Here is a 57,671-nt window from a genome sequence, read left to right as displayed (position 1 = left end):
GTCCGTGCGCATTTCCGCGCATGACTGGACCGGCGCGGCAGGCGTCACGCCCGACGAGGCAGTGCGGATCGCACGAGCCTTTGCCGATGCGGGGGCCGACCTGATCGACGTCTCGGCGGGTCAGACCTCGATCGAGGCGCGTCCGGTTTATGGACGGATGTTTCAAACGCCCTTTTCGGACCAGATCCGCAACGAGGCGCGTCTGGCGACGATGGCGGTGGGCAACATATTCGAGCCCGATCACGTCAATTCGATCCTGGCGGCAGGGCGCGCCGATCTGGTCGCGCTTGCGCGACCGCATCTGATCGATCCGATGTGGACGCTGCGCGCCGCGGCGATGCAAGGCTATGGCGCGGTGGCGGTGCCGCCGCCTTATCAGGCGGGGATGGACCAGCTGCGGCGCAATCTGCAACGTGCGGCCGAGCAACAAGCGGTGTTGAAGGCATGAGGCCGCTCGAGGGGCATCATGCAATCGTGACCGGTGGCGGCAGCGGGATCGGCGCCGCGATCGCTCGCACGCTCGCGGCGCAGGGGGCACGGCTGACACTGGTCGGGCGCCGTGCCGCGCCGATCGAGGCGCTGGCGCACGCGTTGCACGGGACCGCCGTGACTGCCGATGTCACCGATCGCGCGCAGGTCGATGCCGCGCTGGCGCACGCCCGCGCGGCGAATGGGCCAGTGACGATCCTGATCAACAATGCCGGCGCCGCCGAATCCACGCCTTTTGCCCGGATCGATGCGGCCGGTTGGCGGCGGATGATGGCGATCAATCTGGACGCGGTGTTCCATTGCACCCAAGCCGCGCTGCCCGACCTTCGCGCCGCCAGCGCCGGGCGCATCGTAACCGTGGCAAGCACCGCCGCGCTCAAGGGCTATGCCTATACCGCCGCCTATGCCGCGGCGAAGCATGGCGTGCTGGGGCTCACGCGCTCGCTCGCGCTCGAGCTCGCCGGAACGTCGGTGACCGTGAATGCGGTCTGCCCCGGCTTTACCGATACGGCGATTGTCGCCGAAGCCGCGGCCAATATCGCGCGCATCTCGGGCCGGACGCCCGACGCGGCGCGCGCCGAACTTGCGCGCTTCAATCCGCAGGGGCGGTTGATCACGCCCGAGGAAGTGGCGGCAAGCGTCTTGTGGCTTTGCCTGCCCGACAGCGGATCGATCACCGGACAGGCGATTGCGATCGCCGGGGGAGAAGTGATGTGAAGGCAACGGCATTTCGCGAAAAACATGATGGCGCGCTGGCCGGGCCGCTCGATGTGCGGCTGTGGCTGCGGCTGCTGTCCTGTACGATGGTGATCGAAAAGCGGCTGAAGCGACGGTTGACCGATCGTTACGATACCACCTTGCCGCGGTTCGATGTGCTGGCGGCGCTGGCGCGGCATCCGGACGGTATGACGATGGGCGCGCTGTCGCGCTCGCTGCTGGTTTCCAACGGCAATGTCACCGGCCTCATCAAGACGCTTCAGAAAGATGGGCATGCCGCACTGGCGCCCGGCGCGGTCGATCGGCGCGCATCGATCGTCCGCCTGACGCCCGAAGGGCGGGACTATTTCGACGCATTGGCCAAGGTCCATCGCGGCTGGATTTCAGGCATGCTCGGCGGGCTCGACACCGCGCAGCGCGAAGCGCTGTTCGAGTTGCTGGGTGCGCTCAAACTATCAATCGCTGCGGACAGCGAGGATGAGGCAAAGACATGACACCAGAAACATTCGCTCCCGGGCATTTCGGCTGGGCATTCGACGCGGGCGTCGCCACGGTTACGCTTGATCGTGCCGCGCTCAAGAACCCGCTGACATTCGAATCCTATGCCGAATTGCGCGACCTGTTTCGCGCGCTGGTCTATGCCGATTCCGTCAAGGCGGTGGTAATCCGCGGCGCGGGCGGCAATTTCTGCTCGGGTGGCGACGTGCATGAAATCATCGGGCCGTTGACCGGGATGGCCATGCCCGAATTGCTCGCCTTCACGCGAATGACGGGCGATCTGGTCAAGGCGATCCGTGCGTGCCCGCAGCCAGTGATTGCCGCAATCGACGGCGTGTGCGTGGGCGCGGGCGCGATCATCGCGATGGCGTCCGACCTGCGCATCGCAACGCCGCGCGCCAAGACCGCCTTCCTGTTCACGCGTGTCGGGCTCGCCGGGTGCGACATGGGCGCCTGTGCGATTCTGCCGCGGCTGATCGGACAAGGGCGTGCGTCGGAGTTGCTGTTCACCGGGCGCGTGATGACCGCCGAGGAGGGCGAGCGCTGGGGATTCCACAACCGGCTGGTCGCGCCCGAAGCACTGGATGAGGAGGCATTGGCCACCGCGCGGGCGCTGGCGGCAGGCCCGACCTTTGCCCATGGCATGACCAAGACTCAGCTCAACATCGAATGGGCGGTCAGCATCGAAACCGCGATCGAAATGGAAGCACAGGCGCAGGCGATCTGCATGCAGACTCAGGATTTCCGCCGTGCGTTCGACGCCTTCGCCGCCAAACGCACGCCGATATTCGAGGGAAACTAAATGCCCGACCACAGCTTTCTCGACTGGCCGTTCCTGGATGATTCGCATCGTCGCCTTGCCGCCGATCTTGATGCGTGGTGCGTGGCCGAAGGGCTGGCGGAGGCGCATGACGAGCAGGACGTCGACGCCGCCTGCCGCGCGCTGCTGGCGCGACTGGGCGCGGGCGGTTGGCTCCGCTATGCCGTACCGCGCGCGTTCGGCGGTGTGCATGACCGGATCGATGTGCGCTCGCTCTGCATCATCCGCGAAACGCTCGCGCGTCACTCGGGCCTCGCCGATTTCGTGTTTGCGATGCAGGGACTCGGATCGGGAACGATCTCGCTGTTCGGCACCCCCGCGCAGCAAGCGGCCTATCTCCCCGCCGTGGCATCGGGCGCCAAGATGGCGGCATTCGCGCTGACCGAGCTCGATTCAGGTTCGGATGTCGCGGCGATGGCGACCTCGGCACGCGCCGATGGCGATTTCTATCTGGTCGAGGGCGCCAAGACCTATATCTCGAACGGCGGGATCGCCGATTACTATGTGTTGTTCGCCCGCACCGGCGAGGCTCCCGGCGCAAAGGGTATCTCGGCGTTCATCGTCGATGCCGACACATCCGGCCTCACCATCGCCGAACGCATTCGCGTCATCGCACCGCACCCGTTGGCGACATTGCGCTTCGACGCCATGCGATTGCCGGGCGATGCGATGATCGGGCGTGCGGGCGCGGGATTTGGCGCGGCGATGGCGACGCTCGACATCTTCCGCCCGACGGTGGGCGCAGCCGCGCTCGGCTTCGCGCGCCGCGCACTCGACGAAGCGACCATGCGCGCCGAAGGGCGTCGCCTGTTCGGTGCGGCGCTTTCGGGCAATGCCGTCGTTCAGGCGCAACTTGCCGATATGGCACTGGACATCGATGCGTCGGCGCTGCTCGTCTATCGCGCCGCCTGGGCGGCTGATGTGCAGGGTGTGCGGAACACGCGCGAGGCGGCGATGGCCAAGCTCCACGCGACCGAGGCGGCGCAGCGCGTGATCGATCGCGCGGTGCAGATCTTCGGCGGGCTGGGTGTCGTTCATGGTGTGGCGGTCGAGGGGCTGTACCGCGAAATCCGCGCGCTCAGAATTTACGAGGGTGCATCCGAGGTTCAGCGAGTCATCATCGCACGTCAGCACCTTGCCACCGCACGGGCGGCACAAAACAGGGAAAATTCATGAGCAATATGATTCTGCTGCCCGACGGGTGGCAGCGGCCGCGTGGTTTTTCGCACGGGATAAAGGCACGCGGTGAAACGATCTTCACTGGCGGCATAGTCGGGTGGGACGCGCAGGAGCGCTTTGTCGGCCCGGACATGGTGAGCCAGTTCGAGCAGATCCTGCGGAACACCGTCGCGGTCCTGGCGGCCGGCGGCGCACGGCCCGAACATATCGTGCGCATGACCTGGTACGTGACCGATCGCGACGAATATTCGGCCAACCTCGCTGCGATCGGTGCCGCATACCGCACGCATATCGGACTGCATTTCCCGGCGATGGCGGTGGTGCAGGTGGCGGGGCTGATCGAGCCCGCGGCGCGGATCGAAATTGAAACGACGGCGGTCATTCCAGATTTGGACGCCGGCGCATGAACGCGCGGGTCAGCTTCGATTGGGCCGATCCGCTCATGATCGACGCACAATTGAACGATGAGGAGCGCCTGATCCGGGACGCCGCGCGCGGCTTTGCGCAAACCGAGTTGATGCCGATGGTGCGCGATGCGTTTCGCGACGAGCGCATCGATACGGCGCTGATGCGTAAATTGGGCGCCGCCGGTCTGCTTGGCCCGACCATTCAAGGCTATGGCTGCGCAGGCGCGAACCATGTCGCCTATGGGTTGATCGCGCGCGAAATCGAACGCGTGGATTCGGCATATCGTTCGGCACTTTCGGTGCAGTCCAGCCTGGTCATGCATCCGATCCATGCTTTTGGCACCGATGCGCAGCGCGACGCGTGGCTGCCGCTGCTCGCCAGCGGCGAATGGGTCGGGGCATTCGGACTCACCGAGCCCGGTGCTGGATCGGATCCCGGCGCACTTCGCACGCGCGCACGCGCAACCGCCGACGGCTATGTGTTGAGCGGCACGAAGATGTGGATCACCAATGCGCCGCTCGCCGACCTGTTCATCGTCTGGGCGAAATGCGATGACGACATCATTCGCGGTTTTGTCCTGCTGCGCGGCGACGCGGGCCTCTCGACGCCGAAGATCGAGGGAAAATTCTCGCTTCGTGTAGGGGCGACGGGTGAGATTGTGATGGATGAGGTCGCCATCCCGGCCGATCGCCTCCTGCCCGGGGTCGAGGGGCTGAAAGGCCCGTTTTCGTGCCTGAACAAGGCGCGTTTCGGAATCGCCTGGGGCGCGCTGGGCGCGGCCGAATGGTGCTGGCACGCAGCGCGACGCTATGGGCTCGACCGGGTCCAATTCGACCGCCCGCTCGCCGCCACGCAATTGTTCCAGATGAAGCTCGCCGACATGCAAACCGAGATAACGCTCGGGCTCTCGGCGGCGCTTGCGGCGGGGCGGCTGATGGACGAGGGCCTGTTGGCTCCCGAGGCGATCAGCCTCCTCAAGCGCAACAATTGCGGCAAGGCGCTGGCGATCGCGCGGGTCGCGCGCGATATGCATGGCGGCAACGGGATCGCCGATGAATTCGGCGTGATCCGCCACATGCTCAATCTCGAGGCGGTCAATACCTATGAAGGGACGCACGACGTCCACGGACTGATCCTGGGACGTGCCCAGACGGGATTCGCCGCCTTCTAACGACGACGCCTCTCGTACGACATGGCCGACCCGGCCCGCTGCATTGCATGTGGGCCGGAGGATCCTGCATGCACGTATCGTCACGCGATCAGAATCGCTGCCTTCCCGTCAGGCGCCAAATCGTGCAATTATATTCATCTTCATATTCATTTTTGTGCTTTCGTTTTAAGTCTAAAGCGTTTATCACTCCTTTCAGGGCACCGCGAAGCGTGATCCGCAATAATAATGATGAGGAGGGGACGGGAGATGATGACAAACCTGAAGTCAGGGCTCGGAAAGAGCCTCGCCACGGGCTCCAGCTGGGCGGCGATCGTTGCGGGGCTGACGTTGATCGCTATCCCGGCGCAGGCACAAACTGCGCCATCCGTACAACCCGAGCAGCCGCAAGATACCGAAAGTGAAGGCGTCGAGGACATCGTCGTCACCGCGCAGCGGCGTTCGGAAAGCATCCAGCAAGTGCCTGTCGCCGTTACGGCATTCAGTGCCGAGGATATGCAACGCGCCAATATCAGGGATGTCGGCAGCTATTTCGCCAGCACGCCCAACGTGTTCATCACTGACAGTCCGATTCGCAGTGGCAACAATGTGTCGGACAGCGCGCTCGGCCTCGCCATTCGCGGAATCTCGAATGTCGGCGGCAACGGATCGTCCTTCGGCATCTATCTCGACGATTTCAACATTTCGCACATTGCGCTCAATCCGCATCTGCTCGACATGGAACGGATCGAGGTGCTGCGCGGGCCACAGGGCACCTATTTCGGGCGCAACGCGTCGGCCGGCGTGATGAGCCTCAGCACCGCCAGGCCATCGACATCGGGTGTCTCGGGTCAAATCGACGCGATGTTCGGCAGCTTCAACACCGCCGAAGTAAGCGGCGCGATCAACGTGCCGCTCAGTTCGACCGTGGCCATACGGGCGGCGGCGAAATGGGAGGGCTCGGACGGAGAATTCCGCAACAAGCATCCGATCGGCGGCGGCAATGGCCGGGACTACAAGGCGGCGCGCCTGTCGCTGCGCGCGACGCCGACCGACCAGCTGACGATCGACCTGTCGTATAACTACACCAGAGAGCATGACGACGATTTCGGGCTGATCAATACCGGTGTTCTGGGCAGCTTCATCAAATCGATCTGCCCTGGCGTGACCTTCACATGTCCGGTCGACAAGAATCTGGGTTTTTATCCCGACAACCGCCGCAACTATGCGCATGATGCGCCGCTGAAGGTGGATAACGAATATCATATTGCCGTCGGCCGCATCCAGTGGGAGGGCGAGACGGTCGGCGTCACCAGCATCACCGGGTTCGGATCGGCGAAATTCCACCGCGCGGGCGAACTCGACTTTTCCAGCAAGGATTTCCTGCGTGAGGGCTTCAACGACAATACCCGCCAGAGCCTGTCGGAAGAACTCCGTGTCCAGTCGGTCGGGAGCGGTCCGTTCAAATGGACGATCGGCGGCGTCATTGCCCGCGACAAGATCCGCAACGGAGAGCTGATCTCCGCGGGCAAGGAAAACGATATCGGCTTGCCCGAAGGCTTTGTGATCGAATTGTCGCATTTCAGCCAGGCGATCTCCTCCAAGGCGGTGTTCGCGGAGGCCTCATATGATTTCACCGACGCACTGAGCCTGACGCTTGGCGGGCGCTATTCGCACGACACGATCGAGCGGTTCGAGGATCAGATCGAATTTGGCGGGCCGCTCGACAAGGTGGCCGGCAAGAAGTCGTTCGAGGATTTTTCGCCGCGCGCGGTGCTGAAATACAAGGTGAGCCAGGACGTCAACCTGTATGCCAGTGCCTCGAAGGGCTGGAAATCGGGCGGGTTCCAGCTCGATCCGCAGCGGGCGCGGAGCGACTTTGGCGCCGAGACGCTGTGGAATTATGAGATCGGCATGAAATCGACCTGGTTCGATCGCAAGCTGCGCGCCAATCTTGCCCTGTTCTATATCGATTGGAAGGATGTCCAGGTGAGTTCGGGCGTAGTCGGTGTCGATTCGAGCGGCGCGATCATCAATTTTGCCGGCATTTCGAACGCCGCGAGCGCAAGCAGCAAGGGTGTCGAACTCGAACTCGTCGCCGCGCCGATTCGTGGACTCGAGCTTGGCTTCAACCTTGGTTACATGGATGCCAAGTTCGGCAAGTTCGTCGATGCGCGCACCAATTTCGGCAAAATCGACTTGTCAGGCAAGCCGCTACCAAAGGCACCCGATTGGACGATATCGGGCTTCGCGCAATATAGCGTTCCCGTTTCCGGTACGATGAGTGCGTTCCTGCGCGGCGAATATTTCTACACCAGCGATGCCTATACCAACGTCAACAATATCGCGGCGGTGGCGACCGGGCAGCCGGTCTTTCCCTTCCGGATAAATGCCTATGACAAGGTCAACCTGCGTCTCGGCATCGAAACCGATACCTATCGCATTTCGGCCTATGTCGAGAATCTGTTCGACGCCAAATATTATACCTCGTCGTTCGATTTCGGGTTCGCAAATGGCGCCGCCGTGATCCCCAGTCTCCGCCGCTGGGGGCTTCGCGGCAGCTATAAATTCTGATGAACGGCAGGGCGCGCCGTTCGCGACGTCCCCTCTCCCGTATGAAGATCGCGCCGCCCCTTCACAGGGGTGGCGCTTGTTTACGCGGGAGCGTTCGCATCGCCATCGGTGGTATCGCGCGGGATGCCGTCGAGATTGGCATCGAGCCTCGTGAGCAATACGATCAGACGGCCGAAATCGCGCGCCGAAAAACCGGCGATCAGCTTGGCATAAATGGGCGCGGTCAGGCGGCGCGCTTTGTCCAGTATGTCTTCGCCCATCGGGGTAAGCCGAACATCGGTGACGCGCGCGTCAGCGGCATTGGGGGCGTTCGACACCAGCCCCGCATTGGTCATGCGCTGCACGATACGCATCATCGTCGAAAGATTGATGACCGCCGCCTCGGCGATTTGGCCGATGCTGCGGGGCGATCGTTCGCCCAGCACCATGAGGACACGCCAGGTGGGAATGTCGATCCCGATCGAGCGGAGCCGCGCGTCGATGATGATATTGTACCGGCTGACCGCTCGGTTGAGCAGATAGAAGGGATATTGATCGAGCCGGAAAGCTGGCGTGCCGGGGTCGCCGAGAAGCCTGTTGTCGATTGCCAAATCATTGTCTCCCTTCTCGCCAGATAAGCGCGTCCATTCTCCTTCGGCAAACGAATAAAACTTGCAAATGCAAGTTTCTCTGCCATCCTGCTTTGAGCGAAAAAGAACCGGAGAGAATGGGAAAATGATCAATCCGACAAACATGATCCTTGCCGGCATGGCGGAGGCGCTGGCAAACGGCGCGGTGCGTACGGTGGACCTTTCCCAGTCATTGTCGCCGGACACGCCGATCCTGTCGCTGCCACCCGAATTTGGCCAGTGCGCGCCCTTTTCGATCGAAGAGATCAGCCGCTACGACGAACGCGGCGTTGCCTGGTACTGGAATAATTTCACGATGAGCGAGCACACCGGCACGCATTTCGATGCGCCGGTGCACTGGATCACGGGCAAGGACCTGCCGGCAAACACGGTTGATGCCATTCCACCAGCCGATTTCATCGCCCCCGCCGTGGTCATTAATGTATCGCGCGAGGCGGCGGAAGACCCTGACTTTCTGCTCACCGTGGCGCATATCGAGCAATGGGAGGCCGAACATGGCCGCATCCCGCCGCGCCATTGGGTGTTGATGAGGACCGACTGGTCGAAACGGTCGGTGGAGGAGTATGTCAATCGCCGCGAGGATGGCGCGCATACCCCCGGCCCGTCGGTGGAAGCGGTGCGCTTCCTGGTCGATGCGCGCGACGCGCACGGTTTTGGCGTCGAGACGATCGGCACCGATGCCGGGCAGGCACATTTGCTCGATCCCGCTTATCCCGCGCATACATTGTTCCACGGCGCGGGGCGTTATGGGTTGCAATGCCTGGAGAATCTCGATCAGCTTCCCCCGTGGGCGCGCTGATCCTTGCAGCGCCGCTGAAGATCAAGGGCGGATCGGGTAGCCCCTTGCGCGTACTCGCGCTCGTCGCGGATTGAGCGATGGCAGAGCGTTCGTTCAAGGCCGAGGTGGAGCTGCTCCGCCTGGGTGAGGGGGAAATGTTCCACGGCGAAGGCATATTGGCCGTCACCAAGGCATTGCTTCAGGCCGGCGTGGCGTATGTCGGCGGTTATCAGGGATCGCCTATCAGCCATCTGATGGATGTGTTCGCCGACGCCAACGATCTGCTGCTCGAACTGGGCGTGAATTTCGAAGCGAGCGCATCGGAGGCGAGCGCCGCGGCGATGCTCGCGGCGTCGGTCAATTATCCATTGCGGGGCGCGGTCGCCTGGAAATCGGTGGTCGGCACCAATGTGGCGTCCGACGCGCTGTCCAACGTTGCGTCGGGCGGCGTGACCGGCGGCGCGCTGATCATCATCGGCGAGGATTATGGCGAAGGCTCGTCGATCATGCAGGAGCGCACGCATGCCTTTGCGATGAAATCGCAGATATGGTTGCTCGATCCCCGGCCGAATCTGACCAGCATCGTCGATATGGTCGAAAAGGGATTCGCCCTTTCCGAAGCTTCCCACACGCCGGTGATGTTCGAATTGCGCGTGCGCGCATGTCATATGACCGGACGGTTTGCGGCAAGGGACAATGTACGCCCGGCGATGACCGTTGCGGACGCCGCGCGCCATCCGGTGCGCGATACGCAGCGGATCGTGCTGCCACCCGCCAATTTCCTGCACGAAGTCGAGAAGATCGAACAGCGTTGGCCCGCCGCGCTGGCCTTTATCCGTGAGCATGGATTGAACGAGCGGTTCGGGCCCGACACCGGCGAGATCGGCATCATCGTCCAGGGCGGATTGTTCAATACGCTCAACCGCGCACTTGAGTTGATCGGTCTGTCGGACGCGCAGGGTCGCGCGCTGCTGCCGGTCTATTGCCTTAACGTTGCCTATCCGCTGGTGCCCGATGAAATCGCCGATTTCTGCCGCCACAAGCGCGCAGTGCTGGTCGTCGAGGAAGGGCAGCCGGAATTCATCGAACACGAACTCAATACCCTGATCCGCCGTGCCGATCTGCCAACCCGGATCGTTGGCAAGGACGTGTTGCCGCGTGCGGGGGAATATTCGGGACAGGTGTTGAGGGAAGGACTGGCGACCTTCCTGGCCGAATGGGCACCGGCGCTTGCACCCGAACCGGCAGCGCCCGTGCCCAGCGTTCCCGCACTCGTACCCGGCGACGTGCCGCAACGGCCCGCCGGTTTCTGCACCGGATGCCCTGAGCGTCCCATCTTCACGGCGATGAAGCTGGTCGAGCGAGAACTCGGCCCGGCGCATGTCTCGGCCGATATTGGCTGTCATCTGTTTTCGATCCTGCCGCCGTTCCACATCGGCAACACGACGATGGGCTATGGCCTCGGCACCGCAGGCGCTTCGGCCTTTCGTCCTGACGGCAAGCGCGCAATCGCCGTGATGGGCGATGGCGGCTTCTGGCACAACGGACTGACGTCCGGCATCGGCAATGCGGTCTTCAACAAGGATGACACCGTCACCTTGATCGTCGACAATGGCTATTCCGCCGCGACCGGCGGACAGGACATTCCGTCATCGCGTGCCGAAAACCGGTTCCGCACCACCAACAGCCCGATCGAAAAGGCTGTACGCGGGGTGGGAGCGGAGTGGGTTCGTTCGGTCACCCGAACCTATGATCTGAAACGGATGCGTGACACGTTGCGCGAGGCCATGACCACGACCGAGACCGGCCCCAAGGTGATCATCGCGCAGTCCGAATGCATGCTGAACAAGCAGCGCCGCGAAAAGCCGCTGATCGCCCGGGCCGCGCGCGAAGGGCGGCGCGTGGTGCGCGATCGCTTCGGCATCGACCCCGATACGTGCACCGGCGACCATAGCTGCATCCGCCTGTCGGGCTGTCCCTCGCTGACGATCAAACCCAACCCCGATCCGTTGCGCCGCGATCCGATCGCGCATGTCGACAACAGTTGTGTCGGATGCGGCCTATGCGGCGAAGTCAGCCATGCCGCGGTGCTATGCCCGAGCTTCTATCGTGCAAGTATCGTTACCAATCCGACGCGGTGGGATCGGCTGCGCAATCGGATCCGCGCATCGGTGATCGGGTTGCTCCAACGACACGGCGACCGCGCGCGTGCCGGGCGCGCCTTTTGATGGCGCGGGACCGGATCACCATCGCGATCCTGGCGCTGGGCGGGCAAGGCGGCGGCGTGCTTGCCGACTGGATCCTGACGCTTGCCGAAGCGAATGGCTGGCGGGCGCAAGGCACCTCCGTTCCCGGTGTCGCACAGCGTACCGGTTCAACGGTCTATTATATCGAAATGGTGCCCGAAAACGGCAGCGATCCGGTGCTCGCATTGATGCCGGTACCAGGTGATGTCGACATCGTTCTCGCATCCGAACTGATGGAGGGCGGACGGGCGATCCTGCGAGGCTTTGTAAGTGATGATCGTACGACGCTGATCAGCTCGACCCACCGCATCTACGCCATTTCGGAAAAAACCGCGATGGGCGACGGCACGGCGGCAAGCGATCGCATCGTCGCAGCAGCGGGCAAGCGCGCGCAGAAGTTCATCGGGTTCGATATGGATGCGGCCGCCGATAGCGCCGGCAGCGTGATCAGTTCGATTCTGTTCGGTGCGCTGGGCGGCAGTGACGCTTTGCCGTTCCCTCGCGCCGCGTTCGAAGCGGCGATCGAACAGGCCGGTATCGCGGTGCCCGCCAATCTACGTGGGTTCGCCGCAGGATTCGCCCCCGCATCAGGCGGTATGGCTACGAAATCATCGACCAGTGCGGTGCGGCTTCCGTCCGTCGTTACCGAGGCCCCGCCACAGCCTACGACATTCGCAGGGCAAGCCCTGGCGGCGCGTATTTGCGGACGATTACCGGCCAACGCACAGGTGCTGGCGCTTCATGGCGCTGCACGATTGGCCGACTATCAGGACCTGGCCTATGCCGCGCGCTATCTTGATCGGCTCGAAGCGCTGGCAGCACTTGATGACGGACAGCAGGACCATGCGCTGACGGCCGAAGGCGCGCGCCACCTTGCATTATGGATGAGTTATGAAGACACGATCCGCGTCGCCGACCTGAAAACGCGCGCCGATCGTTTTGCACGCGTGCGCGGCGAAGTCCGCGCGGCGCCGGATCAGTTGCTCGGCGTGACGGAATTCATGCATCCGCGACTGCGCGAAATCTGCGAGGTGCTGCCCGCGCCGATCGGCCGCCGCATATTGGCCAGCAGAGCGGCCAATCATCTGCTTGCGCCGTTCTTCACGTCAGGTCGTCATGTCGAGACCACCAGCCTGCGCTGGTTCATCCTGTTGCGCACCATGGCATGGCTGCGGCGGTGGCGCCCGATCAGTCTACGCTTCGTCGAGGAACAAGAGCGGATCGACGCCTGGCTGGCACTGGCGGGCAAGGTGGCGCACCGGGACACAGCATTGGCGATCGAGGTCATACGGTGCCAGTCGCTTATCAAGGGCTATGGTGATACGTTTGATCGCGGACTGCGCAATTTTTCGACGCTCATGGGGCTGGTGCCCGCATTGATGCAGCGCCGGGATGCTGCGGCATGCCTGGGCGCGTTGCGCAACGCTGCGCTGGCTGACGATGCGGGAACGGCGCTCGACACGGCAGTCGAGGCGGTGTCCATACCCCGCCGGCAAACAACGGGCTGACACCGGCAATGGCCTTCATCCGTCAGACTCAGGTTCGCTTTGCGCATGTCGATGCGGCGGGCATCGTCTTTTATCCGCGCTATTTCGAGATGGTGAACGCGATCGTCGAGGATCTGTTTGCCGCCTGTGGCGAGGATTTCGCTGAACTCCATCTTCGGCAGGGCAAGGGCGTTCCCACCGTCAATGTCGCGATCGATTTCACTGCGCCGTCGCGGCTGGGCGAACTGCTGGATTTCGACCTCTGTCTCATGCGGCTGGGGCGCAGCGCGCTGACGCTCGGCGTCGAGGCCCGCTGCGCGGGTGCGCAGCGGTTGATGGGATCAGTCACACTCGTTCGGATCGACCTGGCGAGCGGTGCCAGCGAAGCCTGGCCAAGCGATCTCGCCACACGGTTGCGCAACACGCTCATGGACCCCGCTATTTGAGCGGTGCCAGGATCGCGTCCAGTCGCGCGGGGACCGCCGGATCGCGTTCAAGGCGCGGATAGCGTAGCCCCATTGCACATGTGACGGTCGCATCGCGCACCATCGGCCCGCGTCGAACCGTCAGCGTCACTGGCCGGGGACTGCCCTTGCACGCACCGATTGCCTGCCGAAGCTTGGCCGCCTCGAATGCCTGACCATTGACGGCCAGAATGTGAGTGCCGATCGTCAATTCGGCGGCAAATGCGGGGCTATCCCACAGCACGTCCCCGATTGCGCCATCGGCATCGACGACCAATCCGATCGAATAGCTCAAGTCCATCACGCCACGCTGCTTTTCGAGTGCGCGGAAAAAGTCGGTCGGCGCATCGGTATAAACGAGCCGATAACCGCCGCGCGCCAGCCCATCGAGGGGCGCGCGGGGTGCCACCTTCTCGACATGCTCGTGAAGTAAGCTGCCCCAGTCATAGGGCACCTGGGCATTGAGCCCGGCGATGACGTCTTCGAAGACATACGGGACTGGGCGGTGCGATCCGTCGTCGACGCCGAAGAACGGACGCGCAAAATCGTCGAGTGATTTTCTGCCGCCCGACAGTTCGCGCATCCGCGTATCGACATCGAGCCAGAGCAGCTGACCCTCCAGATAATAATCCGATCCGCGCTGCCAGTTGGGCCAGGGCTGAGCGCCTTCGGCATAAATCGAATGGTTGGTGGTATCGAGCAATGGTCGCCATTGGCGCCCGGCGCGATTCTCCATCAGCGCAGCCGATACGGCGAAATTGCTGCGCGCCTCTTCCGGCGTGTTTAACTCGGCGCGCGCTGTGAGGACCGCACCATAATAGCGCGTCATCCCTTCATAGACCCAAAGCAGGCTGTTGCGCATCGGAGCGTCGAGTGTTGGCGTCAGTAAATCGGCGCCGCGACGAAACTTGCCGTTCCAGCTATGGACGAATTCGTGCGGCAGCAACTCGCGCGCCGGTGCATTGGCGGCCCAGTCAGTGAAATAGCCGGCAGCGGTGAAATTCTCGCTCGACTGGTGATGCTCGGCACCCAGGCCGCCGATCTGCGTCGTCAGTCCGGTGAGGAATGTGTAGCGGTCGAAATGACGTGAGCGGAACAGCTTATAGGCCTGTTCGACCAGCCGGCGATGCGCCGCGATCTGTTCAGGCTGCGCGGCAAGCGATTCGGGGGAATCGGCGAACAGATCGAGCGTCACCGGCGCCGTCGCCGCTGCGTCGAGAATCTCCCGGCGGTGATAGCGGCCTGCGACGATCGGCGAATCGACGAGCGTTTCATAATCGACCGGCTTGAACACCACCATGCCGTCGCGCGTCGAGGCGACGTCAAGCGCGGTCGCATATCCCCATCCCGCGGGCAGTCTAACGGTCGCCTCGACGGTCATGTCGCGCGACGCATAACCTTGTGGATAGGGAGCCAGTGACGTCCATTGCAGATCGATCATGTCGGGCGTCACTTCGACACGACCCATCTTCGGATCGGTCGGCGAGAGATATTGGAAATCGACCTCGATCGAGGTTGCGCCCTCGGGCACCGTCAGGTGCAGGACATGCATCTGCACCGGATCGCGCGTCCAGGCGATGTCACGACCACCCGAACTGACATGAATCCCCGCGATCCGCGATATCGGGCCTGATGGCGCATGATGTCCCGGCACCCAGCGCGGAAACAGCAGCAGCATCGGCCCGGCCTGCGCCACCGGCAGGATCAGCCTGCCGGTGAAAATCGCGCGATTGACGTCGGTTGCGTCGATCGACAAGCGCATCACGCCCTGCAGCGCCACGCGCGCGCGGGAAGAAGAGGAAGAAACGGCGGGCGTGACCTGCGCCACGGCGGGCAGCGCCATACTCGCTGCCAGAACCGCAATCAGTTGGTATCGAAATCGCATGGTCGTTCCCCTCGCTTCATGGGAACAATCAATGCAAAAATATATGCAAATGCAAGTTAATTCGCATCGCGCTCTTGCGGGACACATTGGTGGCCGATTCGAACAATCCGATTGATGCAGATATCGACGGTAGGGCTGCAGAATTTAGGCCACGGCATTGCCGCAAACGACGTCAGCCGCTCAGGGCCGGTCCAGCCAGTGAAAGAATTCCACCATATAGCCGCCGGGGTCGCGCACGCGGAATTCCAGCGTTCGCCCTCTGCATCCCGATATGAGCGACGTATCCGGCGGACAGTGTCCCGCGACCTTGAATCGCTCCAACCACGCCTCGATCTGATTGGTTTCGATCGACAGCATCGCGCCCTGGTTACCGCCACGCGGGGGCAGATGATTGCCTTCGATCGCATCGACAAGCCCCACGGTACAGCCCGGGCGCAGCTGCAGCAGCACGAGCCACTCCTCGCGCATCAGAATATCGAGACCGAGTAGCTCGTGATACCAATACGCCGCGGCATCGAGATCGTCATAGTAGAAGAACAGGATCGCCCCGTCGATCGCCTGCGGCGCGGCAGGGATCGGCGGTCGCGCGAAGTCGGTCACTGGTTGAAGTCGATATTCTGCTCGATCCTAGCGACGATGGCACGGAATTGCGCGATTTCGTCACTGGACAATTCGGATAGTGCTTCTTCCTGATGGCGGTGCGCGATGGCGACGATCGTATCGATTTTCTCGACGCCCTCGGGCGTGAGCGTGACGAGTGTGATCCGCGAATCTTCGGCCGATATCTCGCGCTCGATCAGTCCATCTGCTTCCAGCTGCACGATGACGCGGCTAACCGTCGGCTGTTCCATCAGCGAATGTTCGGCGATGCCACCAATTGCCAGGGTGCCGTGCGAGCGCAGGACGGTCATGACGCGCCATGGCGACGGCTTGATGCCCAATTTGCGCAACCGGGTCTGCAGCCGGCGATCGAGCCGGTTGGTCAGGCGATAAAGCTGATACGGGACATAGCCCTCAAGCCAATTATTGCCGAGACGGGGGTCGCAATCCTTTGATTGCGGCATCGCTTCATTTTTCTTTGGCTGGCTCACCGGCACAACTTATCCGCTACGCGGCGCTGGTCAATCGCCGACCTTCCGATTACATCAATAATCATATAGCAATGGATACACATTGGAGGGATGATGCAACAAGGTGAGGTTCAGGGGGAGCAATGGTCGTCGCGGTTGGCGTTCCTCTATTCGATCGGCGCGGCAGCGATCGGGCTCGGCACGCTATGGCGCTTCCCTTACGTCGCCGGCGCCAACGGGGGGGGCGCATTTGTCATTTTGTACATTCTCTTCGTGATGGCGATCTGCGTGCCGTTGATGATCGCCGAAATGGCGATCGGCAAGCGCGGGCATGGCAGCGCGATGACGAGCGTGGACAGCGCCATTATCGCTGCGGGTGCGTGGCGTGGTTGGCGTACGATCGGAACCTTGAGTCTACTGATCCCCTTTTTCGGATTGAGTTATTACAGCATCGTCGCGGGCTGGGCGATCGACTACAGCATCGCGTCGATCGCGCGTGGGTTTGCCGGGTTCGATGCCGAGCAATCGCGCGCAATGTTCGGGGCGCTCGCCGCTTCACCCGTCCGCGGCGGGCTGTTACAACTGACATTCATCATGGCGACGGCGATCGTGGTCGGGCTGGGCGTGCGGCGCGGGATCGAAACAGTGTCGCGGATCAAGATGATCGCGCTGTTCGTGATCCTGATCGGGCTGGTGATCTACAACGCGCTGACGGTCGGCCTGGGACCAAGTACCCAATTTCTGCTCCAGCCCGATTTCGCCGCATTGGGGGCGGAGGGCGTGCTGACCGCTCTGGGCCAAGCGCTGTTCTCGACTGCGGTCGGCGTCGGCGTGCTGATTACCTATAGCGCCTATCTTCCCGCTGAATCGTCGTTGCCACGATCGTCGATGGCGCTGGCGGGCGGTGTGATCATCGTCGCGCTGCTGACGGGCTTTGCGATCTTTCCCGCCGTTCTCGCATATGGCCTCAAGCCCGCAGAGGGTCCCAATCTGATCTTCGTCACCCTGCCGATCGTGTTTGGCAAGATGGCGGGTGGGCGGATCATCGCGATCTTGTTCTTCGGGTTGATCGCGCTCGGCGCGTTCACGACCGCAGTCGGGATGCTCGAACCCGTTGTCGCATGGTTGCGCGAAAAGACCGGCATGGGCCGGGCGCCGCTGGCGGCGATGGCCGGCTTCGCGATCTGGCTCGTCGGACTGCCATCGCTGCTGTCGTTCAGCACCCTGTCTGATTTCCACCCGCTCGCGTTCGCCGGCATGACCGGCAAGACGGCGTTCGACCTGCTCGACTTCACCATCGCCAACTTGCTGCTTCCCGCCAACGCACTGCTCCTAGCGGTCTTTGTAGGATGGAGCTGTCGCGGCTTGATCGGTGCGCGCGAGACCGGGTTGGCCCCGAGGATGCTCGGCGCGTGGCGTTTCGTCATCCGCTTTGTCGCGCCGATCGCGATCCTGGGACTGGGTGTGCATTTGCTTCTGTAGAATTTGCTGGATTGATGATGCATTATTTTACATATAAAAAAGAATATAAATTATGGAGAATCCGCCATGGCCGCCTTTGCCGATTTCCGCGCGCAATTTCCGACGGTTGAGACAAAGCTTTATCTGAACAGCGGCTCTTACGGATTGCTGGCGAATAGCGTTCGTGCAGGGATGACCCATTATCTCGACAATCGCACCGAACATGGGGCCGATTGGGGCGGATGGGTCGGCCTGGAAGGTGAGGTGCGCGATCGCGTGGCCCGGCTGCTTGGCGCGTCCCCGCGCGACGTGGCCGTCACGGCATCGGCATCGGCGGGGATCAACGCCGTGGCAAGCTGCATCGATTTTGGCGCCCGGCGAAAGGCGGTGGTGAGCAATTACGAATTCCCGACCAGCGCGCAGATCTGGCATGCGCAGGAAAAGCGCGGTGCGCAGGTGGTCCATGTCGCAGAGGCGGTCGACCGCACCATCCCCGTCGCGCATTTCGATGCGGCGATCGACGAGCACACTGCGATCGTCACGCTGTCGCACGTCTGTTACCGGCATGGCGCAAAGCTACCCGCCGAGACGATCCGCGAGATCGCACGGATCGCGCATGAGCGTGGCGCGCTGGTGATTCTCGATTGCTATCAGTCGATCGGCACCGAGCGGATCGACGTCCAGTCGCTGGGGGTCGATTTCTGCGTCGGCGGCATGCTCAAATATCTGCTGGGTTCGGCGGGTAGCGGTTTCCTCTGGGCGCGCGCGGCGCTAACCACCACCCTCCTGCCGGGAACTTCGGGCTGGTTTGCCCAGGCCGATATCAATGCGATGGATATCTTCGCCAACGATCCCAGCCCCGATGCGCGGCGCTTTCAGGCCGGGACGCCGCCCGTTCCCAGCCTGTACAGCGCCCGGGCAGGGCTCGATCTGATCCTGGCGACCGGCGTCGATGCGATCGAAGCACGGGTCCGCGGCCTCACACGCTATGCGCTCGATCGGCTGCGCGAGGCGGACATTGCGGTGGTCACGCCCGACCAGGACGCGCTGCGCGGGCCGATGATCGCCATCCCCGCACGCGATGAGATGGCGCTGGTAGCCTATCTGGCCGAACGCGACATGGTGGTGTCGTGCCGCGACGGCAACATCCGCGCCGGCTTCCATGCCTATAACATCGAAGCCGAAGTCGACCGCTTCGTTGTGGCACTGGTCGCGAGCGGGCTGTGCCGCGACATCGCGACGCTTGCCGCCGCATGAGCAAAAAGGAGGAGGCGACCGCCCGGTCGCCTCCTCCTTTCCATCCGTTCGCCGTTCGGTGACCGGATTCAATAATTGATGCCGGGATTGTCGCCCGGGTGAATAAGTCCGACCACATTCATGCCATCGGTCGCGGTGCATTGCAGCGAATGACGGTGCTTGCGCGGGAAGAAGATCACGTCCCCCGCCGCCACGCGCGCTCGCGCGCCATCATTCCAGATAACGCCATCGCCCGACAGGATGACGAGTGCCTCCTCATACAGATGCCGGTGCATTTCCGCGCGTGATTGCGGGATATGGCCAATGAATTGAGTCGCGGTGGTCGATCCCACCCGTTTGTCGACCAGAAGCTGGAAATAGCGCGGCCCCATGGCGTGCCGCTGGCTTTCATCGACGCTGGCAAGCCGGTCGGGCCAGGCGGTGTCGAAATTACCCGGCATCGTATCGAGCGTATCGAGCATCTGAGTCGCGGGGCAGGCATGGATGTGCACGGCCAGCGTCGCGGTGCCCGATTGCGTGAAGCGGAACGCTTCGCCCGCGCGAACATAGACGCCGGTATCGCAGGCGATGGCAAAGCCCCGACCCGAAATCTCCACTTCACCCGCGCCGCCAACCACCCAGAGCACCACGTCACCGGCGGCGGAGGCCAGGACGGGCGAGCGGCCGCTGGTCAGCTCAGCATAGAATTGCGCCTGATGCTGCGCGCCCATGTCGGTCGAGACGATCGTGCGGCACCACCAATCGGGCGCATCGGCCGGGCGCGTCGCATCGGCACGGATGACATAGCAATGTCCGTCAAGCACGCGGACACCTGCCGCGTCGCTCTCCGCCCAGGGCAGGTCTTCGACGATTTCGGCTTCATCGGCATAGCCACCGGGAAGATTGCTGTGCGCGCCGTCGCAAAAGGGCGGCGTCGCGGTCTGTTTGCAGCCGCAGAACAACACTTCCTCGCGGTCGACGGCGGCGGTGTATTTGACCGGATCGATCCCGGTCCCCTCATGCGAACGCCCGTCGCAAAAGGGTTGCCGCTTCGATCGGCCGCAGGCGCACCAGAGATAGCTGCGCCCAGCTTGCAGTTCCTTGTAGAAGGGCTTGCGGCTTGCCACCACGGCGTCAGCCATTCGTCATCTCCCTATGTCGCGATGTGGCCGCCCGCCGCATCCGTGCGGCGGGCGATAATGTCGGTTGAGTCGGATCAGGTCAGCCAAAGCGCGCGATGATCCTCGTACCAGATTTCGAGTTCCATATTGCGATGGTCCATCACCCCCAGATGATAGGGGTCGTGGAGCTTATATTCGGCAAAGGGGCCGGGATAATCGCGGCGGCGTTTCTTGTACGCCTCGAAACTCGCCAGATCGTCATATTCCCAGACGATGAAATGCCGGCCGCTGCTGGAGCCGGCGATCTCGCGGATGAAATAGCGCAGGCTCTTCCATTCCTTGAAGAGGCTGCGATGCGCATTTACCCATTGCAGGAAATCCTTCATCGCCGCGTCATGCTCGGCTTCCTTGCCTTGGAGCGGGAACCAGCTTTCGACTTCAAAGATCGCCATGTCAGCGCGCTCCCCCGTTGCCGCCGCCGAACTCGCCGCCATAGAGCCGCTTGGCGCGCTCCAGTTCTTCCGCCGTGGGGCGGGCAGAACGCGCCGCCGCGCCGCCCGAGGCCGCCGCCACGGGTGTACCGATCGTCATTGCCGCCACCGCGAATGACGCAAATCCCAGCGCCTCGCGCCGGCTCGTAGTCATTTTCTCATCCATGGCCAGGCCTCTCCCCATCGCATTCTCAGTGGCCGAAGCTTAGATTGCGCTGGATAAGTGTCAAATGATTTCATATGAAAAAGCATATTAATTGTGGAGAGCGGGATGCGAAAACTGAGTTGGGCAATGGCGCTGGCGGCGCTTTGCTGCACATCGCCGGTGGTAGCGCGCGGACGCGAGCCGGCGCCCGCGCTTCGGGGGCAGATCACCTTTCTCTACTATAAGGACCTGCCCGCCGCGGCACGGTTTTATGAGCGGCTGCTCGGCCGCGCGCCCGACTCGACTCCCGACTGGGTGCGGCTGTTTCCGCTGACCTCCACCGCGACGATCGGGCTGGTCAATGCGACAGGCGGCGCGCTGCGCCCGTCCGGGGAAAAGCCGGTGATGGTGACGATGGTGGTTGATGGCACGGGGGCGATCGACCGTTGGTATGACCGTGTTCGCGCGCAGGGAATTCGCATCGTCGAGGAACGCAAGACCACTCGGATCGATGCGCGGCGATCGATCCACGCCTTCATGTTCAATGATCCGGAAGGCTATAGGATCGAGATATTGAGCTGGGTGCGCACGCCGCGAGGCTGAGAGTGACGCGCCTGGACACTAAGTGAGCGCCGCGGCGGCAAACTCCCGCAGTTGTGCGAGGTTTGATGGATCCACACGGGAGTTTCGCGGGGCGCTTGCGGGACAATCGGGAAATGCGGGCGGTCATCATGCGCTGTTCGATTCAAATGGCAGGCCGGATGGACCTTTATCAGTGGCGCGATGCGCCCTGCCCACGCTGGAGAGCCGATATGACCGCGCCAGACAGCGATGCGAATCGAGCGGGGGCAGCCGAGCGGACCTTGGCGGCGTGGGCGGGAAGCGCGGCGGGCCCTGAAAATTCAGGACACGAACCCAGGTGTCCAGCCGATGACAGTGGCCTTCCGATTCCGCGCGCTTCTGGGAGGATGCGGTGAACGGTGAATAGGCCGGCCTGCCCCCCCGCCTTTCTGCGGGCCGGTTCGCTTAAACTAAGCTCTTCTACCTTCTCTATGGTGATATAGCCCCCAGAGATCCGAACCATGGCGAGCGCAATACTCGGCCAATGCGAGGCGGATTTCAACGATGATCGCGGTCTGCTCGATCCCCGACAGCCCAGGCGCGTTGAATTCATGCAATCGGGAGGCGTGCAAGTCTCGCTAGGTGTGTTCATGACGGAATTTCCACGCCGGTAAGACGGTGCGCATAATTTATGATGGAATTCCAGTCCTCAGCCACAACGAGGCCACAAGAGCATGGACAACTGAAGGTAATCTGGCAGGATATAATAAATAGGGAGGGGGCCTTTTCTGCATGCACGACACGATAAAGGAGTCTCTTGGCGATTGGGTTTATGCTGAGGATTTGCTGACTCAGTCGCTCGATTCAGACCTGACCGAACAGCACGGAATCGCGCAGATCGCGCGTGGGCTGAATTCGAACCGCCTGATTGCAGTAATTGGATCCGGAATGTCCAAGGCTTATGGGCAGCCATCCTGGACCGACCTGCTGATCGACACGGCGGATTATGTCAGGAGTAGGTTGCCAGAAGCGGTTACCAATGATTGTCCATGGGATCATCCACTCGACCGATACTGGAAGACCTTCAATCGTTTCGGTCTTTGTGAGCGGCCGCTTCAGATCTCGACCGCGCAATATCCGACGGCGTTTGAAATCTGCGAGAATCTGTTGGGCGCTTGGCTGGTTTTCGAACGCCAGAAGATGGGCGAGGTCTTCAGCGTTCGTGAGGAGCTAATAAAGGCCTCGCAGCTGCTCCGAAGCCGCCTCAAATGGCAATTGCGCGACAATCGGGGCCGCGTGGTGCTGGCATTGCGGCGGCTGGAGGTCCGGCAGCCTTCTAATGCTGCAGAACTCAAGGAGCTCAAGGCGTTTCGCGCTATGTTGGAGTTTTCAGAGGACCCGCGTTCGGAAGACGAAGAGACTATCATCAAGCTCGTGAGCCGAAGCTTTTACGCGCGCAACGACGACCTTTCGCTTCAGAACAACCTGCCTCCGCCCACCGGGAGTCCGGCCCTTGAGCAAGCTTTGTCGTTGTTCCTCGGCGTGCCTGCGGGCGAGAGCAATGGTCGAAAGCGGACGGATGACGACGACCCGAATGTCTATGATATCATCGAAGCCTGGATCGAAATGCTCCCGGCAAGCTCAGCAGTCACAAGCATCGTAGCTTGGAGCAGCAAGATCGTATCGACGGTGCGTGGCGCCGAAAAAGAGACGAAGAATGCCACGAAAACAGCGCTTGAAGAGCAAATTCGGGCTGACCGCGCCGCGATGTCGGTCAAACAGGATCCCTATGCGATCCTGACCGAAGAACTGGAAATCAAGCGCTTCCTTACCACCAATTATGACGACGAGCTTGACCGTTTGCTCGAAGCGCGCGGGTTCAAGGAGACCTATCAGGAGGATATTGCGCCGGTGCCAGCCGACGCCGGGCGGCCGGCGCGTCCTCCGGCCACCCGCACCACCTATATCGATGCGGTGGCGCGTCGCGCCGACGTCATAGCATGCGAGCCCGGCGCTTCAGCCTATATGTTCGAATATGGCGCGGACCGGAAGGATTCGCGTATCCAGTCGCTGCACATCCATGGTCGCGCGCGCAAACAGGAATCGCTGCTAGTGCTCAGCCAGCGCGACTATCGCGAACGATATGCACGCGACGACGAGCCCCAGGCGCAGACTGACGATGCGATGCGCCAGATCTTCAACGGAAATCCCTTGCTTTTCCTCGGCCTCGGCATGACCGAACCCGACATCCTGCGACCCCTGCGCGCCTATTCGGACGAAGTCTCGCGCATCATCGAGCGGCCCGCGGTCGCCCTTCTGCCCCACAAGGAGGGCGACAAGGACATCCGGCAGCGTATGGTCGCGTTGTCCGAGTACGGCATCTACACGCTACTCTACGGCACGGCGCAGCAGCCATTTCACAACGCCGCGGGCAAGAAGGAAATCAGGGACCTGCCGTTGCTGCGGGCGCTCTCCGTCATCCAGGATTTCGCCTATGAATATTTCAAGTTCGAAGGCGCCGGTGACGACGCCAACGACAAATCCACCATCAGGAAGCTGACCGCCGATCCTGAGGGCAATGTCGCGGACTTGGACAGGGCTTTGGCGATCGTGTTCGGCAAGCGGCCAGGATCTAGGCTCAAATTGCGTGAAATATTCAAGCGCCGTTGGATCTCACCGAGCATCGGCGATGATACGGCGTGGCCGATCACGGCGATAGAGGGGCGCCCCGAATTCACGAGCGTTATCTCGAAGATCGCCAGGTTGGCCCGGTGCATCCTGTGCGAAATACACGAGCTTGGGACAGGCGATATAACGTCCGAAGATCGAGACCGACGCCGCGCCGCGGGACGTATCCTGACCTCGGCCTTGCTCAATATGGCGCTCTCGAATTTTCTCAACGCCCGGCTTCGCCGCCTGGTCGATGAGCGCAAGGCATGGAAGGACCGCTGGAGTTGCGCGCCCCGCACGCGCGAGCCGGAAGGGGTTGGCGCGCTGGACGTGCTGGTCAGGTGGGACAATAGTAAACCTCTGGAAAACGAGCAGGCCTCGCATCTCCGGGCCTCCCGGCACCGGACATTGCTGAAGGTCTATCCCGATCCGAACGCAGCGTTTCAGGAATATGGCGGGTTCCGGCACCCTGACGGCAAGATCAAATGGGAGAAGTTCGCACGGGACATGGGGGCACCTGTGACCGACCGATATTTCTCGGGTTCGCCATCGCATATCTTCCCTTCGCTGCGCGCTTCGCTTGAACAAATGCCTAAGCATTCAGTGCGATCGGGGCGGCGCATGATCTTCATGCTCGGCGGTCGCGGCGTTGGACGAGGCCAGGTGTTCAACGCGATGCGTAACGAGGAGCGCTTCAGAAAGCTCTGCCTTTGGCTCGGTCATCTCAAACCCGACGATCTGGGCGAGATCGACGAGGAGGAGGTTTCGGGAATCAACTCTGCCTTTTTCAATATCGGCATGTCGCACGAAGTGATCTCGGTGTTCGATCGGCTCGCTTATCTGCTTGAACAGATCGTGTTGCGGTTTGCTGGCGATCGGGATCCCCGGATTGGGCAGCACATCAAATCGCTGGCGGGAAATCGGATTGAGCGACTGAAATTTGCGCTGTCGATGATGGTTGAGCATGCGGATGCGTTAAAGCCGACCATCGTCGTGTTCGATCATTTCAGCGCCTTGTTCAACCGGGATGGGCGCCCGAAAAATGCCCAGGCCCAGGAACTCTACAAGCTGCTCACCGACGAGGAATATGCCGCGGCGCCAATCGATTTCATCATGATGATGAACGAGCGTTTCGCGCCGATCAACTTGCGCCGCAAGTCCAAGAAACGCGTTCCCGGAACCTTGCCTGACGCGCGAATCAAGTGCCAGTGGCTCGTTCCCGACAATCTTTCCAAAGCGCGTATGCTTGAGTTGGAGGGGCGGCTGGAAGCGGCCGGGATCAGGGCCAGCGAGAAGCCGACCGCCAGCGGCTATTTCATCTACCTGCTCGATCCGATCAGTCCGGTCGCGATCGCCGCGCGCTTCTTTACACGCGCAGCCGTCGCACTCTGCCTGTTGGGCGAGCAGCAAGGGACGCGCGAACGGTTCGAGGACACACAGGTCGCGTTCCTGACAGAGCAATGCCGCAGCGGTGATCTGGCGCGATACAAAGACCGGAAACATATTCCCATTCCGCGCGAAGACGGTGCGGCGCCCGGTGCAGATGAGATTTCGAAAATACAACTGGCGATCAATTCGGTTTTCAAGGACCAGAACCAGATCAGGCCGAGGATCGCCGATGCGACGGACTTGTCTTTTCGCCAAGTCGTCCAGCATTACGAGGATGGATCAGTTGATCGCTCGCTGCTGTACTTTCTCCATTCCTATATCCAGGATGACGCAAGGGAAGGCGAAGCGCCGAGCGATGTCCGCAGCGTCGGGAGAATCGCGGACCCGGAGCAGAAACTCACCGATGCCTGGAATATTGCAATCCAGCCGGGCCGTCATGAGAAGATCAGGCCGGCTGCAGATATGTTCGACACGATTGGCACGATCACCGGGCATAACCGCTATGCTATGACCGCGTTGTTCGCGGCAATCGACGACATGATCGCCCGGCGCTGGCCGGATTTTCCCGAGGGCGTGGTCAATCTCGCGCCCGTTGTCGATCTGCTCACGCGGCTCAAACTGACCACCTCGGGAATCGAGCCTGACAAGAGGTCGGACATCGTCATCGAGCACATCCTCGGCGTCTACCAGACCGACATGCTGAGCAGCATGGGCAAGCGGCTTACTGCGTGGCCGTACAGACCCGCTGTTCCGACCAGGGGAGAGGACAGCGACTGGAAGAACGAGGCGGACTGGATCGTCGGAGCCTCGGGATTAAGCGACGCGCTCCTGGCGGATTTTGTCGACGAGCTGATTAAGATCGATCACAAGCTTCTCTACGTCGCTCAGGAGGAAATGCTGGTCGCGATGTCGCTGATCGGTCAGCCTGTCGACGTAACCGTTCTGCTGGGCATCGGCACAGTCCACGGCTCGATCGAACGCATCGCCAAGCAATTGTTGAGCGGACTTCTGGAGAAATACCCGGGCGAAAATCTCGACCTTTATCTTCAGGCCTTCCACCGGTTGTTGGTGCTCAACGTGATGGATCTGCTGGTCCACCGCTGCCTAGTATTTCGGATCGTCCCCAAGGGCGACGAGGTCAAGATGAAGGGCCGGCAGTTCCACCGCTTCGCCGCGCATAAGACGGTTCGCCGCCACGTCTACCTTCGGTTCAATTCGCCGGCGATCGATTTCGCGGATGTCGATCAGTTGACCGTCTCGCTTTATGCTACGCAGCCGAACGAACTGCCGAAGCCTAGCGCCGATGGTCATCGCCGCGTTCGCGCGATGGTCGAGCAATTGGCGGGGTACGAGCGTCCGTTTTCAGCGTCTCCGTTTCCGGACAAGCTCGACTCCGCATATTCCGGAACGGCGCATCATCCGTCGAATTTGAAAATCAGGCGCAGCCGGCTCCGCGCTGCTTATGGCGCGTTGCGCTCGATCTATTCGGTCGGCGTCGTATCCCGCTTCGATACCTATGAGGAACAGGGCATGGCCGCCCCGGAAATGGGGTATTTCGAGGCGCATCGTCTCCGCGTCCGGTGGCTCCTTCGCAAAGCCGCCACGCTGGATACGGACGACAAGGAATCGAACAAGGAACTCAACACCTTCCACGCTGAGGAGATTGTCTGGTTGTTCAACGAGTGCGGCGTTCTCAGCTTGGCGTCGGGAAGGATCGATGACGCCCTGCAATTGCTGATCCGCGCAAACCTTGCCGCCACGCAATTGGTCGAGGCCGGGAAATGGGGTGCGCTACACGCGCGGATTGGATTGAATCTGGCGCTGGCCTGGATCGAGGCGGGCGATGTCGCCGCAGCGGACAAACTTCTGCGAAAGATCGAGCTCGATCGCGTGGAGACCGACCCGATCCATCTGATAGCGCATGGGTACCGCGGTTACGTGAAGGCTTTCCGCGGAAACTTGGTTGATGCCGAGAAGCAGTTCGAGCACGCCTTTAACTGGCTGAACGGGATTGGCCGTTCGCGAGCAGCCGCGATCTTCCAGATCCATCACGCAGACCTCGTAAGGCGTAAGAGCAGCGATCATATCGACACGGCGATCGCGATGCTCGTGGGCGCGCGCGAGTTGGCAGCGAACGGCGGACACGAAGATATTCGCGCGCTGGCCAGGTTGGGCATCGCTGTCGCGCGGATCGACCGATTGGGTGGCAAGGGCGACGTTGCTGAGAAACTGCAGATATTGCGCGCTCTCTCTGAACTTGAAGACTATGCCCGCAAGATGGGCATGCCGCGGCTGTCCGGCCGGATCCAGCTGGCGCGCGCACAGTTGCTCATCCAAGGTGGTGAACATCGGCTAGCGGCTGAAGCGGCACAACGCGCGTTGCAGATAGCTACTCGCTACGGTGCGGAAATCTTAAAAGTCCCGGCCATGGCTCGATTGGGACAATCGATGTTGATGATGGGGCGACCGGGAGCGCAGCGACTTATCGTGCGAGCACGAGATATGGCGACGAATGCCGGATATTTTTCCGAAGTAGGCACAATTGAAGCCCTTTTGTCAGAAGACCGTTGGGTGTCTGAGCCTATATAACGCAAGCGCTTCTTCGGTGCTAGGCTAGTTGGCGGTGCGTAAATTGCGATTGCGATCCGCCCTAACTCGGAAAGCCGCGCGGCAATCATCGCTGGATTACTTGGGCGATCGGTTGGTGTTGAGGCTTCTCGGTCCAAAGCGGCCTGAGGGCTAACGTTGGATGTTGGCGTCAGTAGTCTACATAATAATCCTTCGGAAAATCCTGCCCGGCAAACGCTTTCCTGCTGGTCCAGCTGGCAGCGGGGCTGCTCCAATAGCTGTCGTCAGCCGGCAGGCCGAGCGGGATCAGGCTTTCCGATGCGATATACATGCTGCCGGCGTTCGAATACCAGTCGCCCAGCTTCGGCTGGTGTCCGGTGAAGCCGATCGTCAGATAGCCCTTGTCATCGAAGTTGGAGTCGAACCCGAATACCGCCCGCTGCGCCGCCAGGGTCGCTGCGCGCACCTGGCCCTCGGGTAGCGAAGGCGGGAGCTGTTTGCGCCAGCTGAGCAGGCCAAGCGGCTGGAACACCGCGGTGCGATAGGTCAGCGACCGGCCGATCGGTGCGTAGCTGCCATCGGGTGCGATGAGCCGTTCCAGATGTTCGCCATAACGCCGCATGCGCTTATAGGCCTGATCAAGCAGCGCCTTGGCGTCGAGACTGTTGAACTTGGCGCCGGTCGCGACGAGCACTTCCAGTATCTCGACCAGCATCGGATGGATCACATAGGATCCGTAATGGTCGAAATGGAAGCGCGGGCCATCCGCATACCAGCCATCGCCGACATACCATTCATTGACCTTGCGTACCGCCAGATCGATGCGGACCGGATCCCAATCCTCGCCGATCGAGAGCAGAAACGCTTCGTTCATCGCCGCGAAGAGCAGCCAGTTGGTGTAAGGCGGGGAGAAGTGGCGGGCGCCCTTGATCTCGTCGATCACGCGTTTCTTGGTGGTCGCGTCGAGCGCCTTCCAAAGCTGCGGCGCGCGCATGAAGGCATTGGTGTAATAAGCTGAATCGACCAGCGCCTGCGCCGACTCGCGCCACAGCAGATAGTCCGGGCTCGCGGGATCGACCGAATGGGCGTAGCTCGCCACGGCCTGGTCGCGTAGCGTTGCGCGCAGCTTACCCTCGGGCGACGCGTCATCAGGCAGCGCGAGCCATGGTGCGATGCCGGCGATCAGGCGGCCGAAACATTCGAGATAGGCGACCTTCGGATTGCGGCCATCCCAGGTGGGGCTGAGTTCGGGTTTGAACACCGTCTGCAGCCTGCCCTGCGACATCGGCGCCAGCACGGGGCTGGCCATTTTCGCCAAAAGATCAACCATGTAGGCGCGATCGGCGACGCCGCTCCCCGACACCGCGGACGACCGGCTCTTCGCCTGTGCGGATGCTGTCGATATGGTGGCAAGCGTGCCGGCGCCGAGCGCCGAGGCGAGGAAGTTGCGTCGTTCCATGATCTGCGGTTCCGTGTGTTGGGATTGGCTCAGCGCGTTTTCGGCACGGCGAAGTCGACCGGCTCGGCGGCGACCGCGCGGTCCCATTCGGCACGGGTCCGGAACCCGTCCTGGCCCAGGCTCCAGGCCGAACCGGAATAATAGACGAACGGCTTGCCGGGCATTTCCTTCAGCAGGACGAGGTAATTATCGGCGTCGTTCCTGATCTCGACGATGGTCGCCGGATCGACCCGCAGCGCGATCATCATCCGGCCGTGATGGGGATCGTCCGGCCCCCACCAGGAAAGCAGGCCCTTGGCGCGATCGACGGTGAGGTCACCGCCATCGCCGGTGGTGCGCTTGCCGATGCCGATGCCGACAACGAGCGCGCCCGGCTTGTCCGAACGAAGCGTCGAGACCATGCGCGTGAAGTGCGTGCCGAGCGGCAGCGTGAAGCGCCGTGTCTCCCGGACCGTCCGGGTCACGTCGATCGGCCACGGCGCATAGTCGACTTCGAAATCGGCGACATCGGGACCGTTGCGGAGGATCCGGTAGTTGCGATAATTGCGCGACGTCCACAGCTTGTTATCGTGCCAGATGCCCAGCCCGCCAGCGCCGCGGCCAGTGCCGACATTGTAGAAATCCAGGCCCTCGCCGTGGAACTGATGCTGGTCGCCCGAGCGGAGCTGGCGATCGGCGAAGGGCCAGGCAACATTCTTGCCCCAGCTGTCGATGCCCGACCCCGAGGGCGGCTCGGCCGCTTCGAGCGCGTGGCCGTAAATGCGGTGCGCGGTCTTGTCGTTTTCCCACAGCAGATCGTCATAGCGATAGTCGGCGAGCAACACCGCCGCGCGCGGCGTCTTGTCCGGCGTCGGCGGCAACGGTTTCTCGACCGGCGGCAGTTGCGCGGTGCCCGGCACATCCTGTGCCAGCGCGGTGCCGGCAAACAGGGTCGCGGCCGCGACCAAAGCGAAGTGACGATTCATTGCAGGGCTCCGGCATTGACTGGCGTGGCACGCGCGGCGTTGGTGCCGTTTCCGGCAAAGGGAGTCAGCCGAAACCGATAGGTCAGCGGCTTCAGCGCGACGCGGTATTTGGGCAACGGCCGGCCGCCCGCATCCCAGCTATTGTCGCCGCCCACACCGGACTGGACGGCATCGACCATCAACGACACCGCGTCATGCGGCACGATATCGGTGCTGCGGCGCGTGCCCGGCGGACGGCGAGAAAGATCGTCATAGGGAAAGGCGAGCGCATTCATCGAAAGCGGCGCATCGCCCGTAACGCGCAGGCCGCCCGTCCCGGGCCGCAGCAGTTCCATCCAGCGGACATCCACTTTGTTGCCGCTTTCCTGCGGCCGCATATAGTCATGATATTGGTCGGCGATCAGCCCGCGCCACAGGCCAAGCGGTGCGCCGGTCTTGCGGTCCTGATAGGTTTCGTGCGGACCGCGGCCATACCATTCGAGCGTGTCGATGACGGCGGGCATGGTGAAGGCCATGCCCACACGCAACGGATCGGGCAGGCCGGCTTTGAGCGGCGTGAACGCACCTTCGACCCACACCGAGCCATCGCCCGCCATCCGGTAGCGCGAGACGAATGTCGCCGCGCCATCGCCCATAGCAAAACGCACCGTGACTTCGGCGCCGTCCGTGCCGAGCTTGCGAGCTTCGATGCCCTGCACGACGCGCGCTGCGGATGCCTGTTTCCAGACGCCATGGGTCTGCTCAATGCCAGTGCCGATGTCATTGTCGATCAGCGCGCGGTAGAAATTCGGTGCGCCGCCCTGAAGCAGCAGGGCACCATTTGCGGTATAGCGATCGACCAGGCCGGTCTTGCGATCGACCACCAATTCGGTGCCGCCGGCGGAAAGGCTTAGCTTGCCGCCACGATCGGTCAGCGCGACCGCGCCTGAAGCGGGCGGAGTCTCCACCGGCTCGCGGCCCAGCTCGAACTGCTCCCAGCCGATCACCGCCCCGGTATCGACCGCGGGGATCGTTCCCGCCCTGGCGCGGGCGGTGACGGTCAGCACATAGTCGGCGCCCGGTTTGCGCGCGAAAGGCGGCAAGGACAGTTTTGCGATTGCGTGGCCATGCGCGGGCACCAACGGCGCACTGAAGTCGCCCCTGGCGACGGAAACGCCGTCCTCCAGCACGTCGTAGCCGAAATCATAACCCGACAGATCGGCGAAGTCGTAGCGATTGACGATCTTCACTGCGCCGCTCGCGATATCGAAGCCGGCGAACTGGATCGGCGAATAGACCTTGCGCAGCTCGAACAGCTGCGGGTTGGGCGTACGGTCGGATTGGTACAGCCCGTCGCCGAATTCGATGTCGCCGCCCGGGTTCGGGCCATATTCGCCGCCAGTGCCCCAATAGCGTTTTCCCTCGGCGGTATAACGGTACATCGACTGATCGACCCAATCCCAGATGAAGCCGCCCTGCAGCTTGTCCGGATGCGCGTAGATCGCGTCCCAATATTCCTTCAGATTGCCGCCCGAATTGCCCTGCATATGGGCATATTCGCATTGGATCAGCGGCTGGCGGAACGACCAGTTCTCGGCATAATCGACCATCCGTTCGACGCTGTCGTACATTGGCGCATAAATGTCCGCATAGTCGTTCGGCCGATGGTCGGGGAGCCCGGGCCAGGTGCCCCAGCCAAGATAGCTGAGCAGCCGGTCCGGATCGCGCGCCTTCACGGCCGCGGCCGCTTTGTTGAAGGTCGGGCCGATCCCCGCCTCGTTGCCCAGTGACCAGAAAATGATCGAGGGATGATTCTTGTCGCGCTCGACCATGTTGGTGACGCGAGTGACATGCGCCGCTTCCCAGGCGGGATCGAAACCGATCTGATATTTGCCGCGAAGCTCGGGATGCTTGTTGGCCCAGTCCATATAGCCGTGGCTCTCGATATTGGCCTCGTCCATCACATACAGGCCGTATTTGTCGGCAAGATCGTAGAGCCGTGGATCATTGGGGTAATGCGACGTGCGGATCGCGTTGATGTTCGCGCGTTTCATCAACTGCACGTCATGCTCCATCGTCTCGAGCGAGACGGTGTGGAACGTCTCGGGATCATGCTCGTGGCGATTGACGCCGCGGATCGTGATCGGCTTGCCGTTGACGGTAACCAGCCCGTCCCGGATCGCGACGCTGCGGAACCCGATCCGGCTATAGGTCGACTGGATGATCCGCCCGTTGGCGTCGTAGAGTTCGACCAGCAGCATGTAGAGATTGGGCGTCTCGGCGGTCCAGGCGCGGACGTTCGGCAGCGTGCCGTTGAGCGTGATGCTGCGCTCGGCGGTGCCGGGTGCGACCTTGTGCGAGACGTCGAGCACCTGGCGATCGCCATCGAGCAACACCGCGCGGGCGGTGGTCGCGGCGCCGGCGGTGACCGCCAGATCGACCGTGAGCCTGCCTTGCCGGTAGCTCTTGTCGAGCCCGGCATGGACGAAGAAGTCGCGTATCCGCGTTTTCGGCGCAGCCATCAGAAAGACTTCGCGCTCGATCCCCGACACGCGCCAGAAATCCTGATCCTCCAGATAGGAGCCGTCGGACCAGCGAAAGACCTGGATCGCGACGACGTTCCGGCCGGGATGAAAGAAGCGGCTGACGTTGAACTCGGAAGGGAGTTTCGAATCCTCGGAATAGCCGACCTTCTCGCCATTGACCCACACATAATAGGCCGATCCCGCAGCGCCGATATGAAGGATGATATCCTCGCCCGACCAGTGGGCGGGCACCTCCACGTCGCGGCGATAGGAACCGACCGGATTGGTCGCGTGCGGGATCAGCGGGCGATTGGCGGGGAAGGGATAGGTGATGTTGTTGTAGCGCGGCTGGTCATAACCCTCGGCCTGCCAGTCGGCCGGGACCTTGATCTCCTTCCAGCCGGAGACGTCGTAACCTGGCTTCTCGAAGCCAGCCGGCAATTTGTCGGCATTGGGCGAGAAAGCGAATTTCCACGGCCCGCTGAGCAGAAGGAAGCGATCGGATTTGGTGCGATGCCCCGCAATCGCCTTGGCGCGGCTCTCGAACGGAAAGCTGGTGGCGCGGGCCGGTTCCTTGCCGCGCGCGAAGACCGCTGGATTCTCCCAGTCCGGACGCTCGGTAGAAATCTGAGGCTGAATTGGCAGCACGGGAGCATTTTGCGCCGCCAGCCCGACAGGCGTAACGGTGAGCAGGGAGGCGGTGAACAGCCAAACCGAGCGCATTGTTCTTTTCCTCCCCCGGTTCGTTTCGCCGGATCGACTGGCTTGGCCATTGATGATAGAGCCAGCTTACAATTTGGAGATTCGTATGACAAGTCGAGTCATCGGAGCCCGGTCAGTGGAGGGGGACATCATCGGCGAAGATATGGCACGAACTTCGTCGCTCACCGACGATGTGTTCGCGAAACTCGAAGCGCAGATTCGCTCGGGCGGGCTCGCGCCGGGCTCGCGCCTGCCAACCCAGAAGGAAATCGCCCTTACCGAGAATGTGAGCCGGACCGTGGTGCGCGAGGCGGTGGCCCGGCTCAGCGCGCAGGGCCTGACGGTTTCGCGCCAGGGTTCGGGCGTGTTCGTCGCGGATACCGCAGAATATCGCGCCTTCCAGATCACCAGGGACGAACTCAACGAACTGGCCGATGTGATCAAGCTGCTCGAGATGCGACTCGCGGTGGAGACCGAAATGGCGGGCCTTGCCGCCGCCCGGCGCACGACCGCGGACATCGGCGGGATCCAGGAAGCGCTGCACCACATGAATGAGCAGAGTGGCGACCCGATCGCTGCGGCCAAGGCGGATTCGGCATTCCACCTCGCCATCGCCCGCGCGACGCAGAATGACTATTATGTCCGGCTGGTTGATTTCCTTGGCTTGCGGCTGGTCCCGCCGCGCAATCTCTATCTGCGCGACCAGCCCGACGAGGCGCACCAAGCCTATGTCGCAAAGGTGCGCGGCGAACATGACGCGATCGTCGATGCGATTGTCCGCATGGATCCGCAGCGGGCACGCGAAGCGGCGCGCCACCATATGCAGGAGAGCCTCAGCCGGCACTCAATGCTGAGCGCCAGTGCGCGGGTTCGCGACCGGTCGGCCTGATCAACGTCGTTTGTAGCCATGCGTTGACGACAAACGCTAAGGTTGTATGATAACTTCATAAGCGAGCAGCAGGTTTGCGGCGGAGGGATTATGCAAAGAGCAATGGCTGTGCTGGATTCGGCACGCGCATCCAGCTGCGGTTTCCGGCGAGGCGCGGCATGAGCGGCGAGAGCGACGCGATCGTTGCCGGCGCCGCCCGCCGGGCCCGTGGTTATCGTTGGGTGATCTGCGGCCTGCTCTTCGCCGCGACGGCGATCAACTATATCGATCGACAGATGATCGGCGTGCTCAAGCCGCTGCTTCAGTCCGATCTCGGCTGGAGTGAGGGGCAATATGCCGACATCGTGTTCTGGTTCCAGGCGGCCTATGCGCTCGGTTATATCGGCATGGGCCGGTTCATGGACTTTGCCGGCGCACGTTTCGGCTATGCCGCCGCGTTCGCCTTCTGGACGCTGGCCCATGTCGCGCACGGGCTAGTCCATAGCGTTGCCCAGTTCGCGATGGTTCGCTTCGCGCTTGGCCTCGGCGAATCCGGCAATTTCCCCGCCGGGCTCAAGGCCGTGGCCGAATGGTTTCCGCAGCGCGAACGCGCGCTGGCGATCGGCATCTTCAACGCCGGCGCCAATGTCGGCGCGATCGTCACGCCGCTGCTCATTCCCGCCGTGGCGCTGGCTTATGGCTGGCGCTTCGCATTCGTGGCGACGGGCCTGCTCAGCATTGTCTGGCTGGTCGCCTGGATCGCGATCTACCGCGCGCCGGAAAAACATGACCGGGTGAGCGCCGAGGAACTCGCGCTGATCCGCAGCGACCCCGAGCCGTCGGTCGAACGCCTGCCATGGCGCCGGCTGTTCGCGGTGCGCGAAACCTGGGCCTATGCGGTGCCGAAGTTCCTGACCGACCCGATCTGGTGGATGTTCCTGTTCTGGCTGCCCGACTTTCTCGGCCGGCGCTACGGGCTCGACCTCAGAAGCTTCGGCCCGCCGCTGGTGGTGATCTATGTCCTGTCGGACGCGGGTAGCGTGATCGGCGGCTGGGCCTCGTCGCGGATGATCAAGGCCGGCCTGACGCCGAACCGCGCGCGCAAATTCACCATGCTCGCCTGCGCGGTAGCGGTGTTGCCGATCGTTACTGTGCAATATGTCGATTCGCTGTGGGTCGCGGTATTGCTGATCGGGCTGGCGACGGCAGGGCACCAGGCTTTCTCCGCCAATCTGCTGACCTTGCCCTCCGATATCTTCCCGCGCGCCGCGGTCGGATCGGTTGTCGGCATCGGCGGCACGGCAGGTGCGATCGGCGGCATGCTGATCGCCAAGTTCATCGGTTATGTGCTCGACGTTTCGGGTAGCTACGCGCTGGTATTCGCGGTTGCGGGCGGCGCCTATTTCGTCGCGCTCGCCGCACTCCATCTGCTCAGCCCAAGGTTGATTCCCGTCAACCCCGGCGCCACCCCGCCCCCCCTAATCGAGGACCGTCCATGATCCTGCGTCCGCTCGCCGCGCTTGCGCTTGCGCAACTCCTGGCCGCGCCGGCCTTTGCTCAAGCGTCTCCCCGGAGCGCCCAACCCGCGGCACGGGAGGCGATCGAAACCGCAACCAAGCTCGCCAAATGGCAGCTCGCCCGGATGGCGGATGCGACGCATGTGTCGCGCATCACGACCGAGACGCGCAATCCGCGCGCCTGGGAACAGGCAGTGTTCTGGATCGGCATGACCGCGCTGGCCGATGCCGGAAAGCGGCCTGAGATCCGTCAGGCAATCCTCGACATGGGCCGGGCCAATCAATGGCTGCCGGCACGCCGACCCTTTCACGCCGATGATCTGGTCATCACCCAATCCTATCTATGGGCGGCGCAGCACGGCGCGGGCGCGGCCGCGCTGGCGCCGACGCGCAAGGCGTTCGACTATATCGTCACGCACAAGCCCCGGGTGACGCTGGCCTTCTACCAGCCGCCCTCGGGTTATGACGACACCGAGTGCCTGACGCGCTGGTGCTGGTGCGACGCGCTGTTCATGGCGCCGCCGGCGATGGTCGAACTGTCCCGTCAGACCGGCGACCGCCGTTTCCGCGACTATGCGATGCAGGAATATTGGGCGACAACCGATTTCCTGTTCGATCCGGCCGAGCACCTCTTCTATCGCGACAGCCGCTTCTTCGGGCGCCGCGACGACAAGAGCCGCAAGCAGTTCTGGAGCCGCGGGAATGGCTGGGTATTCGCCAGCATGCCGCGAATCATCCCGCTGCTGGCGCCGGGCAGCGCCGATCGCACCCGGATGGAGAAGCTGTTCCGCGAAATGGCGGCAAAGCTGAAGACACTGCAGAAGCCCGACGGTTATTGGGCACCGTCGCTGCTGGCGCCCGAGGATTCGCCACCCGAATCCAGCGGCACCGGTTTCTACACCTATGGCATAGCCTGGGGAATCAAGGCGGGGCTGCTCGACCGCCGCGAATATGAGCCAGTGGTTCGCCGCGGCTGGACGGCGCTGACGCGCGCGATCCAGCCGGACGGGCGTCTCGGCTGGGTACAGCAGGTGAGCGACCAGCCGGAGCGCGTGGAAGCGAGCGACACCCAATTCTACGGCGTCGGCGCCTTTCTGCTGGCGGCCACGGCCGTAGCCGCGCTCTGACATCACTGGAGAATTCGGTGTTTCAAAAGACCTATTATGCCACCCATCCGGACATGATGGCGGGTGCCAGCAATGAAGACCTGCGTGACCGCTATCTCGTGAGCGACCTGTTCCGGCCGGGCGAAATCATCCTCAACTATTCGCACGGTGAGCGTTTCATCATCGGTGGCGCCGTGCCCGCGGGTGGTCCGCTTGCGCTGCCGGTGCGTTCCGAGCCCCCCAGCGATGCCGGGCGCCCGCTGCTCGAGCGGCGCGAGATGAGCGTGGTCAATATCGGCGCGAGCGCGGGCACAGTAACCGTGGACGGGCAGGCGCTCGAACTTGCGCAGCGCGAGGCGCTGTATATCCCGATGAACGCAGCCGAGGTGACGTTTGCCGGCGATGGCGCTCGCTACTACTTGCTGAGCGTGCCCGCGCATCGCGCGCTTACACTGCACAAGCTCGCGCTTTCCGATGTGGTACCGATGGAGCGCGGCAGCCTGGAGACAGCGAACGAGCGCAGCATCTACCAGTTGATCCTGCCGCACACCTGCGCCAGCGCTTCGCTGTGCCTGGGCATGACGATCCTCAAGCCCGGCAGCGTGTGGAACACCATGCCGCCGCACGTCCATGAACGGCGCTCGGAAATCTATCTCTACTTCGATTTGCCGGAGGACGACCGGGTCTTCCACTATATGGGTGAACCTGACGCGTTGCGGCATATCGTCATGGCCAACGAGGAGGTCGTGATCTCGCCGCCCTGGTCGGTTCATATGGGCGCGGGAACCCGCGCTTATAGTTTCATCTGGGCGATGGCGGGAGAGAATCTCGATTATAACGACATGAACGTGGTGGACATTTGTCAGCTGAGCTGACGCACTGCGATTTATAATTTGTATTACAACGTCGGGCATTCGGCCGGTTCGGATTGCGTCGATTTCCTGTGCAGATATTCGCGACAAGCAGGGAGAGGCGCACTTAGCTAGCGATATCCGGGATGAGCATAGTCCTGCGTTAACCTCTCGTTCTAAACTTATCATACAACTATTGCATCATGCGGCCTTGCGAGTTACAGCGCTGTTCGAAGTCAAAAAGACTCGGCATTCATCGCGGGAGGGGAAGGAATCCATGAAATTGCTCAACACCACGGCAGTGGCGCGCGCGCTGCTCGCGACCGGTCTCGTATTCGCGGGCGGGGGCCAGGCTCTTGCGCAGGACGCGTCTTCCGAACAGGCTGGAGCTTCGACAACCGACCCGAGCACCGCCACGGGCGAAGATATCGTGGTCACCGCGCAGAAGCGCGAGGAACGCGTCCAGGACATTCCCCTCGCCGTGCAGGTCATCAGCGGCCAGACGCTGGAAGCGCAGGGAATCCGGGAATTCTCCGAACTGACCCGCGCCGCGCCATCGCTGCTCGTCCGGTCGGCCGAACACCCGGTGAACGCGTCGATATCGATCCGTGGTATCGGCACCTTCGCCTTCTCGCCCAGCGTCGAACCGAGCGTTGCGGTCCAGATCGATGACGTCCCGGTGCAGTTTCTTGCACGTGCCTTCGCCGACCTTTCGGATATCGAACGGATCGAGGTTCTTCGCGGACCGCAGAGCACGCTCTATGGGCGCGCAGCATCGGCGGGCCTGCTGAATATCGTGACCCAAGGGCCGACCTCCGAGTTGAGCGGCCGGATCAGCGGCCTGGCCACGACGGATAGCGAATACGGACTCAGCGGTTCCTTGTCGGGACCGATCTCGCCGACGCTGGGCTTCCGCGTCAGCGCGAACTACGACAATTTCAAGGGCAATGTCCGCAACCTGTTCAACGGGGATAAGGTCAACGGGCGCGAGATTCTTTCGCTCCGTGGCAAGCTGGTCTGGAAGCCGACCGATACGCTGAATTTCACGGCGCAGGTCGGCTATATCGACGGCCACACGACGATCGGGCGCCCGTTCATTCGCGTTTCTCCGGCGGCCCGGCTGCGCGGTAACGCTGCCTATGGTCCTTCGGTATTCGCCCCCGGTGTGACGTTCGGCGAGGACAGTACCGACGTCGTCAACAACGTCACGTCGGGCACGGACTATACCGACTTCAGCCAGTCGTTGCGCGGCTCTCTCGATCTCGGTTTCGCCTCGCTCGTGTCGATCACGGCGTGGGACCATTTCAAGCAGTTCGATATTCTCGACCAGGATGAGTCGGCGATCGCCGCCCTCGACAACACTCAGGCCGGCACTTTCAACGTGCATTCCTTCTCACAGGAACTGCGGCTGGTGTCACCGGGGACTCAGCCGTTCCGCTATACCTTCGGCCTGTTCTATTCGGATCTTGATGTGACGCGCGATTTCGTCCGCGGTCCCTTCTTCTCGGTCGCGAACTGGTACGCCACCAACGGCAACAAGCAATACGCCGCTTTCGGTCAGCTCGAGTACGACATCATCGAGGGCACCACGCTCATCGGCGGCGCGCGTGTCGGCCGTAACAAGATCTATGTGACTTTCCAGGACCGGACGGGTGCCCGACCCTATTTCGCGGGCGACAACCCGGAAACATATGAAACCTACAAGCTCGGCATCCAGCAGAAGTTCACCCCCGACATCATGGCGTTCTTCACTTACGCCACCGGTCACAAGGGCGAAGCCTATGACGTCGGGACTGGCTTCAATGCGACGCGCCTGGTGCCGGTCCGTCCGGAAACCTCCAAGGATTGGCAGCTCGGCCTCAAGACCCAGTTCGCCGACCGCCGGGTGACGCTGAACGCGACGCTGTTCAACACGACGTTCGACGATTTCCAGGCGCAGGGCATCGAGACGCTTTCGGACGGCACGATCAATTTCCGCCTGGCGAACGTCGGCAAGCTGCGCACACGGGGCGTCGAGATCGAGGGCTCGGTGCGCGCTGGCGACGACCTGAATTTCTCGGGCGGCGTTACCTATACTGATGCGAAGATCCTCTCCTTCCCGTTTGGGCAATGCTATCCGGGGCAGAGCGCCGCCCAGGGTTGCGTCGGCAGCCCGGCTCGACAGAATCTCGCGGGCTACCGCCCCGCACAGGCACCGGAATGGAAGCTTTCGCTCAGCGGCGACTATACGCCCGCGCTCACCTCCTCACTGGACGGCGTCGTGCAGGCTGCCTTCAACTATCAGAGCAAATTCAATTTTGGGATCAACAACGATCCCGAGACGATCCAGAAGGGCTATGGCATCCTGAATCTGTCGCTTGGCGTGCGCGACCATGACAAAAAATGGGAAGTCGTGGCGTTCGTGAACAATGCCTTCGACAAGCAGTATTTCTTCAACATGAACAACTCGTACGGAAACCAGGGCAATGCCCAGGCTATCCAGAGCAATCTGCCGCGTGATTTTCGGCGTTATGGCGGGGTTCGCGCGTCCTTTAATTTCTGAGATCTTGCTGCTGGACGGGCGCGCCAGAGATGGCGCGCCTGCCGGAGATCACCAACAACTTATTTCATATCAACGTGCGTGGACGCCTTGGTGCGCCGAAGCGAGTGTGTGCCGTATTCCAACTGAATTTGGTTGGTTAAGGTGCTCGAATTGATCCTGTTCGAGGTTGCGGCACTGTTAGGCTTCGCGGGCCAATAGGATGAGCCGCGACACGGCCGAATCGATCAAGTCGAGCTGAGCGGCGATCGCCACGGCCTGCGTGCGCGCGACTGCGTTTTCAGCTCGCGGGCGGCCCTGTCGATATGGACCGCGCAGGCTGTCAGTGCCGTGCTTGCGTGCTGTTTCGGACGATGAGCTGGTGAGACAAGGTGATCTGGTCGGCGGGGCTCTCTGATCCGGAGAGAATCCCGACGAGCATTTCGACCGTACCGCGACCGATCATTTCCTTGGGCTGTGCGATGGTTGTCAGTGCGGGCTGAAAGAAACGCGCAAGAGGCAGATCGTCGAATCCGACGATCGACACATCGCCCGGACAGGAGAGGCCGGCGTCCCGCACGGCGCTGATCGCACCCAAGGCCATTTCGTCGCTGAAACAGAACAGCGCCGTCACGCCGGCCGCGAGCAGATCGGTGGCCTGATCATAACCGGACTGAGCTGAATAGTCGCCGGTTCTCACCATCAATCGGTCGCGAAATCCGTGCTGCTCCGCCGCGTTCAGTGCGCCGGACAGGCGATCGCGGCTGATCGGACTGATCAGTGGCCCGGTGATCGCGCCGATCTCCCCATGCCCCAGGTCGATAAGGTGGGTGATCGCATCAAAGCCTGCCGCGGCGTTGTCGATATGGACGCTCGGTACGCCGATATCGGGGCTGTATTCGCATCCGTTCACAATGGGTGCGCGTGCGCCTTGGCTCAGGACGAGAGCGCGAAGGCTTTTCGGTATGCGGTGCCCGAGAAAGATCAGCCCATCGACCTCCCGACGCGAAAGCATATCGGCATATTGATCCTCGATGACGGGATCATGGCGTGTGTCGCCTAGGACGACCGCATAGCCCGCATCCCGTGCGGCCTCCTCGGCACCGCGGATCACGCTCGCGAAAAATGGGTTGGAGATGTCGGGGACCGTGACCAGGATCTTGGCCGCGCGCAAAGTACGCAGCGACCGCGCCGCCACATTGGGTTTGTAATCCAGCGCATGGACGACTTCGAGGACCCGCGCCCGGGTCTCCTTCGACACCCGGTCGGGATGACTCAGGGCCCGGGAAACCGTGGCTGTGGATACGCCGGCAAGTGCGGCGACCTCAATGATGGTCGGCATTGCCGCTACATGTAGCTTGTCGGTCATGCTGTCGACAGTAAAGCGATGTAATCCTTTACATAGACGTTTGGCTGACATACTCAAACGTTGGAAGCAGCAAAGCTGCACAGTGGAGGGGCGTACGCATGAGCACCGCCGGTACGGGCGTTTCGGGGGCTGTCGCACAGCCGGTGTCGGCGATGCTGACCGGGCGGCTGAGCGCGCTCATGTTCATGCAGTTCTTCGTGTGGGGCGCATGGAACGTCACGCTTGGCCTCGTCATGCAGACCGTCGGCATCGGCAGCCTGATCGGCAACGCCTTTTCGGTTGGTCCGATCGCATCGATCGCGGGATCGTTCCTGCTTGGCATGGCGGCGGCGCGGTATCTCAGTCCACGCATGCTGATGGTGATCCTTCACCTGATCGGTGGCGTGATCTTGTTCTTCCTGCCGTCCCTGGTGACGCCGGAGCACGGTGATACCTTCGTCTGGCTGCTGCTCGGCTACATGATCCTCTACATGCCGACCGTCGGCCTCGCCAACACGATCGCACTCAAGAGCCTGGATGACCGCGTTGATCGCTTTCCGTTCGTGCGCGCGTTCGGTACGCTGGGCTGGATCGCTGCCGGGCTGATCATCGGCTGGGCCGGCCTGTCCGCCAGCCCGCAGATTTTCCAGGTCGCAGCGGTCGTGTCGATCGTACTCGGGCTCTACAGCTTCACGCTGCCGAAGGTGGCGCCGGACACACCGCCTGAAGGGGGGCTGATCAAGCAGATTCTCTGCGTCGATGCGTTCGGCCTGATGCGGCAGCGCTCGTTCCTGGTCTTCATCCTGTGTGCGACGCTCATCTCGATCCCGCTCGCAATGTATTATGCCTATGCCTCGGCCTATGTCGGGTCGGTCGGCATCCAGAATGTCGGCGGGACGCTTGCCATCGGGCAAATGTCCGAACTGCTCTTCATGTTCTCGATGCCATGGCTATATCGGCGCTTCGGCGTGAAGCCGCTGCTGCTGGTTGGCATGATCGCCTGGGCGCTGCGCTACGCGCTGTTCGCGATCGGCGACGGCGGATCGTCGCTCTGGGCGATCTACTCCGGCGTGGCGCTGCACGGCGTGTGCTATGACTTCTTCTTCGTGGCGGGCGCGATCTATACCGGCACGATCGCGTCGCCAAAGGGCGTGAACGCGCAGGCACAGGGCATGTTGACGCTATTCACCTATGGCGTCGGCATGTTGCTCGGCTCGCAGATCGGCGCACTTCTCTATGCTCAGCTGCCCGCATCGCCGAGCATCGCCGACTGGCACGGCATGTGGTGGTATCCGGCGATCGCCGCGGCGCTGATCGCGATCCTGTTCCAGTTCACCTTCCGCGTAGACAACAAGACGGGGGCGCCGGCATGACGGGGATGAAGGGGCCGGGGATCTTTCTCGCGCAGTTCCTCGGCGACGCGGCGCCGTTCGATACGCTCGCGGGCCTGGCGGAATGGGCGGCCGGTCTCGGCTATGTCGGAGTCCAGATTCCGTGCGATCCGCGGTTGATCGACCTGCGCCTGGCGGCCGAGAGCAAGGGCTATTGCGACGATCTGAGGGGTGGGCTCGCCAAATTCGGCATCGAACCGACCGAGCTGTCGACGCATCTTCAGGGGCAACTGGTCGCCGTGCACCCGGCGTATGACGTGCTGTTCGATGGATTCGCACCGGCCGAGTTGCATGGCAAGCCCGCCGCACGCCAGCAATGGGCAGTCGAGCAGGTCAAGCTTGCCGCCAAAGCGAGCTCCAATCTGGGTCTGAGCGCCCATGCCACCTTCTCCGGCGCGTTGGCCTGGCCCTATGTCTATCCCTGGCCGCAGCGACCCGCCGGCTTGATCGAGGAAGCGTTCGCTGAACTCGCGCGACGCTGGACGCCGATCCTCGACGCGTTCGACGAGGCCGGAGTGGATTGCGCGTTCGAATTGCACCCGGGTGAAGATTTGTTCGATGGCGCGACATGGGAGCGCTTCCTCGCTGGCGTGAACGACCATCCGCGCGCTCGCATCCTGTTCGACCCATCGCATTATGTGCTGCAGCAGCTGGATTATCTCGACTTTATCGACCGCTATCACGACCGGATCGCCTGCTTTCATGTGAAGGATGCAGAGTTCAATCCGACCGGACGCTCCGGGGTGTATGGCGGCTATGACAATTGGATCGATCGCGCCGGGCGCTTCCGGTCGCTGGGCGACGGGCAGGTCGATTTCATCTCGATCTTCAGCAAGATGGCGCAATATGGTTATGACGGCTGGGCGGTGCTCGAATGGGAGTGCGCGCTGAAACGCGCCGAGGATGGCGCCCGAGAGGGCGCGCCCTTCATCCGTGATCACATCATTCATCTGACGGATCACCCGTTCGACGACTTCGCCTCAAGCGGGATCGAACGGGATGCGATCCGTTCGCTGCTTGGTCTTTCGCCACACCCTTAATTGCATGGCTCCGGCCAGACGCATCGGAGATTCAATGGCTCGACACGCTCTTCGGCTCGGCATGGTTGGTGGCGGGGAAGGTGCGTTCATCGGCGCGGTTCATCGCATGGCGGCAGCGCTGGATGGCGACTGGCGGCTGGTGGCCGGCGCCTTCAGCACCGATGCCGGGCGCAACATGCGGACCGGCGAAGCGCTCGATCTCGACCCGACGCGTGTCTATCCGTCGATCGAGACGATGATCGCGCGGGAGCAGGTGCTGCCGGCCGACAGCCGCATCGATGCGGTGACGATCGTCACGCCCAACCATCTGCACGCGCCAATGGCGATCGCCGCGCTCAATGCGGGCTTCCACGTCATCTGCGAAAAGCCGATGGCGATGAATGTTGCCGAGGCCGAAGCGATTGCTGCGGCGGTCGCGGCGAGCGGACGCCGGTTCGCGCTTGCCTTTACCTATAGCGGCTATCCACTGATCGAGGACGCGCGCGCGCGGGTTGCGCGCGGCGATTTTGGCGCGATCCGGCTGGTGCAGGTTGAGTATCTGCAAGGCTGGCTGAGCCAGCCGATCGAGAGCGGCGGCAACCGACAGGCCGAGTGGCGCACCGATCCGGCGCGGGCCGGGATGGGCGGATGCCTTGGCGATATCGGCACCCACGCTTTCCAGTTGGCCGAGCATGTGTCGGGCTTGCGGGTTCAGACGGTGTGCGCCGACCTGGCGACGCATGTCGCGGGCCGGCGGCTCGACGACGATGTCAGCGTGCTACTGCGCTTCGACGGCGGGGCACGCGGGGTGCTGAAGGCGACACAGGTGGCGGCGGGCGAGGAAAACGGGCTGAGGCTGCGGATCCATGGCGAGAAAGGCGGCCTCGAATGGGCGCAGATGGAGCCGAACACGCTCGTACTGCGCTGGCTCGATTGGCCGACCGAGCTGGTGCGGGCGGGCGGGCCGGGGACGCTGCATGGCACGAGTGCGTTGTTCAGGACGCCGGCCGGACATCCCGAGGGCTATATCGAGGCTTTCGCCAACATCTATCGAGCCTTTGCCGCAGCAATTCGCGGCGAGCCGGAGCCCGAAAGTCGCGCCTGGATGCCGGGCGTCGAGGCTGGTCTGCGCACCATGACATTTGTCGAAGCGGTGGTGAGGAATTCTGCGTCGCACGCGAAATGGACCGCCGTCGATGCACCGAAAAGCGGCTCCGGGTGAGCCATATGATACTGATCATACAGGATTTAGTCGTGAGGAAGCCCTTCGTCGCGCCTTGGAGATATGGAATGAAGCATCGAGCATATCTGGGAATAGCGGCAGTCGCGAGTGTGGCGCTTGGTGTGGCACTCAGCCCGATTGCTGCGCAAACGGCGCCCGGCACCGCGCCACCGGCGTTCGCTGCGTGCAAGGCGTGCCATACTGTCCAGAAGGGGGGCAAGAACGGCATTGGCCCCAATCTCTATGGCATTGTCGGCAAGGCGGCGGCATCGACGCCGGGCTTCGCCTATTCTCCGGCGCTCAAGGCGTCGAAATTGAAATGGGACGAGGCGACGCTGAACGATTTTCTTGCCGGACCGATGAAGAAGGTGCCCGGCACCAAAATGCCGATCGGCACGCCCGATGCCGCAAAGCGGACGGCGATCATCGTCTATCTGAAGGCGGAGGGCGCAAAGTGATTGCGCGCCGGGCATGACCCTCTCGCGCAGAACCGTGCTGGTCGGCGGCGCCGCATCGACGATGCTCGCCGGGGCAAACGCGACCGTCGCGCGCCCGTCGAATGCAGCAGCCTTCTCGCTGGGTTTCGCGCCGCATGAGGGAAGCTTCGCCAGTCGCGGCGGCCTGATCGAACAGATCGCCTTTGCTGCTGACCAGGGTTTCCGGGCATGGGAAGACAATGAAGCCGCGGCGCGGCCGGTCGCGCAGCAGACGCAGATGGCCAAGGCGCTCGTGCAACGCGGCATGGTAATGGGTGTGTTCGTGGCGAGCATGCCCAAATGGTCGCAGTCGCGCCCGGTGCTCGGCGGCAACGAAGAGGGTGAGCGCGAGGCGTTCCTCACCGATATCCGCGCCTCGATCGACGTCGCGAAGCGGCTCAATGCGACGCACATGACGGTGGTCACCGGCTTTCTCGACGCACGGTTGCCGCTGGACATCCAGACGGCACGAATCATTGATGTCATGCGGCGTGCAGGCGACATCGTCGCGCCACATCGCCTGACCCTGGTGATGGAGCCGCTTAATACCCGGACCAACCATCCCGGCGTGTTCATGCAGACGATCGCGCAAGGCTTCGCTGTAGCGCGCGGGGTGAACAGTCCGGCCGTCAAAATTCTATCCGACCTCTATCACGAGCAGATTCAGTCCGGGAATTTGATCCCGACGCTCGGCACCTGCTGGTCCGAAATCGCCTATATCCAGTTCGGCGACAATCCGGGGCGCAAGGAGCCGACGACCGGTGAAGTCAACTACGCCACGATTGTCAAATGGCTTCGGGCAAAGCGCTATGCCGGGGTCATCGGCATGGAACACGGTAACTCGATCGAGGGCCGCGCCGGCGAGGAACGCCTGATCGCCGCCTATCGTGAAATTGACCGGGGAGGAGACAGATGATCGATCGCAGAACCGCGCTTGCGGGCGTTGTCGGCATGTTCGGTGCTCAGCTTTTCGCGCCAATCGCCCGCGCCGCGGGGCTGGCGCCGTCGGAGACTGTGCCGGTGATCAGTCAGGGGCCTGCGTCAGTGCAGATATTTGCCCCTGCCCAGCGCGCGCTGATGGCAGTGCTGAGCGAGCGTGTGATCCCGACCACCGATACGCCCGGTGCGCTGGCCGCGGGGGTGCCGGACTATATCGAAAAGCTGCTCGCCGACTGGGCGGAGCCGGAGGATCGCATTCCGATCCTCTCCGGGCTCGACGCGATCGAAATGCGCAGCCTGACGGATTATAAACTGTCGGCGGCCATTGCCGATGCTGCGCAGCAAGACGCCTTGCTGACGCTGGCGATGGAAGACAAAATTCCCGGAGGCAAGGCGTTTTTCGAAGCGTTCCGGCAGCTCGTCATTACCGGCTATTACACGTCTGAAATCGGCATGACGCAGGAGCGGGAATATCTCCCCGTTCCGGGCGAGTATAATGGCGAATTCCTCTACTCCCAGATCAACAAGGTGTATTCCGCATGATGTTCAGTCGTCGAGACCTGCTTGCCGGCGCGGGCGGCGCCGGCGCGATCGCTTGTGCCGCACTGCCCATGGGCAAAGCCTTTGCCGCGCCGCTCGCGAAGATCGGCCTGCAACTCTACACGGTGCGCGAAATCTTCGCGAAGGATCCCGCCGGTACGCTCGAGAAAGTCGCGCGGGTAGGGTACCGTGAAGTCGAATTCGGCGGTGGCGGATATGACGCCATGGACCACGCCATGCTGCGCAAGACGATGGACCGGCTCGGCCTTACGGCGCCGTCGATCCATGTCGGCTATGACCTGCTGCTCGGCAGTTTCGAGAAAAGCGTGGCGATGGCGAAGACGCTCGGCGCCGATACCGTCATCCTGCCGTACATGAGCGATGAACACCGCAACGAAGCGGCGTGGCAGGTCGCACTGCCCAACATCAACCGCATCGGCGCACAGCTGCAGAAGGCGGGGCTCGGCTTCGCCTATCACAATCACGATTTCGAATTCACGACCAGGCCGGGCGGGGTCAGCCTGTACGAACGGCTCGTAACGGGCGTGGACCCGGCGCTGATGCAATTCGAGCTCGATCTCTATTGGGCTGCGCACGCCGGGGAGGATCTGCCTTCGCTGATCACGGAGCTCGCCGGGCGGCTGTATTCGTATCACGTCAAGGACATGCGTCCCGACCGCAGCATGGTCGCGGTCGGGCAAGGCACGATCGATTTCGCCGCGCTGTTCAAGCTGCCCGGCGGCGCGGGCGTGCGGCACTTTTTCGTCGAGAATGACCAGGCGCCCGCGCCCTATATTCCCGACATCACCACGAGTTTCGCGACGCTCCGCAAGCTGCGCTCTTAACCGGCACCCAGGAAGGAAGATCATGGCTTCGACCAACAGGTTCGACGCGATTGTCATAGGATCGGGCGTCAGCGGCGGTTTCGCCGCGAAGGAGCTCACTGAAAAGGGGCTGCGCGTGCTCATGCTCGATCGCGGCTTCATGGTCGAGCATGGTGAGGGATATCGCTATGACGGTACGCCGGCCTATGAAGTGCCGGCGCGCAACATCATGCCCAAACCGCTCATCAAGAGCGATTATTTCATCGCCAAGCACGGTTATATCTCACCCAGCAATCAGGCATTCTACAACAATGACCGACTGAATCCCTATGCGACCGACGAGGGCGACAAATTCTACTGGATTCGTCCGGCGGCGGTCGGAGGAAAATCGATCATTTGGGGACGGTGGTGCTTCCGCTGGAGCCCTGCCGACTTCGAGGCGAACAAGCGCGACGGGATCGATGGCGACTGGCCGATCCGTTATGACGACCTTGCGCCATGGTATAGCTATGTCGAGAAATATATCGGTGTGTCGGGGTCGCGCGAGAATTTGCCGTATCTGCCCGATAGTGAATTCCAGCCGCCGATGCCGATGAACGTGGCCGAGAAGTGGCTCAAACCGCGGCTCGAAGCGCAGTTTCCCGGCCGCAAACTGATCCATGCACGACTGTCCAACATGACTGAGGACAAGCCGGATCAGAACCGCACCAAATGCCAGTTCCGCAACCAGTGCAGCAATGGCTGCTCGTTCGGCGCCTATTTCTCGACCCAGGCTGTGACCTTGCCCGCCGCGCGCGCAACCGGCCGACTGACGCTGCGATCGGACGCGGTGGTCACCAATCTTGAATATGACGCGTCCCGCAAGCTGGTGACCGGCGTCCGGTTCGTCGATGCGAAAACCGGACAGGCGGAGACGGTCAGGGCCAATCTCATATTCCTCTGCGCATCGGCAATGGCATCGACGCAGATCCTGCTCAACTCGCGGCCGGCGGGCAGCGACCGCAGCTATTTCGACCGCAGCGGAACGCTCGGGCGTTACGTGATGGATCACATCTTTCGCGTGGGCATCAAGGGCGAAATCCCGGGCATGGAAGAATTCATCGAATATGGTCGTCGGCCCGGCGGCGTGTACATCCCGCGCTTTCGCAACCTCGGCGACGGCGAGGATGTCGGTTTCAAGCGTGGCTATGGCTATCAGGGCGGCGCGAGGCGCGAAGTCGCGCCGCCGGTCGGCTTCGGCGCGTCCATGAAGCATGGCATGCGCAAATATGGCGGCTGGAAATTCGAGATGGGCGCATTCGGTGAATGCCTTCCCTACAAGGACAACCGCGTCTCGCTCCATCCGAACAAGGTCGATCGGTTTGGCGTACCCTTGGCGCGATTCGACGTCCGCTTCCGCGACAATGAGTTGAAGATGATGGCCGACGCCCGCGCTCAGGGTGAAGCCATGCTCAAGGCAGCCGGTTTGCAGAACGTCACGAGCGAAGAGAAAGAGCATGTGCCCGGTGACGCAATCCACGAGATGGGCGGCGCGCGAATGGGGGTCGACCCGCATGCGTCGGTGCTGAACCGCTGGAGCCAGGCGCATGATGCGACCAATCTGTACGTCACCGACGGCGCCCAGATGGCCTCCATCTCGTGCATCAACCCATCGCTGACCTTCATGGCCCTGACCGCCAGGGCGGTCGATCATGCGGTCAAGCGAACAAAGGCCGTGTGAGTCCCGGGCGAGCATGGCTGGTCAGACGCCGGAAGATAAGGAGCGACCGATGATCGGAAGCATGTCCGGGCCTGAGCCCGGTCCGACGGTGTCCGGTACCGACGCGATGGCGGCCGGCATCACCCGGCGCGCATGGCTGGGCGGCGCGGCGGCACTGGCCATGCCGGGTGTTGCCAGCGGGCGGCGCCGCGCCGCGCCAAGCGACCGTGTGAACCTCGCCGTGATCGGCGCGGGCGGCATGGGCGCTGCCAATATGATGCGGCTGACCGGCCAGAACATCGTCGCTGCCGCCGATCCCGATTTCGACCATGTCGCCAAATCATTCATCGATCGTCAGGGCGCGACGATCCCGCAGCGTGCGCCGCTTCGCGCGGCTTATGATCGCGCCACGCGCTACGCCGATTATCGCCGGATGTTCGACAAGCAGCGCGATCTCGACGCGGTGCTGATCGCGACGCCCGACCACCATCATGCCGTCGCCGCGAAAATGGCGATGGAACGCGGCCTTCATGTCTATGTGCAAAAGCCACTGACCTATACGGTGGGTGAGGGGCGGCTGCTTGGAGAACTGGCCAGGCGCAATCCGAAGCTGATCACCCAGATGGGCAATCAGGGTCATTCGGGCCATGATGGCCGCCGCGTGGTGGAAATCGTGCGCGGCGGCGCGATCGGACGCGTGCGTGAGGTCCATGCCTGGACCAATCGGCCGATGTGGCCGCAGGGCATTGCGCGGCCGGCGGCTAGGGCCAAGCCCGCCAGCCTCGACTGGGACGTGTGGCTCGGTCCGGCGACGGTGAACTGGGGTTACAACCCGGACTATACGCATTTCAACTGGCGCGGCTGGGTGCCGTTCGGCGTGGGTGCGCTAGGTGACATGGGTGCGCATCTGCTCGATTTTCCGCTCTGGGCTTTGTCGCCCGGGCTGCCGACCCGGATCGAGAGTCGCCATTCGATCTGGGGCGGTGACACGGATTTATGGGACGGTCGCCCGCCCGCCGAACTCGGCAGCTATCCGCTCGCCGGTGTCACCTATTATGAATTCGGCGATGCGCCCGGCGGGCCGGTGCGGCTCACCTGGTATGACGGGGGATTGATGCCGCCAACGCCGCCCGGCCTGCCGGCGGGCGTCGCGATGAACCCGGATGGCGGCGTGCTCTATATCGGCGACAAGGGTATGTTGATGCACGAGACATATGGCGAGAAGCCGGTACTGATCGGGGAGGGCGTGGCGGAACGGGCGGCTGCGGTGCCGCAAACCCTGCTGCGCGTCGCCGGCGGGCGCGATGGTCATGAGATGAACTGGATCGCGGCGATCCGCGGCGAGGCGCCGATCTCGTCGCCCTTTGCCGAGGCGGTGCCGCTGAACGAGACGATGCTGCTGGGCGTCGTCGCGATGCGCGCCGGTCAGCCGATCCGCTATGACGGGCGCGCCGGGCGGATCATCGATGTGACTGATGCCAATCGATTCCTCGAACGCGATTACCGCCAAGGATGGACGCTATGAAGATACTGATCGTCGCCGCGATGCTGCTGGCCGCCCAGGACCAGCCCGGCCCCCGACCGGAAGATACCGAGGTATGGAAGCCGGAACCTCCGGTCGTGACCCCCGGCGCCTATGCGCCTACGCCGCCACCGTCCGACGCGATCGTGCTGTTCGATGGCCGCGACCTCTCCCAATGGGCCTCGGTGAAAGATGGCTTGTCGGCGCGCTGGGTGCTCAAGGGCGGGGTGGTCACGGTCGCCAAGGGCTCCGGCAATATCCAGACGCGGCGCAGTTTTGGCAGCTATCAGCTGCATATCGAATGGCGCATTCCCGTGGGCATCACCGGGGAAGGCCAGAAGCGTGGCAATAGCGGCGTGTTCCTCGCCTCGACCGGCGACGGCGATGCGGGGTATGAATTGCAGATCCTCGACAGCTATCGCAACCGTACCTACGTCAACGGCCAGGCCGGCAGCATCTACAAACAGTTCGCGCCGCTCGCCAATCCGATGCGCCCGCCCGGTGAATGGCAGAGCTACGACATTGCCTGGACCGCGCCGATTTTTGACGCCGCCGGCCGCGTCACCCGGCCGGCGATGGTCACCGCGATGCTCAACGGCGTGCTCGTGCAAAACCACACGGTGCTCAAGGGGCCGACGCAATATATCGGCCAGCCCAGCTACAAGCCGCACGGTCCGGCCCCGATCAAGCTCCAGGATCATGGCGATCCGAGCGCGCCGATCAGCTTCCGCAACATCTGGGTGCGGGAGCTCGAATAGCGTCGCCCGATCCATGTCCGGTTTTCGCCGAAGACTGTCGTCGTGAAGCGCAACACGACGTCGATCAGCTGCGCGGTCCCAACCGTCGTTCGCCGATCAGTTTCCGGTCGCGAGCCGTGGTTGGGCTATTCGTGATGTTGGAAACGCGCCGAGCCTGGCGGAGATTCTGGGGCTTCGGTGAGGGCTTGGTGGGCGACCCGGCAGTGCGCGCATCCCGATCCGGATCAGGCATGGAGCACGCTGTGACCGTGCGATCACAGCGTGCTCATCACCCTTTGTGATCGCGCTGTTGGTGGCGAATAGCCGGTTCCATCCATTCGCCCGGCGCTCCATCGGAAGCAGGCGCCTCTTCAGGTGATCCGTATGAAATCCATCCCGCAGAAGATCAGCCGCGACGGAACGCCGTTCACCGCCCCGTCGAACCAGACTCGCGTGACACCGCCGACATCCTCCTTGGGAGACCAGAAGCCGCCGGGTCGCCGGACAAATTCGCCCGCCCCCTCGGCAACGAGCGTGCCGCCGCGTGCCAGGACCACGAACGTGCCGTCGCTTGAGCTATAGTCTCCGGCGAGGGGCTTGAGCGCTGCAACGGCTATGGGCTGCGGCGGCGCCGCATCACGGCCGAACAATGTGTCGCCCCACCAGAAGCGGTCGGCCTTGGCGCCTTCGAAATCGAGCTGGTGCGCCGCATAGCCCGGATGATCCGTGGCCAGGGAATCCTTGCCGGAGAGCTCGATCCGGCCCTCCCCATTCTTGTCCGCCAGCACCAATCCGGCGCCAGTGGCGCGCAGCGTGACCGAGCGGCCTTCGGGCCCGACAAAAGTGCCGGCATAGCGTTCCGGCGTCGGCACGCGGCGGAACCCGATCGGATCGGGCGGCGGCGGCAGCGCCGTGCCCGCAACGACGGCGCGCATGAGCTGAATGGCGTAGATCGTGGTCAACCGCGGTCGATAGGAGATCAGCCGCCCATTGACGCTGGCGAAGCAGGCGACGCCCGCGACGGGATCGGCATGAAAAGCCGATGAAAAGAGCGTCATACCCCCGGTATGGTGCAGGGCAGGCTTGCCATCGATCTGCACGGTCGCAATACCGCTGGCATACCGTGCATCGGACCCAAATTCGCTGCTGGTGATATCATCGGCGAGCATCTTCTTCGCCGCAGCATCGGACATCAGCGGCCCGCCCTTGCCCGCGCCGAGCGCGAGTAGATAACGTAGATACCCCGCCATGCCGTCGGCCGACGCTGCGACGGCACCGGCCGCATTGTCCGATTCGGTCCATGGGCCGGGGATCAGTGCGGCGCGGCTCATCGCCACGCCATCCTCGCGGATCGGCACATAGCCCATGGCATAACGATCGCGATCGGCGGTGCGGATATGCGCGGTGGCGCCCGTCATTCCCAAGGGTTTCAGGACATCGTCTTCGAGTGCCCGGAAATGCGGCTTTCCGGAAACATTGCCGATGATCAGCCCAAGCATCGCGTATCCGATATTGCTGTAGGACATTCGCGCGCCCGGCTTGAAGCCGGTCCACAGTTTTCCGTCGGGCGTGCGCGGAAAGACCGGTGCATCATGCGCGAGGCCGCCGGCATGGTTGAGCAATTGCTGCACCGTCATCGTCTGGGCGGGCAGCGGCACGCCGGCCAGATAGCGCGAAACCGGCGCGGAAAGATCGATCAATCCCTTGTCCTGCGCGGCATGCAGCCATAGCCCGCTGATCGACTTGCTGATCGATCCGATCTGGAAAAGCTGACCGGGCGTCACCGGCAAGCGTTTGTCGACATCCGACCAGCCGACGCTGAGCGAAGCCGTGAAACCGTCGGCATCGACGACGCTGATCGTCATGCCGGGCAGGCCGATCGCATCGAGTTCGGCGGCAGCATAGTCACGCAACCGCTCCAGCGCTTCGCCATAGTCGCGGCCAGCCTTGTTGCGGATCGCAAGTGTAGCAGGTTTCGTGGACGTCTTTGCCCCGCTTGCCCTGGCGGGCAAGGTCGCCGCCACGCTACCGATCACCGCTATTCCGAGCAAATCCCGCCTGTTCACGCCCATCAATTTTCTCCTAGGTATATTTTATCCCACACAGGATTCTTGTGCATCGATCTCACATGTAGCCAAATCGGGCAAGGGCGCGGTTTTTGGCAGGCGGAGCCGCTGTGACCAATGCTGGAGCGTGCTGGTTCTAATTGCGCAGTGACCGGTTCCTGCCAAGCCCGTTTCCCGCGGCATGACCGCTCGTGATTGTTGGGCAGTTTCGTTTTTCAGAATTTCTATAAAAATCCTAATTAGAGAAATTACTGCAATTTCTTGACATAAATTTCCCTGTGGAGAAGAATGCTGGCTCAGAGCATTCCTGTCGGAACGAGTCCGGTAAGAAGAATGCCGGGCAGGACCATCATAATGGGAAGGGGTAACCATGTTAGACCGAGCGATCTCGAAAGGTGCGACCGGGCTTTTCATCGCGCCGCGCCAGCGCCTCAAGACTCTGCTTTTCGCGACCGCCGGCCTGGCGCTGGTCTCGGCGCCGCACGCCTTGGCGCAGACTGCGTCCGAAACGCTTGCCACTGCGGGGGACGTTCCGGATGACGCCGCCACGACGGAGGACATCATCGTCACCGGCACATTGGTGGCGCGGCCGGGCTTTGTTTCTCCAACCCCGGTCACCAGCCTCGATTCGGCGGATCTGAACCGCGTCTCGGCTTCCAATCTCGCCGATGCCCTGAATCAACTTCCCGCGTTGAAACCGAGCGTTACGCCATCGTCGGTCGGCAATCTTTCCAAACTGGCGGGTGGCAATTTCCTCGACCTTCGCGGCCTGACCTATCTCCGCACGCTGACCCTGATCGACGGCAAGCGCTACGTCCCGGCAACGCCGGAGGGGGTCGTCAACACCAATCTGATTCCGCAGGCGCTGATCGGCGGCGTGGATGTGGTGACCGGCGGTGCGTCGGCGGCTTATGGGTCGGATGCGGTCGCCGGCGTGGTGAACCTCAAGCTCGACGACAAGCTGGAGGGCATTCGCGGCAGCATTCAGGGCGGGATCACCGATCACAACGACCATCGCAACTATCTGGCGTCGCTCGCCTTCGGCAAGAGTTTCGCAGGTGGCAGGGGCCATATCCTGCTGGGCGGCGAAATGGCGGAGAATGGTGGCATCGCGAACGGCTCTTCGCGCGCCTGGGCCGGCAACCGCGGCGTGATTCTCAACCCTGCCTATACCGCCACCAATGGCGCGCCGATGTATCTGCATGTCAACGATGCGCGAACGTCCAATTCGGCACCCGGCGGGGCGATCTTCTCCGGGCCGCTGAGCGGCCTCGCATTCGGACCGAACGGTGCCACCATGCCGTTCCGATACGGCACGCTGGTGACCCCCGACAATTCGATGAATGGCGGGGACGGCGATCCGCTTGCCTCGCCCTATGTGCTGGAAACGCCGTTGAAGCGTCGCAGCGCCTATGGCGGGGTGAGGTTCGACCTGGCCGACGACATCACAGCCTATGCGAGCATCGACTATGGTCGATCGACCTTCTCGGAGGCGTCGATTCCGAGCTACGACAATTTTACCATCCTCAGGAGCAACGCGTTTCTGCCGGCTTCGGTGCGTGCTGATATGGTGGCGCAGAATCTCGACAGCTTCACTCTTGGCCGCGGCAATCTCGACTATGGCATCGGCAAGATCGAGCAAAAGGCCGAAACCTGGCAGGCGGTCGGCGGCGTGCGGGGCAAGCTTGGCGGGTCATGGACGTTCGATGCTTCCTATTCCTACGGCCGGACACACAACCGGACGCTGTTCACGGGCAATGTCATCAACGCCAGGCGGCTGCTGGCGATCGACGCGGTGGTGAATCCGGTGACCGGCGGCATCGTCTGCCGCTCGACCCAGACCGATCCGACCAATGGCTGCGTCCCGCTCAATCTCTTCGGCGTCGGGTCGCCGTCGCAGCAGGCGATCGACTACATCACCGGAACCTCGGTGCGCGATTGGCAAATCAAGCAGCAGACGGCGGATCTTGCGATCCGCGGCGAGCCCTTCTCGACCTGGGCGGGGCCGGTTTCACTCGCGGTCGGCGGGCAGTGGCGGCAGCAGACGGTGGACGTCACCTCGGATCCGCTGTCGATCGCCCGCGCTTTCCGGGTCGGCAATACCCAGCCTTACACCGGCCGGATCACGGTCAAGGAAGCGTTCGGCGAACTGGTCGTGCCGCTGGCGAAGGATGAAAGCTGGGCGCAGAATATCGATCTCGACATTGCCGGCCGCGTCACCGACTATAGTACGTCGGGCACGGTCGAAACCTGGAAAGCCGGGCTGAACTATGCAGTCAACAACACGCTGCGGTTCCGTGTGACGCGATCGCGCGACATTCGCGCGCCCAATATCAACGAACTGTTCCAGGTCGGTCAGACCCTCATCTTCTCGATCAACGATGTCTCGATCGGCCAGCGCTACAATGTGAACGCGGTGTCCGGTGGTAATCCGTTCCTGAAGCCCGAGCGCGCCGATACGTTGACGGCGGGTATCGTGTTCACGCCCTCGTTCCTGCCGCGTTTCAGCCTGTCGATCGATTATTACGATATCAAGATCAAGGGAGCGATCGGTTCGCTTGGGGCTCAGTCGATTGTGGACCGCTGCAATGCCGGCCAGACCTCCTTCTGCCTGCTCGCGCCTAGAGGCAGCGATGGCCGCATCTCGGTGCTCCTGATTGCACCGGTCAATTTCCAGCAGATCACCACCCGCGGCGTCGATGTCGAAGCGGCATACCGGATGCGGGTCGGCGGCGGATCGTTCGACCTGCACGCGCTGGTCAATTATACCGACAAGCTCGATCTTGTCGGCGATAGCGGTGAGCTCACGCGCTTCGCCGGGAACACCGACCAGCCCTTGCTCGACGGCGTCGGCGGCACGGCGCGCTGGAAGGTCACAAGCAGCGCGACCTATTCGACTGATGCGTACCGGCTGAGCCTGACCGGACGGTACGTCAGCGGTGGTGTACTGACCCGCGACCCGGGAGTGACGTTTGACTATGACAGTGTGAAGGGCCGCGTCTATCTCGATATCTCGGGCGAAGTGGCGCTCTACAAGAACGCCAATGGCGGCAAGGTTTCGCTGTTCGGCGTGATCGCCAATGCGCTGGACACCGACCCGCCCTTCACGGGCTATCAGTTCCAGACCGCACGGCAACTCTATGACGTGATCGGCCGGCAATATACCGCTGGCGTGCGCTTCAAGTTCTGAGAGCGGCCGGCGACAGAGCGGGGTGTGATCGGTTATCGCACCCCGCTCCGACCATCCGGATGCAAGCGCCATCCTCGCTTTCGGACTGCGACCTGGACGGCGGTAACTCGACTGCGCCTCAGAGGCGATCGGCGGAGCTCGAGCGACATGGATTGCGCCTTGCACTCGCTCCAGC

44 protein-coding genes (1 of these 44 only partly in view) are annotated in these 57,671 nt (G+C 62.6%); 32 read left to right on the top strand and 12 right to left on the bottom strand.

The features are described from left to right. The 8 genes from H3Z74_RS18295 to H3Z74_RS18260 all read left to right on the top strand — a co-directional run. Positions 1-448, top strand: the end of a protein-coding gene (locus H3Z74_RS18295; RefSeq protein ID WP_187761003.1) for a bifunctional salicylyl-CoA 5-hydroxylase/oxidoreductase. The gene continues 1,865 nt to the left of window position 1, outside the view; only the last 448 of its 2,313 coding nucleotides appear in the window; its start codon lies off the left edge, out of view; its stop codon occupies positions 446-448. Beyond that, on the top strand, positions 445-1,206 hold the full coding sequence (locus H3Z74_RS18290; protein WP_187761002.1) for an SDR family NAD(P)-dependent oxidoreductase: 762 nt from the start codon (positions 445-447) through the stop codon (positions 1,204-1,206). Before H3Z74_RS18295 ends, H3Z74_RS18290 begins: the two co-directional genes overlap by 4 nt. Further along, positions 1,203-1,700: a MarR family winged helix-turn-helix transcriptional regulator gene (locus tag H3Z74_RS18285; protein WP_229726660.1), complete on the top strand. Its 498-nt coding sequence runs from the start codon at positions 1,203-1,205 to the stop codon at positions 1,698-1,700. The genes H3Z74_RS18290 and H3Z74_RS18285 overlap by 4 nt, the downstream gene beginning before the upstream one ends. Then, a complete protein-coding gene (locus tag H3Z74_RS18280; protein ID WP_187761001.1) occupies positions 1,697-2,506 on the top strand; it encodes an enoyl-CoA hydratase family protein in 810 nt (269 codons plus the stop codon). The genes H3Z74_RS18285 and H3Z74_RS18280 overlap by 4 nt, the downstream gene beginning before the upstream one ends. Beyond that, positions 2,507-3,700 carry an acyl-CoA dehydrogenase family protein gene (locus H3Z74_RS18275; RefSeq protein WP_187761000.1) on the top strand — a complete coding sequence of 398 codons (1,194 nt, stop codon included), beginning with the start codon at positions 2,507-2,509 and terminating at the stop codon, positions 3,698-3,700. Beyond that, positions 3,697-4,110 carry a RidA family protein gene (locus H3Z74_RS18270; protein WP_187760999.1) on the top strand — a complete coding sequence of 138 codons (414 nt, stop codon included), beginning with the start codon at positions 3,697-3,699 and terminating at the stop codon, positions 4,108-4,110. Before H3Z74_RS18275 ends, H3Z74_RS18270 begins: the two co-directional genes overlap by 4 nt. Beyond that, the gene (locus H3Z74_RS18265; RefSeq protein ID WP_187760998.1) at positions 4,107-5,282 is read left to right on the top strand and encodes an acyl-CoA dehydrogenase; all 1,176 of its coding nucleotides are present in this window, start codon (positions 4,107-4,109) and stop codon (positions 5,280-5,282) included. Before H3Z74_RS18270 ends, H3Z74_RS18265 begins: the two co-directional genes overlap by 4 nt. A 249-nt stretch (positions 5,283-5,531) precedes the next feature. Beyond that, positions 5,532-7,832, top strand: a complete 2,301-nt coding sequence (locus tag H3Z74_RS18260; RefSeq protein WP_187760997.1) for a TonB-dependent receptor — start codon at positions 5,532-5,534, stop codon at positions 7,830-7,832. Positions 7,833-7,912: 80 nt separating this feature from the next. Here the strand turns inward: H3Z74_RS18260 and H3Z74_RS18255 are convergent, their stop codons facing one another. Continuing rightward, the gene (locus H3Z74_RS18255; RefSeq protein ID WP_187760996.1) at positions 7,913-8,566 is read right to left on the bottom strand and encodes a MarR family winged helix-turn-helix transcriptional regulator; all 654 of its coding nucleotides are present in this window, start codon (positions 8,564-8,566) and stop codon (positions 7,913-7,915) included. On the opposite strand from H3Z74_RS18255, the gene H3Z74_RS18250 reads away from it, so the two are divergent. The 4 genes from H3Z74_RS18250 to H3Z74_RS18235 all read left to right on the top strand — a co-directional run bounded on the left by H3Z74_RS18250 (position 8,547) and on the right by H3Z74_RS18235 (position 13,418). Continuing rightward, positions 8,547-9,260, top strand: coding sequence for a cyclase family protein (locus H3Z74_RS18250; RefSeq protein ID WP_229726659.1), 714 nt, complete (start codon positions 8,547-8,549; stop codon positions 9,258-9,260). The genes H3Z74_RS18255 and H3Z74_RS18250 overlap by 20 nt on opposite strands. 77 nt (positions 9,261-9,337) lie before the next feature. Next, positions 9,338-11,467, top strand: coding sequence for an indolepyruvate ferredoxin oxidoreductase subunit alpha (locus H3Z74_RS18245; RefSeq protein ID WP_187760995.1), 2,130 nt, complete (start codon positions 9,338-9,340; stop codon positions 11,465-11,467). Next, positions 11,467-12,993: an indolepyruvate oxidoreductase subunit beta family protein gene (locus H3Z74_RS18240; protein WP_187760994.1), complete on the top strand. Its 1,527-nt coding sequence runs from the start codon at positions 11,467-11,469 to the stop codon at positions 12,991-12,993. The genes H3Z74_RS18245 and H3Z74_RS18240 overlap by 1 nt, the downstream gene beginning before the upstream one ends. 8 nt (positions 12,994-13,001) lie before the next feature. Beyond that, positions 13,002-13,418: an acyl-CoA thioesterase gene (locus H3Z74_RS18235; RefSeq protein ID WP_187760993.1), complete on the top strand. Its 417-nt coding sequence runs from the start codon at positions 13,002-13,004 to the stop codon at positions 13,416-13,418. On the opposite strand, the gene H3Z74_RS18230 is transcribed toward H3Z74_RS18235, so the two are convergent. From H3Z74_RS18230 to H3Z74_RS18220, 3 genes are all read right to left on the bottom strand, one after another. Continuing rightward, the gene (locus tag H3Z74_RS18230; protein WP_229726658.1) at positions 13,411-15,279 is read right to left on the bottom strand and encodes a M61 family metallopeptidase; all 1,869 of its coding nucleotides are present in this window, start codon (positions 15,277-15,279) and stop codon (positions 13,411-13,413) included. The genes H3Z74_RS18235 and H3Z74_RS18230 overlap by 8 nt on opposite strands. A gap of 222 nt (positions 15,280-15,501) precedes the next feature. Beyond that, complete coding sequence (locus H3Z74_RS18225) at positions 15,502-15,921, bottom strand: VOC family protein (RefSeq protein ID WP_229726657.1); 420 nt, start codon at positions 15,919-15,921, stop codon at positions 15,502-15,504. Continuing rightward, the gene (locus H3Z74_RS18220) at positions 15,918-16,412 is read right to left on the bottom strand and encodes a MarR family winged helix-turn-helix transcriptional regulator (RefSeq protein WP_187760991.1); all 495 of its coding nucleotides are present in this window, start codon (positions 16,410-16,412) and stop codon (positions 15,918-15,920) included. The genes H3Z74_RS18225 and H3Z74_RS18220 overlap by 4 nt, the downstream gene beginning before the upstream one ends. A gap of 93 nt (positions 16,413-16,505) precedes the next feature. On the opposite strand from H3Z74_RS18220, the gene H3Z74_RS18215 reads away from it, so the two are divergent. Together H3Z74_RS18215 and H3Z74_RS18210 are read left to right on the top strand one after the other, a co-directional pair. After that, positions 16,506-17,873, top strand: a complete 1,368-nt coding sequence (locus H3Z74_RS18215) for a sodium-dependent transporter (protein ID WP_229726656.1) — start codon at positions 16,506-16,508, stop codon at positions 17,871-17,873. Between the two features lie 66 nt (positions 17,874-17,939). Continuing rightward, on the top strand, positions 17,940-19,109 hold the full coding sequence (locus H3Z74_RS18210; RefSeq protein ID WP_187760989.1) for an aminotransferase class V-fold PLP-dependent enzyme: 1,170 nt from the start codon (positions 17,940-17,942) through the stop codon (positions 19,107-19,109). Positions 19,110-19,177: 68 nt separating this feature from the next. Here H3Z74_RS18210 and H3Z74_RS18205 read toward each other — a convergent pair whose 3' ends face one another. The 3 genes from H3Z74_RS18205 to H3Z74_RS18195 form a co-directional block, all read right to left on the bottom strand. Continuing rightward, the gene (locus H3Z74_RS18205) at positions 19,178-20,230 is read right to left on the bottom strand and encodes a cupin domain-containing protein (RefSeq protein ID WP_187760988.1); all 1,053 of its coding nucleotides are present in this window, start codon (positions 20,228-20,230) and stop codon (positions 19,178-19,180) included. Positions 20,231-20,304: 74 nt separating this feature from the next. Continuing rightward, complete coding sequence (locus H3Z74_RS18200) at positions 20,305-20,661, bottom strand: hypothetical protein (protein ID WP_187760987.1); 357 nt, start codon at positions 20,659-20,661, stop codon at positions 20,305-20,307. A gap of 1 nt (position 20,662) precedes the next feature. Next, positions 20,663-20,854, bottom strand: coding sequence for a hypothetical protein (locus H3Z74_RS18195; RefSeq protein ID WP_187760986.1), 192 nt, complete (start codon positions 20,852-20,854; stop codon positions 20,663-20,665). A 117-nt stretch (positions 20,855-20,971) separates the two neighbouring features. Here H3Z74_RS18195 and H3Z74_RS18190 point away from each other — a divergent pair, with 117 nt between their 5' ends. Together H3Z74_RS18190 and H3Z74_RS18185 are read left to right on the top strand one after the other, a co-directional pair. Next, complete coding sequence (locus H3Z74_RS18190) at positions 20,972-21,448, top strand: VOC family protein (RefSeq protein ID WP_187760985.1); 477 nt, start codon at positions 20,972-20,974, stop codon at positions 21,446-21,448. Positions 21,449-22,198: 750 nt separating this feature from the next. Beyond that, complete coding sequence (locus H3Z74_RS18185) at positions 22,199-28,054, top strand: SIR2 family protein (protein WP_187760984.1); 5,856 nt, start codon at positions 22,199-22,201, stop codon at positions 28,052-28,054. Positions 28,055-28,223: 169 nt separating this feature from the next. On the opposite strand, the gene H3Z74_RS18180 is transcribed toward H3Z74_RS18185, so the two are convergent. From H3Z74_RS18180 to H3Z74_RS18170, 3 genes are read right to left on the bottom strand one after another with little or no spacing between them, the layout of a single operon-like run. After that, positions 28,224-29,492, bottom strand: a complete 1,269-nt coding sequence (locus H3Z74_RS18180; RefSeq protein ID WP_187760983.1) for a DUF2264 domain-containing protein — start codon at positions 29,490-29,492, stop codon at positions 28,224-28,226. A 29-nt stretch (positions 29,493-29,521) separates the two neighbouring features. Further along, positions 29,522-30,457 carry a DUF4861 family protein gene (locus H3Z74_RS18175; protein ID WP_187760982.1) on the bottom strand — a complete coding sequence of 312 codons (936 nt, stop codon included), beginning with the start codon at positions 30,455-30,457 and terminating at the stop codon, positions 29,522-29,524. Continuing rightward, positions 30,454-33,684 (bottom strand): glycoside hydrolase family 2 TIM barrel-domain containing protein, encoded by a 3,231-nt coding sequence (locus tag H3Z74_RS18170; protein ID WP_187760981.1) that lies wholly within the window; start codon positions 33,682-33,684, stop codon positions 30,454-30,456. Before H3Z74_RS18170 ends, H3Z74_RS18175 begins: the two co-directional genes overlap by 4 nt. An 85-nt stretch (positions 33,685-33,769) precedes the next feature. Here H3Z74_RS18170 and H3Z74_RS18165 point away from each other — a divergent pair, with 85 nt between their 5' ends. The 5 genes from H3Z74_RS18165 to H3Z74_RS18145 all read left to right on the top strand — a co-directional run bounded on the left by H3Z74_RS18165 (position 33,770) and on the right by H3Z74_RS18145 (position 40,547). After that, positions 33,770-34,552, top strand: a complete 783-nt coding sequence (locus H3Z74_RS18165) for a FadR/GntR family transcriptional regulator (protein WP_187760980.1) — start codon at positions 33,770-33,772, stop codon at positions 34,550-34,552. A 158-nt stretch (positions 34,553-34,710) separates the two neighbouring features. Further along, entirely contained in the window at positions 34,711-36,030 is a 1,320-nt protein-coding gene (locus tag H3Z74_RS18160; RefSeq protein ID WP_187760979.1) for an MFS transporter, read from the top strand. Continuing rightward, positions 36,027-37,175, top strand: coding sequence for a glycoside hydrolase family 88/105 protein (locus tag H3Z74_RS18155; protein WP_187760978.1), 1,149 nt, complete (start codon positions 36,027-36,029; stop codon positions 37,173-37,175). Before H3Z74_RS18160 ends, H3Z74_RS18155 begins: the two co-directional genes overlap by 4 nt. A 17-nt stretch (positions 37,176-37,192) precedes the next feature. Further along, on the top strand, positions 37,193-38,029 hold the full coding sequence (kduI, locus tag H3Z74_RS18150) for a 5-dehydro-4-deoxy-D-glucuronate isomerase (RefSeq protein ID WP_187760977.1): 837 nt from the start codon (positions 37,193-37,195) through the stop codon (positions 38,027-38,029). A gap of 253 nt (positions 38,030-38,282) precedes the next feature. Then, a complete protein-coding gene (locus H3Z74_RS18145; RefSeq protein ID WP_187760976.1) occupies positions 38,283-40,547 on the top strand; it encodes a TonB-dependent receptor in 2,265 nt (754 codons plus the stop codon). A gap of 319 nt (positions 40,548-40,866) precedes the next feature. Here H3Z74_RS18145 and H3Z74_RS18140 read toward each other — a convergent pair whose 3' ends face one another. Next, positions 40,867-41,865: a LacI family DNA-binding transcriptional regulator gene (locus H3Z74_RS18140; protein ID WP_187760975.1), complete on the bottom strand. Its 999-nt coding sequence runs from the start codon at positions 41,863-41,865 to the stop codon at positions 40,867-40,869. A 125-nt stretch (positions 41,866-41,990) separates the two neighbouring features. Here H3Z74_RS18140 and H3Z74_RS18135 point away from each other — a divergent pair, with 125 nt between their 5' ends. The 10 genes from H3Z74_RS18135 (at position 41,991) to H3Z74_RS18090 (ending at position 52,261) form a co-directional block, all read left to right on the top strand. Continuing rightward, positions 41,991-43,244 (top strand): MFS transporter, encoded by a 1,254-nt coding sequence (locus H3Z74_RS18135; RefSeq protein ID WP_187760974.1) that lies wholly within the window; start codon positions 41,991-41,993, stop codon positions 43,242-43,244. Beyond that, on the top strand, positions 43,241-44,302 hold the full coding sequence (locus H3Z74_RS18130; RefSeq protein ID WP_187760973.1) for a sugar phosphate isomerase/epimerase family protein: 1,062 nt from the start codon (positions 43,241-43,243) through the stop codon (positions 44,300-44,302). The genes H3Z74_RS18135 and H3Z74_RS18130 overlap by 4 nt, the downstream gene beginning before the upstream one ends. A gap of 34 nt (positions 44,303-44,336) precedes the next feature. Next, positions 44,337-45,503, top strand: a complete 1,167-nt coding sequence (locus H3Z74_RS18125) for a Gfo/Idh/MocA family protein (RefSeq protein WP_187760972.1) — start codon at positions 44,337-44,339, stop codon at positions 45,501-45,503. Positions 45,504-45,571: 68 nt separating this feature from the next. Then, a complete protein-coding gene (locus H3Z74_RS18120; RefSeq protein ID WP_187760971.1) occupies positions 45,572-45,961 on the top strand; it encodes a c-type cytochrome in 390 nt (129 codons plus the stop codon). A gap of 13 nt (positions 45,962-45,974) precedes the next feature. Beyond that, positions 45,975-46,895 carry a hydroxypyruvate isomerase family protein gene (locus H3Z74_RS18115; protein ID WP_187760970.1) on the top strand — a complete coding sequence of 307 codons (921 nt, stop codon included), beginning with the start codon at positions 45,975-45,977 and terminating at the stop codon, positions 46,893-46,895. Next, positions 46,892-47,461, top strand: a complete 570-nt coding sequence (locus tag H3Z74_RS18110) for a gluconate 2-dehydrogenase subunit 3 family protein (protein ID WP_187760969.1) — start codon at positions 46,892-46,894, stop codon at positions 47,459-47,461. Before H3Z74_RS18115 ends, H3Z74_RS18110 begins: the two co-directional genes overlap by 4 nt. Next, a complete protein-coding gene (locus H3Z74_RS18105; RefSeq protein ID WP_229726655.1) occupies positions 47,461-48,303 on the top strand; it encodes a sugar phosphate isomerase/epimerase family protein in 843 nt (280 codons plus the stop codon). Before H3Z74_RS18110 ends, H3Z74_RS18105 begins: the two co-directional genes overlap by 1 nt. 22 nt (positions 48,304-48,325) lie before the next feature. Next, positions 48,326-50,002: a GMC oxidoreductase gene (locus H3Z74_RS18100; protein WP_187760967.1), complete on the top strand. Its 1,677-nt coding sequence runs from the start codon at positions 48,326-48,328 to the stop codon at positions 50,000-50,002. Between the two features lie 49 nt (positions 50,003-50,051). Then, positions 50,052-51,506, top strand: a complete 1,455-nt coding sequence (locus tag H3Z74_RS18095; protein WP_187760966.1) for a Gfo/Idh/MocA family protein — start codon at positions 50,052-50,054, stop codon at positions 51,504-51,506. Next, positions 51,503-52,261: a 3-keto-disaccharide hydrolase gene (locus tag H3Z74_RS18090; RefSeq protein ID WP_229726654.1), complete on the top strand. Its 759-nt coding sequence runs from the start codon at positions 51,503-51,505 to the stop codon at positions 52,259-52,261. The genes H3Z74_RS18095 and H3Z74_RS18090 overlap by 4 nt, the downstream gene beginning before the upstream one ends. A 350-nt stretch (positions 52,262-52,611) precedes the next feature. On the opposite strand, the gene H3Z74_RS18085 is transcribed toward H3Z74_RS18090, so the two are convergent. Continuing rightward, a complete protein-coding gene (locus tag H3Z74_RS18085; protein ID WP_187760964.1) occupies positions 52,612-54,312 on the bottom strand; it encodes a serine hydrolase domain-containing protein in 1,701 nt (566 codons plus the stop codon). Between the two features lie 364 nt (positions 54,313-54,676). On the opposite strand from H3Z74_RS18085, the gene H3Z74_RS18080 reads away from it, so the two are divergent. Further along, positions 54,677-57,496, top strand: a complete 2,820-nt coding sequence (locus H3Z74_RS18080) for a TonB-dependent receptor domain-containing protein (RefSeq protein ID WP_187760963.1) — start codon at positions 54,677-54,679, stop codon at positions 57,494-57,496. Positions 57,497-57,671: the final 175 nt, after the last annotated feature.

The organism is Sphingomonas alpina (assembly GCF_014490665.1).
In the GTDB taxonomy this organism is placed as follows: Bacteria; Pseudomonadota; Alphaproteobacteria; order Sphingomonadales; family Sphingomonadaceae; genus Sphingomonas; species Sphingomonas alpina.
The sequence above is the reverse complement of the archived record's forward strand: the minus strand, read 5'-3'. Positions and strand labels throughout refer to the sequence as shown.

Bases quoted from the DNA above. Each gene is read 5' to 3' on its own strand.
- H3Z74_RS18160 (WP_187760979.1), top strand. From the start codon at position 34,711: ATGAGCGGCGAGAGCGACGCGATCGTTGCCGGCGCCGCCCGCCGGGCC.
- H3Z74_RS18240 (WP_187760994.1), top strand. From the start codon at position 11,467: ATGGCGCGGGACCGGATCACCATCGCGATCCTGGCGCTGGGCGGGCAA.
- H3Z74_RS18115 (WP_187760970.1), top strand. From the start codon at position 45,975: ATGACCCTCTCGCGCAGAACCGTGCTGGTCGGCGGCGCCGCATCGACG.
- H3Z74_RS18280 (WP_187761001.1), top strand. From the start codon at position 1,697: ATGACACCAGAAACATTCGCTCCCGGGCATTTCGGCTGGGCATTCGAC.
- H3Z74_RS18265 (WP_187760998.1), top strand. From the start codon at position 4,107: ATGAACGCGCGGGTCAGCTTCGATTGGGCCGATCCGCTCATGATCGAC.
- H3Z74_RS18175 (WP_187760982.1), bottom strand. From the start codon at position 30,457: ATGAATCGTCACTTCGCTTTGGTCGCGGCCGCGACCCTGTTTGCCGGC.
- H3Z74_RS18250 (WP_229726659.1), top strand. From the start codon at position 8,547: ATGATCAATCCGACAAACATGATCCTTGCCGGCATGGCGGAGGCGCTG.
- H3Z74_RS18145 (WP_187760976.1), top strand. From the start codon at position 38,283: ATGAAATTGCTCAACACCACGGCAGTGGCGCGCGCGCTGCTCGCGACC.
- H3Z74_RS18190 (WP_187760985.1), top strand. From the start codon at position 20,972: ATGCGAAAACTGAGTTGGGCAATGGCGCTGGCGGCGCTTTGCTGCACA.
- H3Z74_RS18105 (WP_229726655.1), top strand. From the start codon at position 47,461: ATGTTCAGTCGTCGAGACCTGCTTGCCGGCGCGGGCGGCGCCGGCGCG.
- H3Z74_RS18210 (WP_187760989.1), top strand. From the start codon at position 17,940: ATGGCCGCCTTTGCCGATTTCCGCGCGCAATTTCCGACGGTTGAGACA.
- H3Z74_RS18135 (WP_187760974.1), top strand. From the start codon at position 41,991: ATGAGCACCGCCGGTACGGGCGTTTCGGGGGCTGTCGCACAGCCGGTG.
- H3Z74_RS18080 (WP_187760963.1), top strand. From the start codon at position 54,677: ATGTTAGACCGAGCGATCTCGAAAGGTGCGACCGGGCTTTTCATCGCG.
- H3Z74_RS18085 (WP_187760964.1), bottom strand. From the start codon at position 54,312: ATGGGCGTGAACAGGCGGGATTTGCTCGGAATAGCGGTGATCGGTAGC.
- H3Z74_RS18255 (WP_187760996.1), bottom strand. From the start codon at position 8,566: ATGTTTGTCGGATTGATCATTTTCCCATTCTCTCCGGTTCTTTTTCGC.
- H3Z74_RS18235 (WP_187760993.1), top strand. From the start codon at position 13,002: ATGGCCTTCATCCGTCAGACTCAGGTTCGCTTTGCGCATGTCGATGCG.
- H3Z74_RS18120 (WP_187760971.1), top strand. From the start codon at position 45,572: ATGAAGCATCGAGCATATCTGGGAATAGCGGCAGTCGCGAGTGTGGCG.
- H3Z74_RS18260 (WP_187760997.1), top strand. From the start codon at position 5,532: ATGACAAACCTGAAGTCAGGGCTCGGAAAGAGCCTCGCCACGGGCTCC.
- H3Z74_RS18165 (WP_187760980.1), top strand. From the start codon at position 33,770: ATGACAAGTCGAGTCATCGGAGCCCGGTCAGTGGAGGGGGACATCATC.
- H3Z74_RS18170 (WP_187760981.1), bottom strand. From the start codon at position 33,684: ATGCGCTCGGTTTGGCTGTTCACCGCCTCCCTGCTCACCGTTACGCCT.
- H3Z74_RS18270 (WP_187760999.1), top strand. From the start codon at position 3,697: ATGAGCAATATGATTCTGCTGCCCGACGGGTGGCAGCGGCCGCGTGGT.
- H3Z74_RS18275 (WP_187761000.1), top strand. From the start codon at position 2,507: ATGCCCGACCACAGCTTTCTCGACTGGCCGTTCCTGGATGATTCGCAT.
- H3Z74_RS18100 (WP_187760967.1), top strand. From the start codon at position 48,326: ATGGCTTCGACCAACAGGTTCGACGCGATTGTCATAGGATCGGGCGTC.
- H3Z74_RS18095 (WP_187760966.1), top strand. From the start codon at position 50,052: ATGATCGGAAGCATGTCCGGGCCTGAGCCCGGTCCGACGGTGTCCGGT.
- H3Z74_RS18195 (WP_187760986.1), bottom strand. From the start codon at position 20,854: ATGACTACGAGCCGGCGCGAGGCGCTGGGATTTGCGTCATTCGCGGTG.
- H3Z74_RS18125 (WP_187760972.1), top strand. From the start codon at position 44,337: ATGGCTCGACACGCTCTTCGGCTCGGCATGGTTGGTGGCGGGGAAGGT.
- H3Z74_RS18130 (WP_187760973.1), top strand. From the start codon at position 43,241: ATGACGGGGATGAAGGGGCCGGGGATCTTTCTCGCGCAGTTCCTCGGC.
- H3Z74_RS18215 (WP_229726656.1), top strand. From the start codon at position 16,506: ATGCAACAAGGTGAGGTTCAGGGGGAGCAATGGTCGTCGCGGTTGGCG.
- H3Z74_RS18205 (WP_187760988.1), bottom strand. From the start codon at position 20,230: ATGGCTGACGCCGTGGTGGCAAGCCGCAAGCCCTTCTACAAGGAACTG.
- H3Z74_RS18185 (WP_187760984.1), top strand. From the start codon at position 22,199: ATGCACGACACGATAAAGGAGTCTCTTGGCGATTGGGTTTATGCTGAG.
- H3Z74_RS18200 (WP_187760987.1), bottom strand. From the start codon at position 20,661: ATGGCGATCTTTGAAGTCGAAAGCTGGTTCCCGCTCCAAGGCAAGGAA.
- H3Z74_RS18155 (WP_187760978.1), top strand. From the start codon at position 36,027: ATGATCCTGCGTCCGCTCGCCGCGCTTGCGCTTGCGCAACTCCTGGCC.
- H3Z74_RS18290 (WP_187761002.1), top strand. From the start codon at position 445: ATGAGGCCGCTCGAGGGGCATCATGCAATCGTGACCGGTGGCGGCAGC.
- H3Z74_RS18110 (WP_187760969.1), top strand. From the start codon at position 46,892: ATGATCGATCGCAGAACCGCGCTTGCGGGCGTTGTCGGCATGTTCGGT.
- H3Z74_RS18245 (WP_187760995.1), top strand. From the start codon at position 9,338: ATGGCAGAGCGTTCGTTCAAGGCCGAGGTGGAGCTGCTCCGCCTGGGT.
- H3Z74_RS18230 (WP_229726658.1), bottom strand. From the start codon at position 15,279: ATGGCGCTGCCCGCCGTGGCGCAGGTCACGCCCGCCGTTTCTTCCTCT.
- H3Z74_RS18180 (WP_187760983.1), bottom strand. From the start codon at position 29,492: ATGGAACGACGCAACTTCCTCGCCTCGGCGCTCGGCGCCGGCACGCTT.
- H3Z74_RS18090 (WP_229726654.1), top strand. From the start codon at position 51,503: ATGAAGATACTGATCGTCGCCGCGATGCTGCTGGCCGCCCAGGACCAG.
- H3Z74_RS18140 (WP_187760975.1), bottom strand. From the start codon at position 41,865: ATGCCGACCATCATTGAGGTCGCCGCACTTGCCGGCGTATCCACAGCC.